54 protein-coding genes and 5 pseudogenes (1 of these 59 cut by a window edge) are annotated in these 56935 nt (G+C 68.3%); 22 read left to right on the forward strand and 37 right to left on the reverse strand.

Annotation, left to right across the window (positions count from 1 at the left end; genetic code table 11):
* Positions 1–481: 481 nt before the first annotated feature.
* Entirely contained in the window at positions 482–619 is a 138-nt protein-coding gene (locus QF037_RS49145) for a hypothetical protein (protein WP_307037962.1), read from the forward strand.
* Positions 620–793: 174 nt separating this feature from the next.
* On the opposite strand, the gene QF037_RS49150 is transcribed toward QF037_RS49145, so the two are convergent.
* The gene (locus QF037_RS49150) at positions 794–1075 is read right to left on the reverse strand and encodes a hypothetical protein (RefSeq protein ID WP_307037964.1); all 282 of its coding nucleotides are present in this window, start codon (positions 1073–1075) and stop codon (positions 794–796) included.
* 515 nt (positions 1076–1590) lie between these two features.
* On the opposite strand from QF037_RS49150, the gene QF037_RS49155 reads away from it, so the two are divergent.
* Positions 1591–2058, forward strand: coding sequence for an SMI1/KNR4 family protein (locus tag QF037_RS49155; RefSeq protein WP_373464016.1), 468 nt, complete (start codon positions 1591–1593; stop codon positions 2056–2058).
* A 42-nt stretch (positions 2059–2100) separates the two neighbouring features.
* Here QF037_RS49155 and QF037_RS49160 read toward each other — a convergent pair.
* Positions 2101–3153: pseudogene (locus tag QF037_RS49160) on the reverse strand (transposase); the annotation flags it as partial.
* Between the two features lie 657 nt (positions 3154–3810).
* Positions 3811–4263: an RICIN domain-containing protein gene (locus QF037_RS49165; RefSeq protein ID WP_307037968.1), complete on the reverse strand. Its 453-nt coding sequence runs from the start codon at positions 4261–4263 to the stop codon at positions 3811–3813.
* Between the two features lie 463 nt (positions 4264–4726).
* Here QF037_RS49165 and QF037_RS49170 point away from each other — a divergent pair, with 463 nt between their 5' ends.
* Both QF037_RS49170 and QF037_RS49175 read left to right on the forward strand, forming a co-directional pair.
* Positions 4727–4999 (forward strand): helicase associated domain-containing protein, encoded by a 273-nt coding sequence (locus QF037_RS49170; RefSeq protein ID WP_307037970.1) that lies wholly within the window; start codon positions 4727–4729, stop codon positions 4997–4999.
* Positions 5000–7211: 2212 nt separating this feature from the next.
* Positions 7212–7442 (forward strand): hypothetical protein, encoded by a 231-nt coding sequence (locus tag QF037_RS49175; protein WP_307037973.1) that lies wholly within the window; start codon positions 7212–7214, stop codon positions 7440–7442.
* A 132-nt stretch (positions 7443–7574) separates the two neighbouring features.
* Here QF037_RS49175 and QF037_RS49180 read toward each other — a convergent pair whose 3' ends face one another.
* Complete coding sequence (locus tag QF037_RS49180) at positions 7575–7739, reverse strand: hypothetical protein (RefSeq protein ID WP_307037976.1); 165 nt, start codon at positions 7737–7739, stop codon at positions 7575–7577.
* Between the two features lie 229 nt (positions 7740–7968).
* Here QF037_RS49180 and QF037_RS49185 point away from each other — a divergent pair, with 229 nt between their 5' ends.
* Entirely contained in the window at positions 7969–8601 is a 633-nt protein-coding gene (locus tag QF037_RS49185) for a hypothetical protein (protein WP_307037978.1), read from the forward strand.
* An 870-nt stretch (positions 8602–9471) separates the two neighbouring features.
* Here the strand turns inward: QF037_RS49185 and QF037_RS49190 are convergent.
* A complete protein-coding gene (locus QF037_RS49190) occupies positions 9472–9810 on the reverse strand; it encodes a DUF6233 domain-containing protein (RefSeq protein WP_307037980.1) in 339 nt (112 codons plus the stop codon).
* Positions 9811–9874: 64 nt separating this feature from the next.
* Here QF037_RS49190 and QF037_RS49195 point away from each other — a divergent pair, with 64 nt between their 5' ends.
* Together QF037_RS49195 and QF037_RS49200 are read left to right on the forward strand one after the other, a co-directional pair.
* Positions 9875–10447 carry a hypothetical protein gene (locus QF037_RS49195; protein WP_307037982.1) on the forward strand — a complete coding sequence of 191 codons (573 nt, stop codon included), beginning with the start codon at positions 9875–9877 and terminating at the stop codon, positions 10445–10447.
* 20 nt (positions 10448–10467) lie between these two features.
* The gene (locus QF037_RS49200; RefSeq protein WP_307037983.1) at positions 10468–10620 is read left to right on the forward strand and encodes a hypothetical protein; all 153 of its coding nucleotides are present in this window, start codon (positions 10468–10470) and stop codon (positions 10618–10620) included.
* Positions 10621–10624: 4 nt separating this feature from the next.
* On the opposite strand, the gene QF037_RS49205 is transcribed toward QF037_RS49200, so the two are convergent.
* Positions 10625–10849 carry a hypothetical protein gene (locus QF037_RS49205; RefSeq protein WP_307037985.1) on the reverse strand — a complete coding sequence of 75 codons (225 nt, stop codon included), beginning with the start codon at positions 10847–10849 and terminating at the stop codon, positions 10625–10627.
* 152 nt (positions 10850–11001) lie between these two features.
* On the opposite strand from QF037_RS49205, the gene QF037_RS49210 reads away from it, so the two are divergent.
* Positions 11002–12000, forward strand: a complete 999-nt coding sequence (locus tag QF037_RS49210) for an ATP-dependent DNA ligase (RefSeq protein ID WP_307037987.1) — start codon at positions 11002–11004, stop codon at positions 11998–12000.
* 1125 nt (positions 12001–13125) lie between these two features.
* Here the strand turns inward: QF037_RS49210 and QF037_RS49215 are convergent.
* The 4 genes from QF037_RS49215 to QF037_RS49230 form a co-directional block, all read right to left on the reverse strand.
* Entirely contained in the window at positions 13126–13917 is a 792-nt protein-coding gene (locus tag QF037_RS49215; protein ID WP_307037989.1) for a hypothetical protein, read from the reverse strand.
* A complete protein-coding gene (locus QF037_RS49220) occupies positions 13917–14765 on the reverse strand; it encodes a ParA family protein (RefSeq protein WP_307037991.1) in 849 nt (282 codons plus the stop codon). Before QF037_RS49220 ends, QF037_RS49215 begins: the two co-directional genes overlap by 1 nt.
* Before the next feature lie 343 nt (positions 14766–15108).
* Positions 15109–15450: a hypothetical protein gene (locus tag QF037_RS49225; protein ID WP_307037993.1), complete on the reverse strand. Its 342-nt coding sequence runs from the start codon at positions 15448–15450 to the stop codon at positions 15109–15111.
* 162 nt (positions 15451–15612) lie between these two features.
* Positions 15613–16314 carry a hypothetical protein gene (locus tag QF037_RS49230; RefSeq protein ID WP_307037995.1) on the reverse strand — a complete coding sequence of 234 codons (702 nt, stop codon included), beginning with the start codon at positions 16312–16314 and terminating at the stop codon, positions 15613–15615.
* Between the two features lie 170 nt (positions 16315–16484).
* On the opposite strand from QF037_RS49230, the gene QF037_RS49235 reads away from it, so the two are divergent.
* A complete protein-coding gene (locus QF037_RS49235; RefSeq protein WP_307037996.1) occupies positions 16485–17606 on the forward strand; it encodes an IS630 family transposase in 1122 nt (373 codons plus the stop codon).
* Between the two features lie 30 nt (positions 17607–17636).
* Here the strand turns inward: QF037_RS49235 and QF037_RS49240 are convergent, their stop codons facing one another.
* The 18 genes from QF037_RS49240 to QF037_RS49325 form a co-directional block, all read right to left on the reverse strand.
* Complete coding sequence (locus QF037_RS49240) at positions 17637–18065, reverse strand: hypothetical protein (RefSeq protein ID WP_307037998.1); 429 nt, start codon at positions 18063–18065, stop codon at positions 17637–17639.
* Between the two features lie 259 nt (positions 18066–18324).
* Complete coding sequence (locus QF037_RS49245) at positions 18325–18882, reverse strand: hypothetical protein (RefSeq protein ID WP_307038000.1); 558 nt, start codon at positions 18880–18882, stop codon at positions 18325–18327.
* 8 nt (positions 18883–18890) lie between these two features.
* Positions 18891–19424: a WhiB family transcriptional regulator gene (locus tag QF037_RS49250; RefSeq protein WP_307038003.1), complete on the reverse strand. Its 534-nt coding sequence runs from the start codon at positions 19422–19424 to the stop codon at positions 18891–18893.
* A gap of 83 nt (positions 19425–19507) precedes the next feature.
* A complete protein-coding gene (locus tag QF037_RS49255; RefSeq protein WP_307038005.1) occupies positions 19508–20185 on the reverse strand; it encodes a GGDEF domain-containing protein in 678 nt (225 codons plus the stop codon).
* A gap of 166 nt (positions 20186–20351) precedes the next feature.
* On the reverse strand, positions 20352–20831 hold the full coding sequence (locus QF037_RS49260; RefSeq protein ID WP_307038007.1) for a Pycsar system effector family protein: 480 nt from the start codon (positions 20829–20831) through the stop codon (positions 20352–20354).
* On the reverse strand, positions 20785–21273 hold the full coding sequence (locus tag QF037_RS49265; protein ID WP_307038010.1) for an RRQRL motif-containing zinc-binding protein: 489 nt from the start codon (positions 21271–21273) through the stop codon (positions 20785–20787). The genes QF037_RS49260 and QF037_RS49265 overlap by 47 nt, the downstream gene beginning before the upstream one ends.
* A gap of 168 nt (positions 21274–21441) precedes the next feature.
* The gene (locus QF037_RS49270; protein WP_307038011.1) at positions 21442–21654 is read right to left on the reverse strand and encodes a hypothetical protein; all 213 of its coding nucleotides are present in this window, start codon (positions 21652–21654) and stop codon (positions 21442–21444) included.
* Between the two features lie 184 nt (positions 21655–21838).
* Positions 21839–24022 (reverse strand): hypothetical protein, encoded by a 2184-nt coding sequence (locus tag QF037_RS49275; RefSeq protein WP_307038013.1) that lies wholly within the window; start codon positions 24020–24022, stop codon positions 21839–21841.
* Positions 24019–25122 carry a hypothetical protein gene (locus QF037_RS49280; RefSeq protein WP_307038015.1) on the reverse strand — a complete coding sequence of 368 codons (1104 nt, stop codon included), beginning with the start codon at positions 25120–25122 and terminating at the stop codon, positions 24019–24021. The genes QF037_RS49275 and QF037_RS49280 overlap by 4 nt, the downstream gene beginning before the upstream one ends.
* Before the next feature lie 110 nt (positions 25123–25232).
* Positions 25233–26462: a hypothetical protein gene (locus tag QF037_RS49285; protein WP_307038018.1), complete on the reverse strand. Its 1230-nt coding sequence runs from the start codon at positions 26460–26462 to the stop codon at positions 25233–25235.
* 6 nt (positions 26463–26468) lie between these two features.
* Positions 26469–26744 carry a hypothetical protein gene (locus QF037_RS49290; RefSeq protein WP_307038021.1) on the reverse strand — a complete coding sequence of 92 codons (276 nt, stop codon included), beginning with the start codon at positions 26742–26744 and terminating at the stop codon, positions 26469–26471.
* A gap of 2 nt (positions 26745–26746) precedes the next feature.
* Positions 26747–27742, reverse strand: a complete 996-nt coding sequence (locus QF037_RS49295) for a C40 family peptidase (protein ID WP_373464010.1) — start codon at positions 27740–27742, stop codon at positions 26747–26749.
* Between the two features lie 190 nt (positions 27743–27932).
* Positions 27933–29618, reverse strand: coding sequence for an FtsK/SpoIIIE domain-containing protein (locus QF037_RS49300; RefSeq protein ID WP_307038023.1), 1686 nt, complete (start codon positions 29616–29618; stop codon positions 27933–27935).
* A 234-nt stretch (positions 29619–29852) separates the two neighbouring features.
* Complete coding sequence (locus QF037_RS49305) at positions 29853–31835, reverse strand: hypothetical protein (RefSeq protein WP_307038024.1); 1983 nt, start codon at positions 31833–31835, stop codon at positions 29853–29855.
* A 98-nt stretch (positions 31836–31933) separates the two neighbouring features.
* Positions 31934–32125: a DUF5999 family protein gene (locus tag QF037_RS49310; protein ID WP_307038341.1), complete on the reverse strand. Its 192-nt coding sequence runs from the start codon at positions 32123–32125 to the stop codon at positions 31934–31936.
* 198 nt (positions 32126–32323) lie between these two features.
* Complete coding sequence (locus QF037_RS49315) at positions 32324–32533, reverse strand: hypothetical protein (RefSeq protein ID WP_307038026.1); 210 nt, start codon at positions 32531–32533, stop codon at positions 32324–32326.
* Positions 32534–33072: 539 nt separating this feature from the next.
* Positions 33073–33324, reverse strand: a complete 252-nt coding sequence (locus QF037_RS49320) for a hypothetical protein (protein ID WP_307038028.1) — start codon at positions 33322–33324, stop codon at positions 33073–33075.
* Between the two features lie 108 nt (positions 33325–33432).
* Entirely contained in the window at positions 33433–33897 is a 465-nt protein-coding gene (locus QF037_RS49325) for a hypothetical protein (RefSeq protein ID WP_307038030.1), read from the reverse strand.
* 366 nt (positions 33898–34263) lie between these two features.
* On the opposite strand from QF037_RS49325, the gene QF037_RS49330 reads away from it, so the two are divergent.
* The 8 genes and pseudogenes from QF037_RS49330 to QF037_RS49365 all read left to right on the forward strand — a co-directional run bounded on the left by QF037_RS49330 (position 34264) and on the right by QF037_RS49365 (position 41943).
* Positions 34264–34596, forward strand: a complete 333-nt coding sequence (locus QF037_RS49330; protein ID WP_307038032.1) for a GntR family transcriptional regulator — start codon at positions 34264–34266, stop codon at positions 34594–34596.
* Between the two features lie 500 nt (positions 34597–35096).
* On the forward strand, positions 35097–36803 hold the full coding sequence (locus QF037_RS49335; RefSeq protein WP_307038035.1) for a helix-turn-helix domain-containing protein: 1707 nt from the start codon (positions 35097–35099) through the stop codon (positions 36801–36803).
* Positions 36804–36845: 42 nt separating this feature from the next.
* The gene (locus QF037_RS49340) at positions 36846–37826 is read left to right on the forward strand and encodes an asparaginase (protein ID WP_307038037.1); all 981 of its coding nucleotides are present in this window, start codon (positions 36846–36848) and stop codon (positions 37824–37826) included.
* 27 nt (positions 37827–37853) lie between these two features.
* The gene (locus tag QF037_RS49345) at positions 37854–38315 is read left to right on the forward strand and encodes a PPC domain-containing DNA-binding protein (RefSeq protein ID WP_307038039.1); all 462 of its coding nucleotides are present in this window, start codon (positions 37854–37856) and stop codon (positions 38313–38315) included.
* Positions 38316–38407: 92 nt separating this feature from the next.
* Complete coding sequence (locus tag QF037_RS49350; protein ID WP_307038041.1) at positions 38408–38686, forward strand: helix-turn-helix domain-containing protein; 279 nt, start codon at positions 38408–38410, stop codon at positions 38684–38686.
* A 316-nt stretch (positions 38687–39002) separates the two neighbouring features.
* The gene (locus QF037_RS49355; RefSeq protein ID WP_307038043.1) at positions 39003–40457 is read left to right on the forward strand and encodes a hypothetical protein; all 1455 of its coding nucleotides are present in this window, start codon (positions 39003–39005) and stop codon (positions 40455–40457) included.
* A 151-nt stretch (positions 40458–40608) separates the two neighbouring features.
* Positions 40609–40824: pseudogene (locus tag QF037_RS49360) on the forward strand (transcriptional regulator); the annotation flags it as partial.
* Positions 40825–41187: 363 nt separating this feature from the next.
* Positions 41188–41943 (forward strand): DUF5131 family protein, encoded by a 756-nt coding sequence (locus QF037_RS49365; protein WP_307038046.1) that lies wholly within the window; start codon positions 41188–41190, stop codon positions 41941–41943.
* Here QF037_RS49365 and QF037_RS49370 read toward each other — a convergent pair.
* Positions 41930–43033 (reverse strand): three-Cys-motif partner protein TcmP, encoded by a 1104-nt coding sequence (locus QF037_RS49370; RefSeq protein WP_307038048.1) that lies wholly within the window; start codon positions 43031–43033, stop codon positions 41930–41932. The two genes, QF037_RS49365 and QF037_RS49370, sit on opposite strands and share 14 nt — an antisense overlap.
* 180 nt (positions 43034–43213) lie before the next feature.
* Here QF037_RS49370 and QF037_RS49375 point away from each other — a divergent pair, with 180 nt between their 5' ends.
* Positions 43214–43615, forward strand: coding sequence for a hypothetical protein (locus QF037_RS49375; RefSeq protein WP_307038050.1), 402 nt, complete (start codon positions 43214–43216; stop codon positions 43613–43615).
* An 88-nt stretch (positions 43616–43703) separates the two neighbouring features.
* Here QF037_RS49375 and QF037_RS49380 read toward each other — a convergent pair whose 3' ends face one another.
* A complete protein-coding gene (locus tag QF037_RS49380) occupies positions 43704–44165 on the reverse strand; it encodes a tetratricopeptide repeat protein (protein WP_307038052.1) in 462 nt (153 codons plus the stop codon).
* 75 nt (positions 44166–44240) lie between these two features.
* Here QF037_RS49380 and QF037_RS49385 point away from each other — a divergent pair, with 75 nt between their 5' ends.
* Complete coding sequence (locus tag QF037_RS49385; RefSeq protein ID WP_307038054.1) at positions 44241–44390, forward strand: hypothetical protein; 150 nt, start codon at positions 44241–44243, stop codon at positions 44388–44390.
* Positions 44391–45608: 1218 nt separating this feature from the next.
* A complete protein-coding gene (locus QF037_RS49390; RefSeq protein ID WP_307038056.1) occupies positions 45609–49295 on the forward strand; it encodes a hypothetical protein in 3687 nt (1228 codons plus the stop codon).
* A 4-nt stretch (positions 49296–49299) separates the two neighbouring features.
* On the opposite strand, the pseudogene tpg reads toward QF037_RS49390, so the two are convergent.
* From tpg to QF037_RS49410, 4 genes and pseudogenes are all read right to left on the reverse strand, one after another.
* A pseudogene (gene tpg, locus QF037_RS49395) lies at positions 49300–49854 on the reverse strand (telomere-protecting terminal protein Tpg).
* A 6-nt stretch (positions 49855–49860) separates the two neighbouring features.
* A pseudogene (gene tap / locus QF037_RS49400) lies at positions 49861–52042 on the reverse strand (telomere-associated protein Tap).
* A gap of 182 nt (positions 52043–52224) precedes the next feature.
* Positions 52225–52728 (reverse strand): annotated as a pseudogene (locus tag QF037_RS49405) (YebC/PmpR family DNA-binding transcriptional regulator); the annotation flags it as partial.
* 214 nt (positions 52729–52942) lie between these two features.
* Entirely contained in the window at positions 52943–53146 is a 204-nt protein-coding gene (locus tag QF037_RS49410; RefSeq protein WP_307038058.1) for a hypothetical protein, read from the reverse strand.
* A gap of 167 nt (positions 53147–53313) precedes the next feature.
* Here QF037_RS49410 and QF037_RS49415 point away from each other — a divergent pair, with 167 nt between their 5' ends.
* Entirely contained in the window at positions 53314–53565 is a 252-nt protein-coding gene (locus tag QF037_RS49415) for a hypothetical protein (RefSeq protein WP_307038060.1), read from the forward strand.
* Between the two features lie 106 nt (positions 53566–53671).
* Positions 53672–53899, forward strand: a complete 228-nt coding sequence (locus QF037_RS49420; protein ID WP_307038062.1) for a hypothetical protein — start codon at positions 53672–53674, stop codon at positions 53897–53899.
* A 430-nt stretch (positions 53900–54329) separates the two neighbouring features.
* Here the strand turns inward: QF037_RS49420 and QF037_RS49425 are convergent, their stop codons facing one another.
* From QF037_RS49425 to QF037_RS49435, 3 genes are all read right to left on the reverse strand, one after another.
* Positions 54330–54830, reverse strand: a complete 501-nt coding sequence (locus tag QF037_RS49425) for a hypothetical protein (protein WP_307038065.1) — start codon at positions 54828–54830, stop codon at positions 54330–54332.
* Between the two features lie 409 nt (positions 54831–55239).
* Positions 55240–56361: an IS630 family transposase gene (locus tag QF037_RS49430; RefSeq protein WP_307038067.1), complete on the reverse strand. Its 1122-nt coding sequence runs from the start codon at positions 56359–56361 to the stop codon at positions 55240–55242.
* Between the two features lie 312 nt (positions 56362–56673).
* A protein-coding gene (locus tag QF037_RS49435) for a hypothetical protein (RefSeq protein WP_307038069.1) crosses the window boundary here: on the reverse strand, positions 56674–56935 show its 3' portion. 1160 nt of this gene lie beyond the right edge of the window; only the last 262 of its 1422 coding nucleotides appear in the window; the start codon falls outside the window, past its right edge — the gene reads right to left on this strand; its stop codon occupies positions 56674–56676.

The following is a 56935-nucleotide window of genomic DNA, read 5'->3' on the forward strand; positions in this document are numbered from 1 at the left end:
CGCGAACGCGACGCGCCGCCGCTACGCGGCGGTTCCGGCGCAAAGCGCCGGAGGGCCCGGACTCCGTCCGGGCAGGTGGGGAGACGCTCCGCGCTCCCCACCCTGAGCTGCACTCCGTGCAGCTCTAAGGCCTGATCGCTCCGCGATCCGACCTAAGCGCCTACAAGGGGAGGCCGGTGCCGAAGCGGAGCGGTAGGCGCCTGCCGGAACTGACGAACCGTCAAGCACTCTGCCGTGCGTCAAAGTTGAGTACCGGATGGGTTCTGGTCTCAAACCCCACCCCCTCTCACTACTACAAAGCCCGTGACTGACGGTTCCTCAATCTGCCTTCGTGGTGCGTCATTTCGAGTGTCGGCTGCATTCTGGGCTCACGCGGCATGTCCCCCAGGTTCACCCTGAAGTGATGAACAGTAACTTGGCCTATTTCCATCCACGGTCTCTCTGTCGCCCTATTCCGGTGCACCTGGAAGGAAATCCAGAAATGGCAAAGCTGAAGCCGATTTCTCCGACCCGGATCGCGGAGGCCCGCGAGGAGGCCTACGCGGTGCTGGCCCGCGGGTGGGGGTGCCGGTCAAGGGACTCCGGCACCCCCGCCCAAGAGCGACGCGGAGCGTCGTAGACAGAGGACGGAGGGGCGGCCCGCATCAGCGGGCCGCCCCTCCGTCGTGCATCGCGTAGCGATGCCACCGCTGCTCTCGTCCGGGCGCGGAGCGCCCGGGGTGTCCGTCGCGTAGCGGCGGCGCGTCGCGTCGAACTATGAACGGTGAAGGAAAAAGTTTTAAGCCCGCACCGATTAGCCTGCACCGAAATAATCGTCCACCTTGGATTCCCAACCAACATTCTCGATATGGGCATCAAAAAGAAGATCGCGCCAGTCTATCTCCATCTCGCGGATCGCTCGAAAGAAGCGGTCCACATCTCCATCAGCGTAAATGATGACGGCAGCCGCTATCCTCTCATGGGCTGGCTTGTGAAATACCTTCAGCTCAGCCTCCTCTATTAGTGAGATGACCGCATCCGTGTCACTCCCGTACTGTCGTGCAATCACGGCAGCGATACGACCTGTAACCGCCATCAATTCCTCCGCGCTTCAACGTTCCGCTACCACCCTCCCGATCATCTAGCCGGAGGATGCGAATGATCGCCAACCCTTGTGTAACCGGCAGCCGCAAACTGATCAAGCTCCCTGGAAAAGGTGGCAACCGATCCGTCGTTTTCTCTTATCAGGCTCTACACCATTCTCCATACGGGTCGTGGGTTCGGGTGCCGTGTAGGCCGGTGGTTCGCGCCACTGTCGGGCGCCCGCCTCGGGCGGCTCTCCGCTTGGCTGCTGTCCGGATGTGCGGAGCAGACCGCGCGGGGGGCCCCGGTCGTCCTGGGCTGCGGGTGTGGCGCCGGCGAGCTGCGCTTGGTGCGTGGTGCTTCCCATCGCTCGTCTTTGGGTGGCCGAGGAGTTCGAGCAACTGTGTCCCGTGCGAGCCTCAGCAAGAGGGCTCAGCTTGACGTTTAACGTCGCGGCTTCTGACTGGCTTGCCGTTTCAACGCCCCAGAGTGACCTGTCATGGCGGGGTCTGCGAGGCTGCCAGCGTGATGGATGAAGCGATCGTCGAGGCTGTCCGTGGTTGCGCTGGTGCGGGCGGGCTGCCTGCGCCGGCGACACCGGGGGCGGTCACGGAGGCAGAGGAGATCATCGGCTTCCCTCTCCCGCCGTTGCTGCGGCGCCTCTACTTGGAGGTGGCAAACGGGGGCTTCGGCCCGGCAGAGGGCATCTTGGGAGTTCGCGGAGGAGCTTGCCAAGGCGCCTGGAATGACCTGGCAGAAATCTATCAAGACGGACCAGATCCCTCCGGTCAGATCCCTGCCGGCCTGGTGCCGGTGTATGACTGGGGCTGCACCATCTGGTCCCTGGTTGACTTCCGAGACCCCGCCGGGCCGATGTGGTGCACGCATCAGGGCCATCACTGGCCTCAGGGCATCAACTTGGCAGAGTGGCTGAGCGCAACTATCGAAGGTGCCCTGACGGTCAAGGGCATCCTGGACACTGAACCCGCGTGCTGAAGGAGGGGCAATCGCGCATCCGAGCCCCGAGTTCTCGGACGATCAGGCAAGCCCGGTTCCCTCACGAACGGTTTCCTCTTGACCCGTTCGCCTTGGTTTGGTGCCGACCTTGTGGTGAGCAGGGCGGCTGAACGCCTCGCCGGTCGCGAGGACCCGGCCCACGTCATGACGGAGGGCCCGGCGGCCGTTCTTCGAACCCGGTGGCCGACCTGGCCCAGGACGGGACGGTTTCGGTGCACCGGCCGGGGAGCCGGTCTTCGCGTGCAGGTTTCTGAACCCTCTGCGGACGCGGGCGGGTGTCAGTTTGTTCGGCAGGGCCGGTTTCTCCCAGGGCCGTCGAAGGTCGGTGGCGAGCGGGCGGGCGAGCCTCAGTTGGGCATAGGCGGCGATCACCAGCCACGTCCACCGGTCGGCCGCCTCCGAACTGCGAAGCCGGGGCTTGGTCCACCCGAGCGTCTGCTTGAACAGGCGAAACGTGTGCTCGATGGCGAAACGGCGAAGGAAGCACTGCCAGCAGCGGTCCACGTCGTCCGGGGTGGCGCCGGTGCCCGACCACCACAGCCACACGGGCTTGTTGACCCCGCCGCTGGGCAGCTTCTCCACAACCAGGCGAATGACCGTTCCCTCGATGATGGGCAGCGGGCCGTCATGGTCGAGCCAGGCCGCCCGGCGGGTCAGCCGCGGGTGCAGCCGGTCCCACGCCTGCGCGGTCGCCTTCCCATAGAGGCGGGTGTCCGTAGTCGTCACGGCCTGCTCGACGCCCCAGGTGGCAGGGTCGCCGAAGACGAACTCACCGCCATGCTTGGGCGGTCGCCCACCCTTGGGGTCGTAGACCCGCGGCGGTGTCAGCCGCCGCATCACGCGGTCGGAGCGGAGACGGCCGAGGATCTCGACGGGCAGCCCGGCCAGCAGGTGGGCGATGCGGGGCGCGTCGTAGCCGGCGTCCAGCACCACCAGGACCTCGGGATCGCCCGGCTGCCACTGGCCGGCGGCGACGAGCCGCTCGATGACTTCACGGATCTGGACCGTGGTCACGGCGGCGACGTCGGCCCCGGGCTCCAGGCGCACTGCGTCCAGCACCGCTGTCAGACACGGTCCGCCCGTGCCCTGCAACACCACGGAGGACAGATGATCGCCCCTACGGCCGCTTTGCGGACTGCGGTACGCGCAACAACAGTCGTCACACTCACCGCAGGATTCCTCATCGCGGGCGTCGTCAGTGCCCAAGCTGCCGCCCCTGTACCACCCACCACCACCCCGGACTTGCTTTCGGGCCTGTTCGGGCAGGTCGCCAACATCCTGGGGGGGGCGTCCTCAACGGCGATGCCCTGTCCACCCTGCTGCCCAACGGCATCCTCGGCGGCTGAGTGCCTGCTTCTGGATCCTCCGGGCCGGCGGGCTCGGTAGCCTGATTGCAGGTGGGCGGTGGGCCGAGTTGCCGATCGACAACTTGCTCCCGGCAGGCCCCGGGTGGCGGCGGTGCGAGCCACCGCCAAGTTTGGCCCAAGGTCATCACGATGCCCGTCCCCCTTGCTCCTAGAGCCCCACTCCCCTCATGGCTGCCGTTCGCGGAACGGTCACGGCGACCGTTCCGCGAACGGATTCCCAAAGCGCCCTCTTCGGGCAATGGTGGCTCGACCTGTTGATTCGAAGATCAGCGGGTCAGGTGAACGGCCGAGGTTAAACACCAAGCTCAGTGGCGACGGCCATGGCCGGGGAGCCCAGCGGGGGTCGCGTACGCTGGAGCCGCTCTCAAACAACCAACGCCGCCCACCGCTGCGAAGGTCCACCCGTGCACGTCGACAGTTGCACCCGGTCAAGCGTGTTCCTGGCCACGCATGTCAGCGTTACCACATTTTTGATCATCAAGCTCGAGTCGCCTTCCATCTTCCAGTACGCCGCGGTGTCATCGGCCGAACACGGTTTCATCGCGATCAGCCCGTTCCGCGCCGTCAGGCACAGCCCCGTCCCCTTCTGCCGCAGGGCCGTGAAAGCGGTGCCGGTGTCCCAGTACCACGTCTGGTAGCCGCCATAATTGCAGCCGGTCACGTACGGTCCGAAGTCCGCCCGATAGTCCAGACACTTATTCGTGTCCGGCATGCCCTTGAACACCGTCCTCACCGACACCGCGCTCGCCGATGGGACGTTAAGCCCGATCGCTATCCCGACAGTTGCAGCGATCACGGCCATCTTCTTCCACAGCATGAGACCCCTAGGGACGCATAGATTCGAGCGGTTGCGTGACCGTAGGAGTGTGCTGCAACGTGAGGTTCGTGCGCCAGTACGCGCACGCCGCAACATCCGGTTCGCGAAGGGGCGTTGCCACGAGCACGGCTATGTTCGAGGACCTCTCTGCGGTATCTGCAGCACGCGCGCGCGACGGCACGGCCATCCGACGGAAGCAGGGTGCGCGAGCTCCGGCTGCCGCAACGGCGATGCGCCATGTGTGAGTAGCCGCCTCCGCGGCAGCCAGCCACCCCGATGATGACCGAACGACAGCAGCCATCTGGTCACCTCACGACAGCAGACCGCCCCTCAGGCACGCCCTGCCTTCGCGTGAAGACCGCCCGTCCCGCCGACGTGCCCAGACCCTCCAAGCCCGGCCCCGGACGCCCAACCGGCTCGAAGAACCGCAGGCCGGCCCCACGTCACGAGCCTGGGAAGACCGTTGAAACGACAGATCGGCGTGCATCCGCAGGCCGAGGGCGTGGCGGTGGTTCCGGCACGGCGGTCCCAGGACGAGCTGTGGGAACGGAACATGACCGCCGCGCGACAGTTCCACGCCCGCGAAGGACACCTCCACGTACCCCGCCAACACCGCGAAGACGTCGACGGCGAACTCCTCGGACTCGGATCGTTCATCTCCAACACCCGCCGCCGCGCCGCGAAGCTGCCGGCCGAGCGGCGTGCGGACCTCGATGCCCTCGGCATGCGCTGGTAGAAAGGGCTGGCCCGGCGTCACATTCAGCCGGGACTACGACATAGCCCAGGCAGGAGCCTTCGGAACGCGAGGCCCGGACCACGGCGGTCCGGGCCAGGCGGCTTGCCCTACAAGTTGCTCTACAACTTGCTCCACAAGTTGCTCTACAACTTGCCCCTCAACTTGCTCTACAACTTGCCTCAGCCGACCCGGCCGGGCAGGCGAAACTGCAGATCAGGGGAGGTGGTCAAGGGGTCCCGGGCGTGCCGACTACTTCCCTGGGAGACCCTCCTCCGTCCGGGAAGTCCGGCCAGGTGCCGCCGGGTCCCATGAAGTGCTGCGCGGACATCGCGCCGCCTCGACCGCGCGCGGCCCCGCCGACGCGCGCGAGCCGTACGGCTGGTGCCCGATCCCCCGAGGTGCTCCCCGCGTCCCGCCCGCTTCCCTCCCACCCTTCTTCTTCTGTGCCGGGGCGGTCGTGGGGTGCTCTGAGGGGGATGTCAGCACCCAGACCACGCTCCGGTGGGACTCTGACCAGGGCTGACGGGAGCGCCCGTCATGAGGCTGCGCAACCTCCACCGCAACCTCCAGCGCAACACCCTGGCGCAACACCCTGGCGCAACCTCCAGCGCAACACCCTGGCGCAGCAGCGCAGTTCGCCGACTGCCCGCTGTCTCCTACCGCAACGCCTTGGCGCAGCAGCGCAGTTCGCCGTTCGCCGCCGCCTGCTGCCCTGCTCCACGGCCCGGACGCTTCAGCGGCCGGGCAGCGCGGAGGCGACGACGCGCAACACCCCTCCAGGGCGCCCGGTCCCCCCGCCGGGCCGACCTCTGCCCCAGCCCCGCCCCATCTCCTTCTTCCTGATCGTGGGTGGCTGAGGGAGGCTCCAGGGGGGATGTCTGGCCCCCGACCATGCCTAAAAAGGCGTGGTCACCAGCGACAACGCGCAGCGCCCCGACGAGCTCGCGCAACAGATAGCGCAGGAGATTGTGCAGGGGATTGTGCAGGAGATGTCGCAGGAGATCCCGGCCGGGTCGGGCGCGGCGCGGTGTGTGGTGGTCAGCCGCGGCGGGGCCACCAGCGTCGCCGCTCGCCCTGCTCCTGGTCGCGGCCGGCGGGTGCCGTCTCCGGCGCGGCCGGGGCCACGGCGGGGGCGGGCGCGGGAGCGGCCGGGGCCGCGGCAGGGGGCGAGGGCGGGGGGATGGTCGCCCGTTCCAGGGCGGGTGTGAGCTCTGCGAGAGCGCGCTGCAGATCCGCGATGTGCCCCGCGCGTTCCGTCAGGCGCTCCTTGAGGTGCCGTGCCTCCGCCTCGGCTAGGGCGCGGGCGTGCCCACCGCGCTGACCTGCTTGGTATGGCCTGTGGTCTGGGTCCCGGTGCCCATGGTCTGGCCTGTGGTACGGCCTGTGGTCGGGGTGCGGGCAAGCCTGCGGGCCAGGCTTGCCCACGAGTTGACGGGCTTGCCCAGGGAGGACCGAGCATGGCCTGCGGGGTGTTGCTTCCTTGGTGGGCCCGACCGTTGCCCGGAGGGGTGCGCCCACCGTTGCACCGAAGGGTGGACCGAGGGGTGCAGCACCCGTTGGGCTCTGCCCGGTGTTCTGCCAGCTCAGGCCCTGCGGGCAAGCCGGGCATGCCCGCCGACACCTCCTCCTCCGCGATAGCCGGAGCGGAGGACTGCTCATCAGGGGGCCGGTGCGGACTTTTACGGGGGACACACCAGCGCTGACAGTGCAGGTCAGAACGGGGTTGCGGGGCTAACCACGCTGTTCGTGACCATGACGGCCGAACGCGCACGGCGCTCGCCGGGCACATACATGTCAGGGCAGAGAGGGACAGGGCAGCTTGACGCTCGCGCCGCTCGTCCGGCGCGGCCGAAGCGCAAAGGATTTCCGCTACCGGAACCTCTCGAAATCTTGAATGCCGCCTGCCCGTTGGCCAGAGTCAACGCCGCACTGCTGCTTGGACGTCCCCCACACGTGACCGTGTGACGAGGACGCCAGCGCTGAAGGTACAGGTCAAGCGAGGGTTGCGGGGCTAACCCCGCTGTCCGTGACCATGACGGCCTACGCGACGGCGCTCCCAAGGCACATCCATGACGAGCCCTCCACGCTCACGCCGCTCATCCGGCGCATGCCTGCCCTTTTGGGCTCACTCCGTCTTCCACCGCATTTGGGCTCACTCCGCCTTCCACCGCACGCGGGTCCACCGCGTGCTCGTTCCCATGGGGGAAAACTCATGTCCACTCTTTCTCTGTTCGTCGTGGCGCTCGCGGGCATTGTCGGCGTGGCCGTCGTGGCCGGCCTCGGCTACCTCGTCCACCGGCGCCCGGCACTCAGGGGCCCGCTGACCATCGCGCTGGCCGCCGCCCTCCTCATGGTCACTTTCTATGTCGGACTTGCCCAGGTTGGTGGACAAGGCGGTGAGGACGGCACCCCGGCAGCGCGGTGTTCACGGACAGGGCGTTGACCTGCCGTGGTCGGGGTCCTGGCGCTCCTGGTCGGGGTCATGGTCGGGGCTGAGTAAGCAGCCCGGCACGCCAACGGCGAGCGGGGCGGCACCCGGTGGTGGGTGCCGCCCCGCTCGCCGTCTCCTGGTGCGTCAGTGCCAGCTCTGCGGCGCGTACGCGGTCATCGGGTCGTAGCCGCCCGCCAGGAGCTCCGCCGCCTCCTGGCGCAGCTCGCCCGCCGTGGTCCGGGCGGCGCCCACGGCCGCCTCGATGTCGTTGAGCGAGACGACGTCGACGTAGTGGGTGGCTTCGTTCATCTCCAGGGACAGCGTTTGTCGACGGGTTGTAGAGGCAGTTGGCGATCACCTGGATCGTGAATGTCTAGCAGAAGCGACGGCACGGCTACCGCGCATGCGGGGCCCCAGCCGTCCGTTGCCTTGCGTCGGCCGAACTAGCCGACTCGTTGGACGAAGAGCCATCGGGGCTCTCTGTCGAGAGCCCGCCGTTCGGGCACGATGGGACGCTGGACTTCAGGAGGGGGACACCATGAGCCAGAGGGTCCGGGCTGAACGGGGAGTGGTACTTGCGATCTGCCTGGAGTGGTTGACGGGCCAAGCCAGCCCCGACGACATGCGGAAGTGGTTGGACCGAGCGCAGGCCACCCGCGGGGTCTCGTCGGCGGAAAGCACCCTCCTTTTGCAGGAACTCCACGGCCACCTGACGTCCCCAGACCTTGCCCCGGAGTGGCGTGCGCTCGGTGGACATGCCGTCTTCAATGCAGGCGACCGGATTCACGTACACACTGGGAACGCCGAGATCATGACCGCTCTGGCAGCCTTCTCCGGAGTGACAGTGACGGCAGCGGTCTTACCGTTCCTGCAATCCATCGCCGCTCAGGCCGGGCAGCAAGCGTTCGAAGTCGCCCGGGCAACCACTCGCCGCATGATCGGCCGGAAAGGCGCACCTCAAATCCATAGCGGTATGACGCAGATATTCGTAGAGGACACAGCAGCGGGCCTTCGCTTCAGCGTGCCAACGAGTCTGTCCGACGCGGCGCTCGCCGCCCTGGCTGCGACCGATCTCGAAGCCCTGGCCATGCCAGCCGAGAAGGGCCGTACCGTAACGATCTACTGGGATGAAGAGTCCGAGCAGTGGCGCCGTCACGTAGCTGACCGTTGAGAACCCTTCGGTCAGCCGATGGGGGCGAACCAACTGCCGGTGGCGCCGAGATCGGATGACGTACGTGAACGGGTTGCGCACCCCTACGGACCAGGTAAACCCGCCCTGCGGGGGCACCGCGTCGACTCCTCCCTCCGAACTGAGCCAGTCGTGCCCAGCAGTGCCGCCAGTATTTGACGTGGGCGACTTCGCTTGGGACTGGCAAGAGAGCCGGTGCCTCCCAAACTCATCAACATCACCCGACCACGGATCAGGGCGCCTCCCAAACCCACCGGCAACTGACTTCACTACTGCTCGATAAAGCCATAGTGGGCGTTCCCGCCGGCCGCGACGATGAAGCGGGCGACCCGGCGGACCTTCTCGGCCTCCCACGACGCCAGGCCCAACCAGGCGGCCCTCCACCCCCGACCAGAGACCCGTCCATCTAGGTCACGCTCTGCGCAGTCAATGCGCAGTGGCTGCGCGATCGGCCGGCTGTTGCGCATCAACCGAAGCCAGCCACCACCGCGCAGCTGCGCAGCCTGCCCACCGACCCCTCACCGGCACGCTCCGGGCCCGGCTGGGCGGGACAGTCTGCGCAGTGGTCGCAGCCGCGAATGCGCAGCCGTCACAGCCGATTGCGCAGCCGTCGCGGTGTCGATTGCGCAGGTCCGGCCGGCCGATTGCGCAGCCGGATGTGAGGCAGCTGCCCGGGCCGGGCCACGCCGACCGCCCCTGCCTGCGTCTGCCAGAGGGCGCGGCGAGAAGTGGCTGGTCACCGCCGGAGTCGGGTTTTCGCATAGTGGCTGTGTGCTGCGGATTCCCGAACATGCCGGCCTTCGTCGGCCTCGAGGCGAGGGCGGACGCTCTCGAACTTCCTGTGGGCTGCGGTCAGTCCAGGATGCCGAGGTCGGTGTCGGGGCGGCAGTGCGGGCACGGATCCACGCCTTCCGTGAGCGCCCGTACCGCCTGCTCGCGCGCCGCGCCTTTGGACCGCTTGCCTGCCATGTGACAGCCGCCGACATGTACGTACACCGGCGGGGCCTGGTGGCCGATGCTCTGCTCGATCAGCCAGTCCGGCACCGGCGGGCGGGCCTCGATGCCGCGCCGGCGTTCGGCCTCGCGACGTTCCTCATCGACGATCCACCGCCGGGTACGGGCCAGATCCCGCTCCTGCACCCGCTCCAGGAAACGGAGCAGGACCAGCTTCGACGGACTTGAATCGTGCACACGTTCGATTATAGACGCTAACCTGATCACCGCACCCAGGCAGCCCAGCAGACCAGGAGGCACCGTGGACCGCATCAGCCTCGACGAGCTGCTCAAACAGGCCGACATCGACGTGGCCGCGCTGCCGCCGGCGCCCACCTCCCCCACCGACCAGCAGATGCGTGCCCGGATCACCGCCCGGCCCGCGTATCGCTGCGCCGTCTGCCAGGAGGGCGGCTCGACGGCCCGTGTCCTCAACACCGACCAGGGGGCGCGCTGGTTGGATCTGTGTCTGAGGCACGGCCTGGCCGTGCACGAGCCCTCGCCGCGGATGCCGACCACGATGGAGGGAATCCTCGCCGACCTCCGCGAAGCGCTGGCCGAGGCGACGGCCGCGACGGGCCAGACGCCGGACGTGCGGCTGTGGACCGATGAGAATGGCTGGCAGGACATGCCCATGGATGAGCACCACCGCTACCACGTGACCCTGATCCTTGACGGCAGAAGGGCGCGGCACGGCTGGTGGGGCGTGGAGGCCGTGGCCCGAGAGAAGTTCACGCTGTGGGTGGGCGAGTGCAGCGGCAAGGCCGGCTCCCGCGTGATCCTCACCGACGAGCACACCGGCGCCGTGTTGACGACGTGGCCACAACAGCCGTAGCGGCTGGCATGCTGAGCAGCATGCCCGAAGATCAGCTCTCAGCCGACCAGCCCGCCGACCCGGACAACGCGACCGCGCAGGCCGGCGAGGCCGTCGCCGACGACATCACCGATCCGGGCTTCGCGCCCGACTGGCAGCCGACAGTCGGCGAGTACCGGCTCACCGCCGAATAGAGGGTCAGGCGGCGGCCGTGTGCCGCACCGCCTTCTTCACCTTCATCTCCAGCTCGACACGCCCCGTGCCCGGCTCCGTGGCCGTGACCGCGGCCTGGAACACCGCGGCCGCCTCCCGCCACCGCTCCCACTGCGCCTCAAAGGCCTCGCCATCGAGCCCGGCGAGCTTCCTGCGCGCTTCTTCGGCGGAACGTTCCAGCTGGATCAATTCGTCGAGGGTGTGTGCCACGGCTGGATCCTAAGCGAATCTTCGTTCGGTCCCTGTGATCGCCGCTGTGCGCGGAGTCTGAAGGTGTTCCGCTCCGCGTCCGAAGCGTGGAATCGGTGCGCACCTGGGGGAACAAGGCCCGATGCGGGCGCGGGCGGTGGAAGACGTCGACCATGTCTCCGTCTTTGCCGTCCGGCTGGTCGCTGCCCGAGCCGATGCGCGCCGTACCGGTCAACGATCCGGCGCTGCCCGCAGGGTGGGCGGCACAGCCCAAGTGGGATGGCTACCGTGCGCTGGCCGGCCGGTGGGCCGATGGCCGTGTCGCCGTCCGCAGCCGTAACGGCAGCGATCTGGCCCGGGCGTTCCCGGAGATCGAGGAGGCCGTCCGTCGGCTGCCCGACGATACGGCCGTCGACTGCGAGCTCATCGTGTGGGAGGCGGGCCGGCTCGCGTTCGAGCGTCTCCAGCAGCGCATGCACCACCGCGGCGCGGCCGCGGCCCGCGCGGCCCTCGAGTTCCCGGCGCATCTGGTCGCGTTCGACCTGCTGCGCGTGTACGGCGAGGATCTGACCGGGCGCCCCTTCAGCGAACGCTACGCCGCGCTTCAGGCGTTGTTCCTCGAGGAGGGGCTGGCGGCGCCCTGGTCGCTGTGCCCGACGACGACCGACCCGGAGCAGGCGGCCGCGTGGCTGGCCGACTTCCCGGCCGTCGGCCTCGAAGGGCTGGTCTTCCGGCCGTTGGCGGGCAGGTATGTGGCGGGTGGGCGGGGGTGGACCAAGTACAAGGCTCGGCAGACCACTGAGGCGATCGTCGGCGCGGTCACGGGCAGTCTGCGGGCGCCCACCGCGGCGCTGCTGGGCCGCTACGACGCGAGCGGGCGCCTGCGGTACACCGGCCGCACCACCACGCTGGGTGCGGCCGTCCGGCACGCCCTCGCCGACCAGCTGCACGCCGGAGACTCCGACCACGCGTGGACGGGGCGCACCTTCAGTGTGGGGTGGGGCTCGCGGGAGCAGCTGTCGGTGCACCTGGTCGTGCCCGAGGTCGTCGCCGAAGTCGCCGTGGACGTCGCCCGGGACAGCGCCGGACGCTGGCGCCACCCGGTACGGCTCACCCGCATCCGCACCGACATGAGACCGGACGACGTGCCCCTGTTCGGGGTGGATCGCTGACGCTGTCGCCTCTTCAGGCTTCCGGGTCCCCGATGCTGGCGCGCAGGGCCTTCGCTGTCCGCTCGCAGGCCCTGGCGACGTGTTCGCGGAAGGGTGCGATCCGCGGATTGGATAGACCCTCTCGGCGTAGGGCAGCGAGTGCTTCGATCCACTCGACTGCGTCCTCGGGCAGGGTGTACGGCTGACCGCTCAGACGCTGCGCGGGCCGAACTGCCGGAGGGGGTTGGTCAGTGTCCCGGAGCGTGACCGTGCGGACGATGGTCTCTGTGCGCTCGACAACCTCGCGTACCGGATCAGCAGTTCGTCCGCCCTCGTCCACGGACCGGCCTGCGCGGTCCTGCGCGGTGCGGAGCTCCCAGGCGCGGCGGCGGTGCACGGGAGTGCAATAGCGCGGCGGTCGACCACGGCCGCCGTAGGTGATGGGCTCACCGCACCACTCACAGGTGCGTTCCAGCAGCCGCTCGCGAGAGGTAACCGTCTCGCCGATCTCGCCGCCTTCGCTCCGCCTGTGGTCGCCCTGACCGGGAGGCATTTTCGTCACAAACGAAACTCTAGAACACTGATATTTCGGGGATTCCTCGCCCCCGATCCAGCCGGGCGGGCGTCGGTGAAGGCGCCTTCACCCACCTGACGATCAGCACCCGATGCCAGGCAATGCTGCGCCGCGGAGGCGCTGGGGCGCCAAAAGCAGCGGGACTTCCCCAATTGGGGAACCCGCTCAACGGCACGGGTCAGTCCTCAACGAGCTCTGCTTCGACGACGTCGCCCTCGCTGGCGGCATCGGCATCGGCATCGACCTTCACCTTGCTGAGGATTCGGCCGATGCGGCGGATGGCGTCTTGCTGCCGCTGAGCTTCGTCGCCGCTACGAGCCTTGCGCGCGGCCTTGTCTTCCGTGGCGCTCTCGACTGCCTGCCGTGCCGTAGCCCTCGCCCCGCCTGCCCTGACCTTCAGCAGGCTCCAGCGAGATGCGGCCCGACCTCGTGGTGGGTATCGCGGTGCTGCGACGAGACCAGGTGCACGCTTCCCTATGAGGCGGGATCACTGACGGCCTGCTCCCTCCACCCGAGGTAGCCGCAGGGGCGTTTTCCCAAATTTGGGAAAACGCCCCTGCGGTCGACGGCTGCTACTTGGTGGCGGGGTGGACTACTGACGATGCCCAGGCCGCGAGCTCTTCGGCGATGCGGCGGGTCTCCTCGGGGTCCTCTTCCATGGCCTTCTTGATGAGGCTTCGCGTGACGTGCCTTTTCACGAGGGCTACAGCGTTCTCCAGCTGCCCGACGGAGCTTGGCGCGACCGGCGGCTGGTCGCTCCGGCTGATCACTTCGCCTTGGACGACGTCAGCCGGCTTTCCGTAGCCGAGTTCTTCGACTGCCGCTTTGAGGGTGGCGGCGGTGGGGGTGCCGTTCTTCTTCTCTGCCTTGGCCCAGGCTTCGCTGACGGCGTCTAGCCCGTTGTGCCGGAGTACCGGGGCGAGGACCTGGACGTGTCCCGTGTTGGCGCTGGCTCCTTCCGGCAAGGCCTTCTGCACCTTGGCCGTGGCCACCAGGAGGTAGCCGTGGGTGGAGGAGTAGCCCCAGCGGCCCTTCACGTAGTCGACGAAGTTGTCGTACTCGGGCTTGTAGAGCTCGCCGTCCTGAATGAGTGCCAGGGCCGGGCCGGCTTGCCTGTTGAAGCGCTCCTGCGCCTGCCGGACTGTCAGTTCGGCATGGTCCTGTGCCTTGCCGATGATGTCCTCGAGGACGGCGAGCCGTTCGGTCGCGCTGCCTTCCAGGGCGGTACGCGGCAGGGGGACAAGGCCGATCGTGACGTCGGCCGGGTCGGCACGGTCGGTGGCCTTCTGGAGTCCGCCTTTGCCTGCCGCGGTCGCGGGGTCAGCCGCGGCCTTGGCGGCCGCAGTGAGCAGTCGGGATGCCATCAGGCGCCTTTCCTCGTAATTGCGTGGTCCAAGAGCTCGCCGTACCACCCCTGCAGCTTCTTGGCCTCACGGCCAGGAGCGGCAGTGATCGGGACGCAGGCGAGGCGGCACTCTTCCCGGACGGAGTAACTGACGATCCCGGAGTAGTGGCCTGCCTGCTCTATCGTCAGGTCGTCGATGACCGCGTCTCCGAAAGTCTCCACGAGGCGCTCGTTGACGAAGTGATTGACGGCGCGCATGTCGTCCTTCTTGGGAAGGATGCTCCGCACCAGGCCCGCGAGCACCAGGTCCTCGTTCATGCCGCTGCCGGGCGAACTGACGAACTGGATGGTTTTGAGGGCTTGTTCCGCTCCCAGTTGCCCGTCGGTGGTGAGCGTGGCAGGGATGAACACCTTCTTGGCAGCGATCAGGGCACACGTCGCCAGCTTGCCCCCGGCGCGCGGAGGGACATCCATGACAGCCAGGTCGATTTCGCCTTCCAGGCCTTGCAGGGCCCGGCGTACGCGTGTCTCGAACATCGCAGAGTCTGATTCGCGGCGGCCCAGAGGTCGCTCCGAGGGGAGGACCCAGACGTTGGACGGCCATCCCTCGCCGGCGCGGACAATGGCGTCATGGATGAACTCGGCCGGGTCTCCGGGCGGGGTGTCGGCCTCGGGGTCGATGTAGAGAAGGTCGTTGAGAGTGAAGCGCGGGTCCTTGACCCCGAGTTCTGCGGTGAGGGTGGCCCGGGGATCGAAGTCGATGGCGAGGACATTGAGGCCTTGCTCAGCGGCCATGGCGACCATGCCGGCTGAGTTGCTCGTCTTGCCCACGCCCCCCTTCTCCGAATAGTTCGCGACTGCGTCCACGCCAACCTCCGTTTTGCGACCAGTTCCGCGCCGGATAGTCGCTGCTCAGGACCCCTAAAAGCAAGTCCACTTGAGATACAGGGGGCGTTGACCTGCCCACACGTCAGTGAGCGTAGCGGCCTCCGTTTCCCAAATTTGGGAAACGCTGCCGCCGACTGGAGCCTGGGGGGCTGCCGCTGAGGACGATCGTTGCGCTCCACTGCACCTGCACAAGACCGTAGCGGCAGTCCAGAAACGCAAAAGGCCCGGCCCCTGCGAGTCGCAGGGGCCGGGCCTTGGGGTCACGTTGGGTGCCAGTGCGTCCAGACAACGGGTGTCGCTGGTTCGAGGCTGCTGGTGGGTGTCAGCGTGTCGGGTGGGTGTAGGAGATCGGCTTGCCGAGGCGTCGGGCGTAGTCGATCTCTTGGCGGGTGGATTCGCCGATGTATCCGTCGGGGTTGACCACGAGGACCCGGTCAGCCAGCTGGATCTTCTGGCGGTGAAGGTCGTCCAGCATCGTCTTGAGCCGGTCGGCTTTCTGGGGAGTGGCCCACAGCGGGTGGGGTTCCTTCAGGTTGCAGCCGGGGGCGAGGACGATGCGGCCGGCGGCGGTCTCGTAGAGGGCGGCTTCGGTGAGAGCGTCCCAGTATCGGGTGGATCCGCACAGGACGACGATCGGAGCGCGGTCTGGGGTTGTGGCTGGCACAGGGTTCCTTCCGTGTGGTCGGTAGGGCGCCGGGGCGGCCGGACTCGGAGTCGACGGCCGCCCCGGGGGCAGGTGGTTCCGGCTCTGTGATGGGACAGGCCGGGTGGAGGGCGGGCGGTCCGTGAGAGTGCTGACCGGACGTGGCCCGCGCCGTCGACGGGGTCAGGGTGTGGTCGGTTCGATGTGGCGGGGTGCGGCTCGCTGAGCGGTGAGGGCGAGGCGGTGCTGCCAGGCTTGTGCGGCCTGGGCGGGTGAAGTGCCGCGCAGGGCCTCGCTGTAGAGCCAGCGGTCGCGTTGGTCGTCGAGGTGATCGAAGACGGTGGTGGTGCCGTAGGCGACGGCGGCGAGTTGCTGCCACACGTCGTGTGGGTGCTGGCTCCGGCAGTGGGTGCACAGACGCTGGCCGATCAGCGGGTCCGGCTGGATCGTGCAGCCGTCCTGGCAGGGGTAGTCGCGCAGACAGCTGCAGGCGAAGCAGCCATCGGCCCGGGTGAACGACCACCGGCCGTGCTTGGTCAGGCCAGGGGTGTACTCGGGGGCGGCCGGCCATGCGTGGTCGCAGGCGCGGCAGCGGTGGTAGTGACCCCAGCCGGTGCGGCCGGGTCCGGTGATGAGGCTGGTCGACCGACTGGCCTTCGTGCAGGCGGGGCATTCCGACTGCACGGCGACGTCCTCGTGGGCGAGCCATTCGACGTCGATGAGCGTGGCGGCCTGGGCCGTGGAGTCGTCGGGCTCAGCCGTGTGGAACTGCCAGGCGTAGTCGTCGTCCTCGCTGCCCGGGGTGACCCGGATGTGAAGGCGTCGGCTGCCGAAGCGGGTCAGGTCGGCGAGTTCGCTGCTGGGCCGGACGCGGTAGCCCCACACGCGCCGGTGGTAGGCGTTCGTGACGGCCAGGACGGCCCGATCAGTGAGGTGCCCCAGGGCGAGCAGGCCGCCGCTGTCCTCGCCTAGTGCTCTGACCGCATAGGTTCGCCGGGCTGGCCGTGGTGGCGGTTGGATGTGGGGTGACGTCCGATCCGACCGCTGGAGGCGCGGTGGCTGAGCCTGTCCGTGTGCGCAGGTTGACCGACCAGGAGGGGCAGAAGCTGCAGCAGATCGTGCGCCGGGGCAGTACCAACTCGGTGCGCTACCGGCGCGCGATGATGTTGCTGGCCTCGGCTGGCGGGAACCGGGTGCCGGTGATCGCCCAACTCGTGGCGGCCGACGAGGACACCGTCCGGGATGTGATCCACCGGTTCAACGAGATCGGCCTGGCCTGTCTGGACCCTCAGTGGGCGGGAGGCCGTCCCCGCCAACTCAGCCCTGACGACGAGGACTTCGTCGTCCAGACGGCCACCACCCGCCCGGTCAAGCTCGGCCAGCCCTTCACCCGCTGGTCACTGCGCAAACTTGTCGCCTACCTGCGCAGAGTCCACGGCCGGATCATTCGCATCGGCCGCGAAGCGTTACGCAGCCTGCTCGCCCGCCGCGGTGTCACCTTCCAGCGCACCAAGACCTGGAAGGAATCTCCCGACCCGGACCGCGAGGCGAAGCTGGACCGGATCGAGGAGGTCCTGGACCGCTTCCCGGACCGGGTTTTCGCTTTCGACGAGTTCGGACCGCTCGGCATCCGGCCCACCGCAGGCTCGGGCTGGGCGCCACGGAAACGCCCCGACAGGCTGCCGGCCACCTACCACCGCACTCACGGAGTCCGGTACTTCCACGGTTGCTACTCGGTCGGCGACGACCGCCTGTGGGGCGTCAACCACCGCAGGAAAGGTGCCGCGAACACGCTGGCCGCGCTGAAGTCGATCCGTGCCGCCCGGCCCGACGGCGCACCGATCTACGTGATCCTGGACAACTTGTCCGCCCACAAGGGCGCCGACGTCCGCCGCTGGGCGACGAAGAACAAGGTCGAGTTGTGCTTCACCCCGACCTACGCCTCCTGGGCGAACCCCATCGAGGCGCACTTCGGACCGCTGCGGCAGTTCACCATCGCCAACTCCCACCACCCCAACCACACCGTGCAGACCCGGGCCCTGCACGCCTACCTGCGCTGGCGCAACGCCAACGCCCGCCACCCGGGCGTCCTGGCCGCCGAACGCAAGGAACGCGCCCGCATCCGCAGCGAGAAGGGCATCCGATGGGGCGGACGCCCCCTCGCCGCCGCGGCCTGAACGACCCGGCGAACCCATGCGCTCATAGCACTAGCCAGCCGAACTGACCAAGGTCTCGAAACCTGAGCTATCGCAGTAGGACACTGCACGACCCTCAGCCCCGATGTCGCCGCCGACCGCGTTGACGGTGTCATCGAGGATGTCGGTGCCACCGTGTTCCAGGCCTGTCCGGTCAAGCCTTTTCGAGGCCTCGATGACCGCATGCCCTGCCGATTCGGTGTTATCGAACTCGGGCGACTGGACACTCTGTCCGTCACCGGCATCGGCGTCTGGCTCGCCGGTTGTCGTGGCGTGCGCCGCGTCCTGCCAGGACCCCAGCTTGGTGCAGTAATCCCGTTGCCGCTCCTTGGCCTGCGCTGGATCGTCCGACGAACAACTGCTCATCAGGACAGCGGCAACGACAACGGCCGCTGCTCGCCTGACTGCTCGTGTAATCCCACCGCTGTGCTGCACGGACATGCCCTCCCCGAAGCTTCCGCCACAGAGTATGGATCACGAAGGTGTCGCCTTGCGCTGATCTCCGCGCATCATCAGCAACGGATCGGCGAGGAGCTGAGCACACGACCAACCCGGCGAACCTATGCGGTCACAGCACTAGCTCGGTCACCGGAATGCCGTACAGCCGTGTGAAGCCCTCCGCAGCGCTGCCGGACAGCGTGCCGGTCTGCTCGGGTTGGATGTCGGTGTGTGCGGTCATGGGAGCGGGTCTCCTCAGCGCTCAGCGGACAGTCCGTAAGGGGGCCGGGTACGTCCGGACGCTGTGGCAGGTGACCGGGGTGTCCGTGTGCGGGGCGTGGCCGTGGGTGGGGCGCAGCTCGGCAAGGATCTCGATGAGGTCGTGCTCGTACTCGACGCTGATGTCGACGTACCCGCGCCCGCAGGTGCACGGCACGATCAGGGTGAGGACGTCCAGGGCGCCGTCGGCTTCGGTGATGCGCAGCGTGTGGTGCAGCCACAGGCCGCCGTCGAGCCACGCCACGGCTGACGGTTCCTGGCGGCCGCCGACGCCGGTCCATGCCGGGTAGCCCTGCCAGTCCATGACCTCCAGGGCGCGGGCGAGGCTGTCGGCGTACCGCTCGTAGATGTGGTGGGCGGCGGCGGTCTGCGCGTCGTCTCGCTGCTCGTCCTCACTGTCGACGTCGGCGTCGGCGGCGAGTTCGAGCAGGTAGGCGAGGGGGGAGTCCGCCGCGTAGCGGCGCTGGATGGAAGTGACGGTGTCGGTCATCGTGGTGGCTCCGTTCGGTGCGGTGATGTGGGCAAGGGATTCCGTGGGCATGACGGCTCCTACGACGCGGTCTTCAGGCTGGCTGCGAGCCGGGTGAGGTTGCGCTGCTGTTGTGCGGGGGTGAGGAGCCGGTGGGTCGGCATCGGCCCGTTGACGTCGCGGTCCAGCCGGACGACGCGGGTCTGAGACACGGTCAGCGGGTGGTTCCGGGCTGCCGCGGCCCGTGCGCGGCGGGTCTGGTCCTGTTCGGCGAGGACGTCGATCCAGTCCGGTCCGAGCCGGTCGGCCAGGCGTTTGCGGAGTTCGGTGCGCTGGCCCGGAGTGGTGGCCGCGAAGATCCCGAGGCGGGTGAGGGGCTTGTTGACCAGCGCCCACTGCAGGCAGTCCGTGGCGATGGGGCACCGGGAGCAGGCTTTGCGGGCGTGTTCCAGCCGCTTCTCCGTCGCCGCGCGGTCGTGGGTGCGATCGCCGTTGGCGAAGTCGAACAGGCGCGGATTCCGCTGGCATGCCGTGGGGGTGGGGCTGTGGGGGATCGGAAAGCGCGGGTCGGGGGCGTCGCCCGAGGGCGGCTGGTTGAGGTTGGGGCGGCTCATGACTGTTGAGCCCTCCTTGCGGAGTGGTCGGGAAGAACACGGGAGGTCAGGTGTGGTCGCTTTTCGGCGTGCGGGCTGCGTGGTCATCCGACCGGCAGGTGGGTGCCCGGGCGGCCTGGACGCCGGCCGTGGACTGCGGGTGTGTAGGCGTCGTGGCGGGTGGCGACGTAACCGCGGACCTCGGAGCCGTTCTTGACCCGGTACATGGCCATGTCCGCGCCGCGCAGCAGACGGGACGCACTGGCCGCGTCGGGCAGGTCGGCGGCGCGGGCGGTGCCGATGGACACGGCCGGGCGCAGACGGTGTGTCCCGCAGGCGACGGGCTGCGCCAGCTGGTCGGCGAGCGCGGTGACGTCCCGGACGGTCGCGGCCGGCGACAGCAGCACGGCGGCGGCGAACTCGTCGCCTCCCAGGCGCGCTGCGAGCCCGCCGCGGGCCTGCGCCCACGCGCCGATACGGTGCCCGATCGCGGCGATCAGGACGTCACCGGCGGCGTGCCCGAGGGTGTCGTTGACCGCCTTGAGGCCGTCGGCGTCGGCGACCAGGACGTGCAGCTGCTCGCGGTCGGCGGCGGCGAGGCGGGTGATGCGGTCCATCAGGACGTCGCGGCCGGACAGGCCGGTGAGCGGGTCGCGGCGTGCGGTGCGCAGCTGGCGGCGTACGCGGACGTCGTCGGCAACGACGGCCAGGGCGAGCGGCACGGCGGCCGCGGCGATGGCGAATGTGCGGGGTGGCAGCCGTAAGACGCTGGAAGGAGGCATGATGGCTCCGTTCTTGCCCTTGCGGGCGGGGATAGGAGAGGCGCACCCAGGCTGTCCAGGCGTAGGGGTGCGCCTCTCGCTGTGTGAGGGAGTCGGGCGTCTGCCCGGCCCTGAGCACCGCCCCGGGCGCGGCGTGCGCCACTACCCGGGGCGGTCCGCGGGACCGTCAGAACAGGGCGCTCAGGGCTGCCAGGAGGAGCAGGGCGAGGGCGGCGAGGATCGTGTCGACGGCGCGTTGCAGGAGAGCGAACTTGCGCGCGGCGATGACGGACAGGACGCGGATGCGGGCGGCGCGGGTGTCGCCGGTCATGCTGGCCAGGATCGAGGCGTCGTCTCGCAGGCCTGCCCAGTACGGAAAGCTCGCGCGGTCGGTGCCTCCCAGGCGGGGCCGGACGACCAGGAGCAGCAGCACGGCGGCCGCCGCCAGGGCGAGGACGGCGGTACCACCCAGCGCCGCCGTCACGGGCGGCATGGGCGTGCCGGCCATCGAGGCGAGCCCGGCGAGGACGGCCCCGGTGAAGGCGAGTAACAGGCTGGCTTTGCTGTCGGTGCGGGCGATCTTCGCGTCGGTGTCCTGCACGGCGTGGTCGAGGGCCTGGTCAAGGGTGTACGTCGTGCAGGACGCGGTGTCGGGTGTGGTCGTCACAGGCGGGTTCTCCTGGGGTCACGTAGGTGCTCGGGTCGGCGGGCGTGCCGTCGTGGCACTCCAGGCAGGTGCCGAGAGTGCGCAGCGGGAGGCAGTGGTGGTAGCGCCGGCCGCACGGCCCGGGGCAGGTCTGCCGGGCCGCCATCGCCCGGTCGAGCGCCCATTCCTGAGCGAGCGTCGGCACCCGTTTAGGCAGGGCGACGGTGAGGTCGTAGAGGAAGGCGCGGGTGCGGTGGGTGCAGGACCACTGCGGGGTGTACCGGCAGCGAGCGCACCGCAGAATGCCGACCGGGCCGTGGCCTCCGGGACTGACGCCACGCTCCCGCAGCTGACGTCGCGTGAGCAGATGATCGGGGCACGCCCCGCGGTCGTACTCGGGCAGGCCCTGCGCCCCCCGGAGCAGCCGCGCGACCTCGCAAGCGGGACGGCGGTGGGGTCGCATCACCGCGTCCAGGTACCGGGCAGCCGTATCGGGCGCTGCGGGTAGCGGGTGCCGGGGCGCTGCGGGCGGGGCCGGCCGATCCGGCGGCGCGGGCGAGGAATAAGCACGGTCGGGTCCTCCAGGAGTGAGTGGGTGGTCGGCCGCGCCCCGCCGCGCAGGGCGGCCTGGCTACGGCGTGTCCGAGGCGGTGGAGGGCGAGCTGGTGGCCGTCGGGCCCGGCGACGGCGCGGTGGCCGGGGTGTCGGTGCTGTTCTGGGAGCCGAGGACGACGGCGAGTCCGACGCCGGCGCCCACGGCTATGCGCTTCAGGAGCGACGGCTTGGGCGGCGGGTTGGGGATGAACCAGCCCGGTATCGGCTGCGGCTGGGGATTCCGGGGCATGGCAAAGCTCCTCGTTATCGAAGAGGGAGTGGGGGCGGGGCTGCACGGGCCGGTCGGCCTGTCCGGTCCTCACGCCCGCGCCGGGGCACGGGGGTGAGGGCCAGGCAGTGCGCCCGGGGCAGGGATGCGCTGAGGGCCCGCACCGTGTGGGGTGCGGGCCCTCAGCTGGGGCGGTATGGGCCAGTCAGCCGGACGGCAGCCGTTTGCCCGTGGTCGCGTCGTAGGCGAGGCCGGTGGGCGAGAGCCGGACAGCCAGAGACACTGCCCGGCTGCCTTCCTTCCATTTGCGGCCGCCGACCGCGATGCGCACGGTGACGTCGGCGAGTGGATCGTCGACCGGGAGCGTGATCTCCGGGTCGCGGGGCCACTTGCCGTTGTCCAGTGTGGAGCTGGCGCTCTCGCCGCCGCTGTCGATGCGCAAAAAGCGGGCGTTCGGGTCGAAGTAGCTGCGGAGCTCCAGCACGACTCGCTGCTTGTCGCTGCTCCAGTGGGCGACCACGTCGGCCTTGACACCGTCTATATCGAGAGCGGCCTTTGACCTGCCCTGGTAGGCGGCCGCCTTCGCCGTGCGCTCCTCCTGCTGCTCCTGGTCCTGGCTGGCCTGCGAGATACCGGCGAGGGTGATGCCCAGCGCGGCAATGCCAGCCACGTAGGGCCATACCCGACGCCGGCGCGGCCGCGGTTCCTCGGTCACCTCAGTGACGGCCGAGGCGGGCGGCTCAGGCGCACTGTGCTGAGCCTGTGTGCCGTCGGGGTTGTCTACGTCTTCGGACCGCTCCCTGCCCATGCCCATGCGATCGACGGTAGCGCGGAGCCAAATGGCCTTGCCCCGGTTTCCGGACAGCTCCGCAACTTCCGCCCGCGTGGACATCCATGACATGGCTTCAGCGGACAGAATGCCGTGCGCGGTGATGTCCTCTCGCTCGCCGATCGCGGCGAGTTGGGCGGCCTCGCTGAAGCGGCCCTCTCGTGCGGCCTGGAGCACGTCGTCGTGCCGGGTGTCGATGACGTTCGGCGGCATCTCCCACCCCCAGTCATCGGCGGCCGCCGGTTCCGGCGCGGGCTGGGTGCTCGTGTCGTCCACGAGCTCCGCTTCCACGATCTCCCCGTCGAGGGTTTCCGCGTCGAGCAAGTCGGCGGCCTGCTCTCTGTCGTCGTGCTCATCGTCCAGGGCGGCGGCCTCGCGGTCGGCGTGGGCCTGCTGGGCTGCACGGCGCCGGGTGCCGGTGTCGGTGAGCCGGGCCTCTTGGTCGTCGATGACGGTCTGGATGATGTCGACGTAGGCGGGGCCCACCTTCCATACGGCCTGACCGGGCCCGAGGTCGGGGATTGCGTCGATGGCCCACTGAGGCAGACCGAGGAGCGCTCCGGTCAGCGCGGCCTCATCCCGTCCGAGCCGCCCCACATGGGCTATCTCGCACAGCCGCGCCAGGTCCTGCGCGCGGCCCTGTCCCAGGTCGGACAGCGTGTGCATCACGACGTTCATCTCCAGCGCCGCTTTGCGGGAGTTCTTCAGCAGCCGTTGGATCAGTTCGGTGGTGGCGGGGGACAGCAGGATCTGCCACGCCTCCTCGAGGACCAGGTGCCGGTGCACGGCGGCCGACTGGCGCAGCCACACCTGTTCCACCCAGCACGCAACGGCCGCCATGAGCGAGGGAATCGCCGGAGAGTTGCGGTCCATGCGCGTGAAGTCGAAGGACAGGATGGGCAGATCGGTCGGCGGCAGCGCCGAATCCTCCCCGTCGAAAATGCCTCGCAGCGATCCTTCGGTGTAGCGGGACAGTGCCATGGCGGCGCTCTCGCCCCACTCAGCGAGGCGGGCGGCGGGCCACCGGCCGTCCTGCGGGTTGACCAGTGCGTCGGTGAGCCCGTTGAGGTTGGTGGCCTTGGGGTGGTTCAGGGCGTGCTGAAGGGCGTGCGTCGCCTGCGTGGTGAGGGCGTCCGGTTCGCTCGCCAGGATCAGCGAGCGCACCAGCTGCTCGCGCACCGGGGCTGAGAACAGGTCCGAGCAGGGGTTGAGGGTGAAGGCGCCGGCCTCGATGACCAGGCCTCCCAGATCCCGCACGAGGGGGGCCCACTCGCCTGTGGCGTTGTCCTCGCCGAAGGAGTCGACGACGACGGCCTGGTGCTGCTGCTCCAGGATCTCCCGGCGGATACGCACCTTGGCCGTGGTGGACTTTCCCGAGCCCAGTCCCCCCAGCCCGATGCTGTTGGTCGACGGCAGGATCCTCATGTCGGCCAGTACGGGTGAGAGGTGGAACGCGCGCCCGTCCAGCAGGGAGCGGCCGATGGGGATTCCGGGGAATCCGGCCGCACTGGCGACGAACGGGGCGGTGATCGCGGCGTGCGAGGTAGCGAGGCGGATCAAAGCACCGCTCCTTTCCGTGTCGAGGCTCCGTGCGGGGTGGTCATCACGTGAGCGCGGTGCTGCTGGCCCGTGAGCCAGTCGAGCCGGATTCGGTACTGGTCGGTGACGAGGGAGGCCTGCCAGTGGGCGTCGGCGACGGCCCCGGGGCTGTCGCCCCACACCGTCATGTAGGCGTCGACGTCGACCAGGCTGTCGCCTTCCACCAGGGCGCCATGGGTGGTGTCGGCGGCCATTTCGTGGCGCGCGGACGTGATCCGGTCGGTGGTGAAGGCGCCCCCCGCGGCGTCCTGCCATCGCGCGGAGCGCCGGGACTGGGCAGCGGGCAGCGGCCGGTACAGCACCGCGAACGACCGCTCGTAGCCCCAGAAGGAGCCGGGGACCTGCTTGCCCGGGGTGCCGATCAGGACGCTGGTCATCAGGTCTCCGTCGGTGACGTCGGGCCAGGACGTGATCCGGGCCGTGGCGGCGTACCGGTCGTCGTCCAGGCGCACCCAGCCGGGCCCGCGCTCCACAACGGTGGGGGCCGGGTCGGGGTCGGCGGGGGCGAGGTAGCCGAGCCGGCCGAACTCGCCCTCCAGGGTGTCGAGGATGCGGTCGGGCTGCCCGGCGAGGCCTTTGGGGACGTGCACGGAAATCGTCTGCGTGTGCACGGTGTGCTCGCCCACCTGGGCGTGGTGGGTGGTGTGTACCTGGATTCCGGCGCTGCGGGCCTGGCCTCCGGTGTGGGTCAGGGCGCGGGAGAGGGCAGCGTGCCAGGCCTCGCGTCGCTGCGGGTCCTGCATGGTGCCGTGGTCGGGGTAGAGGATCCACGTTGCGGTGGATCCGGGCTGCCCGGTCATCGAGGCGGGCGGGGTGCGTTCCCGCAGCCGCCGGTAGCCGACGGCGGCCCACCGGGCGAGGGAGCGCGGTCCGGGGGCGATGTTGAGCAGGGCGGCGGTCGCGGCGACCGCGCCGAACGCCCCGATCGGCGGCGGCGCGACCACCGCGGACATGAGGACGGCACTGCCTCCCAGAACGTTCGCCTTGGTCAGCAGGGTTTCGGCGGGGCTCAGCCCGCGCTGGAGGCCGGGAATGCGGTAGCCGGGCGTCAGGGAGTACATGGGAGCCGCTCCTTATGCGGGTCGGTGGGGTGCGTGCCGGTTGTGGGGGTGCCACGATCACGGGCGCCCGCCGGGGATGGCGGACGCCCGTGATCGTGAGCGGCCGGGTGTTACGGAATGGCCGGCGGGGCCGCCGGGGGTGCGGGCGGCGAGGGTGCGGGCGGCGGGGTCGGCGATGGGGACGGCGGCGGCTGGCTGCGGTACGCGGCCCGTGCCTCCTGGCGCACCTGCCGGACGGGTTCGGTACGGGCCGCCCGGTCGGCTGCCTCGTTCCGGGCCTGTGCCACGGCCGACGCCGTGGTCAGGCGGCCGGTCCTGCCGGCCACCTTCACGCCGTAGGCGCCCATCAGCTGTGCACCGTCCTGGCGCAGGGCCCGTCGGGGGGTGTCGACCCTGCGGATCTGGCGGGGGGAGGTCTCCGTTTCGTAGTGGTCGGGGACTCCCGCGCGGATGGCGGCCCGCGCGAGGCCGTTGTCCGTGCGGCGTTCCATCCAGCCCCGCGCTCCGCGGGCCACCATGGGCCCGAAGTACGGGACACCGTGGAAGATCATGCGGAGCATGAGGACGTCGACGGCGACCAGGAGGACGGCGTCGAGGACCAGGGAGCCCTGCACTACTGAGACGAACGGCGAGAGCAGCAGTAGCGCGAACGGCGCGAACATCAAGCCGAGGAGCCGCTGTGCCCACGCCTTGACCGCGCCCATTTCCCCGCCCCGCGCCATGGAGGCGAGCACGAGGGGGGCCATGCACACGAAGATGAGGATGCCGAGCTGGCGGGTCATGAAGACCAGGACGGCGATGCCCAGGGCGACGGCCAGCGCAGCCCACATGATGAGCTGCGCCGCGGGGTTACCGGCGTCGGGGCCGACGGTCATGTCCGCGCGGATGGCCCCGAACAGGGTCCCTTCGTTGGAGTTGAAGGCGACCCTGAATGCTTCGCTGATGGCCGTGTTCAGCAGCATCACGGCGCCGGGAATGGCCGCCATGCCGGCGACTGCTGCCAGTGTCCAGCCGGTCGAGGCTCCCATCTGCCGTAGCCGTGGCACGCCCTGCCATGCGGTCAGGGCGCATACGACCACGACGCAGGTGAAGATGGCGATGGCTAAGTGCTGTCCCAGCCACATGAATCCCTGGTAGATGCCGTTGTCGGCAGTCGAGGGTGCCCAGGCGTCGCTGGGGGCGACCAGTTGCTTGAGCAGGTGCAGGAAGTGGTCGACGACGTCCTTGACGTAGTCGGACGCCCCGCCGGTGAGCCCGCCGCCGGTGTCGAATGGGGTTTCGCCGGTCTCGCAGTACTTCTTGCTGGGCCCGTACAGGCCGTCACACGGGTTGTCTGCCATGGGTCATCAGCCCTTGGCTTCGGTGACGGTCGAGAAGAGCGTGTTTCCGTACAGGGCGAGGACGACCGCGATGAACAGGGTGCCCACGGCCAAGCTGCCCTTGCGGAGTGCGCCCTTGGGGTCGTTGGACAGCTGGAGCAGCATGCGGACCGCGATGATGGCGATGACGGCGGCGATGCCCTTGGTGACCAGGCCGCTGCCGGTGAGGCCGATGGTGTCGAAGAAGTCCTTGAAGCCGGCGGACATGTCGACGGGCTTGGCGAGGGTGATTGCCTTGAACATTCTCAGGTCTCCTTGCTCTGCGTGGAAATGGGTCGGGCGACGGAATACAGGTCGGACATGACGTCCATGGGGTCGTACCGGACTTCCGCTCCGGGCCGGGGTGCGTCGATCATCCATCCGCCGCCGATATAGATACCGACGTGGTGAATCGATGTGGGACTTTTCCCGTAGAAGACGAGGTCTCCGGGGCGGATTTCGCCCGGCTTCAGCGGCTTGGATGCCGCGTATTGCTGTGCGGCTGTACGCGGCAGTGTGATTCCGGCTTTCGCGTACGCGTAGAGGGTCAGTCCGGAGCAGTCGAATCCGGTGACGTTCGCTCCGGTGCGTCCCTTGGGTGAGCAGCAGATTCCCGTGCTGGGGCCGTTGGCGTTTCCGCCGCCCCAGGAATACGGGGTGCCGATCATTTTCTCTGCTGCCCGGATTGCGGTAGCGGCCTGTGAGCTGGTAGCCGATCGTCCGCCGGACGACGGGGTCGCGGCGAGTGCCCGGATCGACCGGACGTAGTTCTGTGTTTCCTTGTACGGCGGGATACCGCCGTACTTTTGCACAGCGCCGCTTCCTGCGTTGTAGGCGGCGAGCATGTTGCTTTGTCTGTCGCCGGGCACGTCCTTGACGTCTGCGGCGACGGTGCACAGGTACTGGGCTGCGGAGGGGATGGCGTCCTCGGGGTCCCACACGTCGCGCTTTCCGTCTTTATTGGCGTCGATTCCGTGGGTTTCCCAGGTGGACGGCATGAATTGTGCGATGCCCTGAGCGCCGACCGGTGACGTGGCTTTTTCTCCAAAACCGGATTCCTGGTTCAGGAGCGCGGCGAGCAGGTTCGGTGTGACCTCTGGGCAGGTATTTCCAGCCTCTTCGATCAGCGCTTTGTATTTGGCGGGGACGCTCAGGCTGAGCGCCGCGCCGGCGGTCTGGGTCGGGGCGGCCTGGACGAGCGCGGCGACGATGACGAACGACGTCGCTCCTACGCCGGCGATGACGCCGGTAGAGGCACGCAAGGGTGCTGACTCCTTCCTGAGAGACGAAACGATCATTTCCGCTGATCAGCGGTACAGCGGCAGGCCGCCGCGAGCCCGCCGGAAGCCCGCCGTGAGCCCGCCGTGAAGCGGGCGGCACGGCGGGTGAAACCGCCTGTACGGCGGACTGCCGGCGGGCCTGCGGCGGGTTGCTGGCGGGCTGTCCGGCGGGTCATGAACCGGACTTGGCGGCGGCGTGCAGATCGCTGATCCAGTAACCGCGTGTTCCCTTGTCGTCCTTGTCCGGCGTGACGCCAAGCTTGCGGGAGAGCTTTTTTCCGCGCTCCCCTGGATTGGCTTCTGTGATCCCGAGAGCAGGCGCGAGTTCGGCCGTGGGCATAAACTCCAGCCCCTGGCTCTCCAGCAACTCGATCGCCTGCTTCAGCGGGGTGACCGGACCTTGCTCAAGCGTCTTCTGCTGCCGGGCGACCACATCGTCCACAACTTCCCAGATGAAATCATCCGAGAAATTGAATCCGCGAATCAGTGTGGACTTTCCGTGAGCGAAAAGAACGGCCTGACCCTTGATCGTCGGATCGAGGAGCGGTGGACTGATCGGGGCAATCGTCTCGAAGTATGTGTCTCCGAGAGCGACCTTCGCAGTTCCCTCGGACGCCACGTACAGGCACACCCGGTAAAGGAACTGATCACGGACAATGACCGGGATTGCATTCTGTGCCGGGCGTTGTGTCAGCATGACCACAGAGATTCCCGACTCCAGACACTTGGAGACCAGCGACCGGGCTTTATCTGCGATGCGTGCCGCGTCTTCCCTACCGGCGTTCGTCCCATCGTGTGCGAAGAAATCTGCTGCTTCGTCCACGATGAAGAACACCGGCTTGAACGTCGGCTCAGGCTGCCGGTTCCTGATCGCCTCCCGCTTCTTCTCGTATCGGGCCTCGCCCCGGGCGTTCAGCTCATCGACCATGCTTTCAAAGACGGCCGGTGAGTCGGACGACTCGTAGCGGACGGCGACCTTTTCGAATCTGGTCAGCCCGCAGAATTTTCCGTCCAGCAAATACAGGTCGAAATCTCCGTACGCAATGAGCAGACAGGTGATCAGACCGTTGACCAGGGTGGTCTTTCCCATCTGCGTCATTCCGCCGACCAGCAGCGATGCCCGGTCGAAGGTCTCCACGCCGTTGAGCCGCCCGATCACGTCGTGCCCGAGCGGGACTCCGGCGAACGTCTCGATCTCCTGCCGGGTCGGCGCGGGGAACGGCCTGGTGTGCGGCGGCTCGTCCAGCACCAGCAGCTGCGTGCGGCGGTCGTTGTCCCGGCTGCGCTCCATCGTGGTGTGCAGCCTGGTGACGCCGAACATCCCGGCGACGGGCCCCAGGCGCTTCTCGACGTCCCGGAACGTCTTGCCTTCCGGGACCAGGAAGTCGTATCGCGTGCCCTTGCCCGGTGCGGGTACCGGCGTGATGGTGACCTCATCGGCGCGGATGATCTCGTCCTTGCGGATGACTTCCGCCTTGGCGAGTGCCGCCGTGAGCTGCGGATGCGGCACGGCCACCAGCGCGGCGGCCTGGTCGCCGCCGATCACGGCCGTGGCCGGTGCCTCCTGCACTGCGGCCGTGGCCGGTGCGTCCTGCGCCGTGGCAGCCTTGGCGGCCGCCGCGGGCTGGTTCTCGCCCGCGAGCCATCGTCTGAAGCGCGCCCGGGCCTTCCAGGCGAGCCAGCCGAGACAGACCAGGACACCGACCACGAGCAGCACGGTCGCTGCCCAGGACAGTCCCAGTGCGTTCTTGATGGCGGCGAGGATGCCGAACACGATGACCAGGCCGCCGATCCCTCCGGCAGCCTGCCCATACAGGTCGTCGTCACTGACTCTGACCTGCTGTTTCTTATTCCCCACACCCCCTCCTTCTGTAGTTGTCCGGGCGCGAGCCGAGCTGCTGCGGACCGGTGTTTTCCTGCGATTTGTGGTGCTCGCCGGGTCTGCTCCCCGGGTCTGCGGACGCAAGGTCCGCTCGCCGGGTCACTCGCCGGGTCTGCACCGGTCGACTGCGTTTTGGCTTCCGGCAGTCGCAGCAAGGGCCAGCCCGCAGGGTGCGGGCTGGCCCTCACTGGTGGTGCCGGACGGGGGTCTTCAGGCGTCCGCGTCCTCGGGTTCCTCTTCGCGGTCGCTCTCGTCGTCGGCTGTGTCGGCCTCCTCGCCCTGGTCGAGGCCCTCCTTCAGCAGCAGCGCGTTCCAGGCGCGGCGTACACGCTCCTCGCTGCCGATGAACCCGGCCTGGCGGAAGGATGCGCCGGCCTTGCGCTGGGACATCGGCGGGTCGTCGCGGTAGCGCAGGTGCCGCAGCACGACGTCCAGCTGTCCGTCGGTCAGCGGCTCGCCGTGCTGCGGGGTCGGCACGCCTGCGACGGCCGCGAGTTCGGCGAGTGCGACGGCGTCGCGCCCGGTGCGACGCTCACCGTCACGGTCACTCGCCAAATCGTCCTGACCTGCGTGACGACCACGGCCGTCCGTGCCGGAGGCGTCGCGCCCGGCGGGCAGGGCGGGGGCGGTGGGAGTCCACTGTCCGAGTTCCGGCAGCCGGATTGCCGCGACCGAGGCCGGCAGGACCTTCTCCGTGATCGTCTGCGCGGTGGCTTCGGCCTGCGTGTGCAGGTCCTCGGTCATAGCCTGCTGCTGTTCCAGCACCGACTTGCGGTACTCCGTCTCCGCTTCGGCTACCCGCCGCTCCAGCTCCGTTGCGAGCTTCAGCAGCTCGATCCGGTGCGCTGCCTCCGCCTCCATGGTCTCTAGCTGATCGGCTACCAGCTGACGCTTGTGCGCGATGGCCTGCTGAGTGTCGGCCGACACCTTCCGTCCGAGCGACGGCAGGGTGATCAACCATGCGGTCTTGGTCGCGACGATGGCGATCGGCGTGAGAATCACGGCCAGTTCGAACTGGCCGGAGCCCCGCATGATCAGGTCGGCGGTGGGGATCGCAGCGTTGATGACCGTGAGCGCCAGACCGGCGATCTGTACGCGCAGGGCGCGGGACTTGTTGTTGCCGGAGAGAATCTCGGTTGCCTGGAAGACCACCCACAGGGCGTCCAGAGCGCCCACGGTCGGGACCGCCCATGCCCCGAAGCGGGGTTCGAGGATCTGGTAGCTGACGGCCATCGACAGGATGGCCACTCCCAGGGTGACGATCCCCAGGACGCTGAGGACCATCCCGCGCGGGGAGGGTGCCTGTGGCCACGTCCACTCTCGCTTGCTCACGGTCTTTCTCCTTTGCTCGGTCAGCCCGGTGGCCGTGCCGGACAGGCGGCCGACCTTGGTGACGTGGGTGTCCTGCTGTGAGATGAGGCGGCGCACCCGCTCCGTGAGCGGCATGCAGGTGGACCATTCGCTGTAGTAGCGACTGCCGTAGTCCTCGGCCAACGTGATGTGCCAGTCCGTGGCCTCGGGGTAGCCCGCCCTGGCGAGCGCGGCATGGTGTCCGAGGTCGGCGTACAGGTGCTTGTCGTGCACGCGGGCGATCTCCCATGCCCGGTCGTCGAACGCGCTGGCCGCGGCCAGGGCCCGTTCCTGTGCGTCGACCAGGCGGGAGAGCGCTGAGGGCCAGTCCGTGGCGGCCGCCGGAGTGCGCAGGTAGTCGTAAGCCGACTCCAGCGCCTTGTTCTCCCGCTCATAGGCCTGCCAGCGGGCGCCGGTGTCCTTGACGGTCTGCTGCAGGTCGGCGACATAGGCGGCGTCGCGCCACTGCTGCCGCGCCTGCTCGTACAGGTCGTCCAGGATGCCGCGGGCGGCCCTGCGTAACGCGCGCTCCGCTTTGTCGTCAGACCCGTAGGCGAGCTTCGGATCGGTGTGAGTGTCCGGGGTGGAGGGATCCGACTCGCGTCCCGTGAACGGGGCGAACTCGAACCGCAACGCGTACGTGCTGTGCTGAACCCTCTTCAGGTACGGCGGCAGGTACGGCCGGAGTCGTTCGAAGATCTCCGTCATGCCCTCCGGGGTGATCTGGAATTTGCATCCGCCTGCCGTCGATGTCTCCGTCACGAGCGCAGGTGGCGGTGTCGGGTCGTGGTGGGGCAAGCCGTTGTCGTCCAGCGGCTTCCGCAGCGCGATGGTGCTCGCCATGTGTCCCTCCTCAGTGGTCGGCCGGACTGTCCGGCCGCCCGCCATCGCCCGCGCTGGCCGCCGTAGTGGCGGCAGGGGCGAGCGGTGACGGGCGGCCGTCAGGCCGTGGCCGTGAGGGGACGGTGCGGGGCGACGACCCGGCCGTCGGGCAGCAGCTCGCCCGTGTCGTCGAAGAGCAGGGCGCCGTTGCACAGCAGGCTCCATCCCTGCTCGGGGTGGGAGGCCACTACGCGGGCGGCCTCCCGGTCGGGACTGTCGGCCGTCGGGCACGGCGGGGTGTGCCGGCACAGGCTGCTGGGCTGAAGCCGGGACGGGGCGGTCGGCGGGGTGAGGGTTCGCATCAAAACCTCCGGGAGGTCGACGATGGAGTTGAGGACGCGTGGCTGCGCGGCTCCCCTGGACACCGCCCGGACCAGCCCACGGGGGAGTGGGGCCGGGCCGGGCGGGTCAGGCAGCCGACAGAGGTGGCGGTGTCGACTGGCGGATCGTCAGCGCCGTTGCTGGCGCTGACGGTTGAGGTAGGCGTCCTGCAGCCGGGTGAAGGACTCAAACAGCCGCTGCCCGGTGGGGCAGCGGCTGGTGTCCGTGCAGTCGGCGCAGGTCGCGCGGTGTTCGCGGTGCGCGGTGTACGCGACCTGGTAGCGGTCGTACAGGTCCTCGGGCACGGTCAGTACCCGAGGCTTCGGCAGGCGTCGCACGTCCAGGCGGTGACCGGGCCTGCGGGCTGCCCCGGTGCGACGCCGAAGGTGCCGCCGCACTGGTCGCACTGCAGGCCGCTCGCGCGGCACAGGTGGTGCGCTAACCGTGCGAGCCGGCGCCTCACGGTGACACCTCGCCGGTCACGGCCCGGTACGTGCCGTCGGCGACCGCGAGGACCATCGGCGCGTGCTCGCGGTAGAGCGCCTCGAGGAGCTCGCGGGCGGCGGTGTCGCCGGGGCGGGCGGCAGCAGCCGGCGGGTGCGGCCGGGGACCGGCCGGGGTGGGCCGGTCGGGGGCCGCTCGTGCGGAATGGGGCGCCGCGGTAAGAGAGGACGGGTGATGGCCACGGGCCCGTCAGCCATGATGGTCATGTGGGTTCCCTTTCGCTGGAAGGGTTCGCCCGCGACACCAAGACCCCCCAGGGCTGCAATCCCTGGGGGGTCGTCATGTGTGGCGGGCGGTGCGTCCTGCGCACTCCGCCGACCACCAGCCCGCACGAAGCGGGATGGTCGCCGACGGGCAGCGCAGGGCTGCCAGTTCAGACCTGCACTATCTCGAGCACGCCCATCAGGCTGCTGCCGTACAGCGAGACGACCGTGAGGGGGCGGCCGTCGCGGGTGCGCAGCTGGTCGCCGGCCGGGGTGCGGGTGTAGGCGACCGGCGCGAATCCGGCGAGTACGTTCGCGCCGATCAGGCGGTGCGCCTCGTCATGGCTCAGGCCAGTGGTCAGGTAGCCGGCACCCAGCGTCGGGCCGAAGTACTGGTGCGAAATGAGAGCGTCTCGGGGCATGTGGGTCTCCTGACGTGAAGTGGATGTGGCTGGTCGTACGAGCAGCCACGGCCCCAGCCATCCCGAGTGATCGAAAGGCTGGGGCCGTGGGCGTTCGTCCGAAGTGGGTCAGTTCGCGCGGCGCTCGGGACGCAGCGTCTTGAGCGGCACCAATGTCTGCTTCTGCGCGGCGATCTGGCTGACGGCCGGAGCAGGCGCGATCTGCGGCTTGCGTCGCACTGTGGTCCGGCGGCGATGGCCGGTCTCCGCGTGACCGGCCTCCAAACGCTGCTGCCACTTCTTGACCGTGACATCGACCGTGACCAAGCGGTTGCTGCCCTGGCAGCGGACGGCCGCGTCTTTGCCTGCCCGACCGGTGTCGTGGGGCACGAGTTTGGGCTTGCTGGCCTGGAAACCGGTAATCGGCACCCACGTCTTGCAGTCAGGGCAGATCAGCGACGCGCAGGCGGGGCGCAGGTCGTACTGGTGGGGCTTGAGGATGGAGATGACGAGCGCCGGGCGGCCGTTGACGTTGCGCGAGCGGGTCCGGCTCCGGCGGGGACGGGCGGTGCGCTCAAGGGGCGAAGCAGACAACTGAACTCCTCATGGACGGAGTGGCAGGGGGCGCGTCGCGATGCTCTCTCCGCCCTCCAGGCCGCACGGCAAGCCGGGCGTCCCGCAGGACAGACAGCGCACAGCGCTGCGACGTGCACACAGTCGTCGCGGCCGTCAGGCTCCGGGGGAGTTTGATGAAGCTCTCAACCCCGGCCGCCCCGAAGGGCGGACGACTCCTGCTGTTTCTCAGTGGTGCCGGTCTCCGGAAAGGTCCGATGCTGGGAAACCCAGTCGCAACCTACCCGGCTTACTCGGGTTAGTTGGTACAGTGCCTCAACCGGCACACTGTGTCAACTAAGCTGGTGAACCTATCTAGACTGGTGAGGGAGCTCTACGATGTGGCTCATGACGGCCGAGGACTTGCAGCCTTACCAGCGCATCGTGCAGGACGTAAAAGACCAGGTGAGGCTTGGCCGCCTGAAGATCAAGGACAAGCTGCCGAGCACTCGAGAGCTCGCAAGCCACTACGGCGTCGCCCCCGGAACGGTGCAGAGAGCACTCGCAGAGCTCCGCGCCGAGGACGTCATCTACTCCCATCAAGGACGCGGCTCCTTCATCCGAGAGTCGGCCATGAACGCCGTTGCCGATCCAACCGCCCAGGCGATCAAACGCCTTGAGGAGCAGGTTGCTGAACTGCGCGAGCGGCTGGAGCGGCTTGAAGCCAGCGACGGCAGATGAGGCTGACTGGGCGCCAAGGGTGGACCTATTTGCTTCAGGCATGGCACTACCGATCCCGCCTGGTGGAAGGCCCCACAAGCGCCCTCACAACCATTCCAGTCAGGCCAGTGCTGGCTACGGCGGTGACGATGTCTCGGATGACCACCAGGAGCACAGACACGACGAGGCCAGCGGCAAGAATCGCGGCCACTCGCACCACCACTGCGCCTGGCCTCCCGCGAGACCGAGGCGCTATGACCGGTCTCGTGCAGGGGCAGCCATGTGTTGGTGTCGTGCTTGTGGATGTGAAGTCGATCGGACGTCCGTGCGCATCGGTAGCGTGATGCACCGCGTTCGGGGCATGCCGGATCCTGGTCATTTCGCCCTCCTGCAATGGAAGTTGGGAACGTCGGCTGGTGGAGCCGCCACTACAGGTGTAGGCGTGATCTTCAGTAGCTTCTACGGTTGGCCTGTATCCGTCCGGCGGATACAGGGACTTGGATACATGGAGGGGGCCCGACGTGGGGCAGCGGCCGAATGTACTGACGCCGGATCAGTCGCCCCAGCACCGCCTTGGTTACGTGATCCGGGAGCTTCGCGAGGCGCGCGGCCTGTCCATGCGAGACCTGGCCGCCAAGACGTACGTTTCGCACTCCAAGGTGCAGCGATGGGAGAACGGCGACCGGCCGCCGAAGGATCGGAGTGAGGTCGAGCTCATCGACCAAACACTTGGTGCCGGCGGCTTCCTGATCGAGCTGTGGCAGGAGATTGGCCGAGGAGACAGCGGGGCCGGGCATGTATCCGATCCGGCGCTGTATGTATCCGATACATCGTTAGGCCTGGCCACGGCTCTATCTCAGGCGGCAGCGTCGGACAGCGAAGGGATCTTCGTCCCTCGACGTCTCGACGATGGAACGGTGGTACTCGTGGCGCTCGATCGACGCGCGCTGTTGCGCGCCGGTGCAGGGATCACTGCTGCATCGGTAGCTGGTCTTCCCACGCCAGCTGCCACGGTGGTCAGTTCGGTAGAGGATCCCTTCGGTTTCGCGAGAACTGCCACCGAGAGTTGGTCCGGCCTCCGGCTGTCACGCCCCGTCCCGAACTTCGGCGTCGACTGGCAGGCTCTGCTGCCCGGAGGCCGGTCCATGCTCGGCTCCCAGCTCTCCCTGCAAGTCCACCCCGCGCGCATCGAAGGAAGCCGGGTGGTCGTGTCCCTCCCGGACCAGCGGCGTGCGGAAGAGTTCCTGAGCCGGCCACACCGCAGTCTTCTGATCGGAGCGGCCAGCACTGAGGGCATCTCGAAGTTTTACGCCCTTGACGGGCGCGCAGCCCGAGGCAAGCTTGCACGGAATGGGGGCATGTACGAGGTCACAGCGCCTGCCGCCTACGAGTTGGACGATCTCACCTACGGCATTCTGTGGGCCGTCAGTAACTACGACGACGCGCTCCAGGCCGATGACCAGGCGCTTTCTGAGACCCGCAGTGATCTCAAAGCATATGAACGACTGTCCTCCTCTGCGGTCAGCCGCGAGGCTGCGCCGGGGCTGAATACGGTTGCCCATATGTGGCTCGGATCGGACTTCTGCGCCCGCCACATCCTGAAGGCGCTGCCGGATCTCCCGGAGCTGCCCGCGTTCTGGACGCGGGAACAGCGTGGTGAGGAAGCCAGCGCCTGGCTGATCTTCGATCACAAGTATCCGTATCTACGGGAGACCACGAAAGCACTCGGCAGTACGAGCACCCGGGCATTCTGCGTCCCGGAAGAGGTCGTCCGTTCCTCTCCGAGGTACGAGCGGATCCTGCTGTTCCTGGCCGTGGCTCTAATGGAGTCGCTCGGCATCCAGGCCCAGTTCACATCCGATCCCGCGTATGAGTCTGTTGAGGGCTTCGTCGTCGCGCCCGACAAGGAGGCCGTAATCGCGAACTGGGTCAGAGGGGACGGCATGTGGCACGTCGACGTAACCGCCCGGTCCTCGGTCGTTCGGGAGTTCACGATCGCTGCGCGCGACGTCCATGCGGACTCCCTCACAGCGGCGCCGACGGCGGCGGGACGGCTGCGCGCTCTGGCGCAATACCTCGATCTGCCGTGGTCTTGGTTGATCCAGCGGTGCGGGCAGCTCGCCCGGTACGGATCGTCCGGGCTTATCCAGTCGCGCAGCCGACTGGTCTCCGCGGCCGGCGTCGACGCCGCGTGCGCGTACGTGGCCTCGCTTCCGGCCGACCACTGATCCCGCACTACTAACTACCCGTTCACAAAGGGGAAAGAGGCCATGCCAGACAACGCCCGCCGCGTCGCAGTGATCTCGCTCGGTGGCACCATCGCGATGACCGCGCAGACCGCTGGCGGCGCGACGCCGACGCTGTCTGCCGACGACCTCGTCGCCGCCGTACCAGGTCTCGCCGACACCGGCATTGACGTCCAGGTGCACGACTTCCGCCGTCTTCCCGGCGCCTCACTGTCCTTCCCCGACCTGCTCGAGCTCGCCGAGACAATCGAGACGCTCACGGTCGACGGCGTGGTCGTCACCCAGGGGACGGACACGATCGAGGAGACCGCGTACCTGCTGGACCTCGTCACCGCTGGCGCCATGCCCATTGTGGTCACTGGCGCCATGCGCAACGCGAGCATGGCCGGAGCAGACGGCCCCGCGAACGTGCTGGCCGCAATCCGCACCGCGGCCAGCACCGAAGCTCAGGGCATGGGCTGTGTGGTGGTGTTCGGGGAGGAGATTCACGCTGCCCGCTGGGTCCGCAAAACTCACGCCACGAGCCCCACCGCCTTCACCTCGTATCCCGGGCCCATCGGCTACGTCGCGGAAGACCGCGTCCGGATCCTGGCCCGCCCCAGCACGGCCCCGACCATCGCTCCGCAGGGCGCCACCGCTTCGGCGCGTACCGCCGTCTTCACGGTCGGGATCGGAGAGGACGGGACTCTCCTCCATGTCCTCGGCGACCACGTCGACGGCCTCGTGGTCGCGGCGTTCGGAGCTGGCCACGTCCCGATGGCCTGTGTAGACGCTCTTACCGACCTCGCCAAGCGCATGCCGGTCATCCTGGCCACGCGCACCGGATCTGGTCCCGTCCTCCGGCAGACCTACGGCTTCCCCGGCTCCGAGTCGGACCTGCTCGCTCGCGGGCTCATCTCCGGCAGCACCCTGGACCCGGTCAAGGCACGCATTCTGCTGCACTTGCTTCTGATGACCAGTGCCGACAAGGAGCAGATCCTCCAGGTCTTCAGCACTCTCTCGTAACCGCCCCAAGCCCCCCGGGACTTCACCTTGCGTAGCTACGAACTGACTACCGGTCGGACGTTCGCCGTGAACTTCGACCACGGCGACGACTTCTTTCCCACGCTTGCCGACTTCTGCCGCGAGAACGGCGTGCGGCACGGCTACATCCCCATGTTCATCGCCGGCTTCGCCGAGGCAGAGATCGTCGGTGCCTGCGAGAAGTTGGAGAACCCTGAGGCTCCTGTGTGGAGCAAGGTCCACCTGGCTGGGGTGGAGGCAATGGGGTGTGGAACGCTCGCGTACGACGCCGAGACAGACACGGTCCTGCCGCACATCCACACCTCTCTGGGGGAGAAGGCGCGATCAGCCACCGGACACACGAGTCATCTACTCAGCGCTCAAGTGCAGTTCCTTGTCGAGATGCTCGTAGTCGAGGTCACCGCCCCGGTGATGACCCGCCCCAAGAACCCCGACCTCTACGACGTGCCCTTGCTGACTTTCGGGGCGTGAGGCAGTTCAGCGCGCAACACTGATTGAGCCTCAAATGCACTACTGGCAGCAGCAATCCATGTACAGTTTCGATCACAATGGAAGGGGGATTGATGACCGACCTGTTCGAGGCCGTGGACGCGCTACTCAGCCGACCAGCTGATCTCCTGCCTCCCCCGGAAGTGCGGGCCAGGCTGCGGAAGGCTTCTGGTCTGACGCAGGAAGAGGTCGCAGAGGCCTTCGGCGTCCACCGGATGGCTTTTCTGCGTTGGGAGAATGGCCAGTCCATGCCGCGTCCCAAGCATCGCGCCGCCTACTTGCGCCTGCTTAAGGGGTGGGCCGAGAAGCATCCTGATGCTTCTGCAGGATTCGAGCTGACGGAGGCGTGCTGACGTGCACGTAACTGCTCTATCCCCCTAGAAACGCTGAAGCGGCCTCGTCGCCACAACGAGACCGCTTCCTAGCGATTCGACTCGCGCCCTACCAAAGCCCCGAGTCGTGAGCAGCGAGGTGACCTCGTCTGCCGGGTGATGCCCGTGGGCCCTAGAGCCCGCGTGGTCACCTATACCCAGAGTATGCGCTAGAGATAGCGCAACGCCACTATTCCGGGTTCGGCAGTACGCCACACTTGCTGGTCTCGGCTCCCCTACCTGGGGAGATGACCCAGTGCACCGCCCGTTTGCAGACGAGGCTGACGACAGTCAGTCCATGGAACTGATCGGTCCTGACACCGACGGCCTGTACACCAGTCAGCTGCATGACTGGATTCCTCTTTGCCCTGAGTTGACCGATTCTGCGATTCGGTTCTACTGGATCTTGCGGTCTCTCGTGATCGAGAAGCGCGGTCCGGTTCGCAAGCTCACGGTTCGCCAGCTCGCCCACCTCCTGCCGATGAAGGGCGGGCGCCCGTCCAGTGTGAGCCGCATCCGCGGCCTGCTGCGGGATCTCTCAGCGGTGGGGCTGATCAGTACGCCGGAGGGCAAGGCGGTCACGGTCAGCTCCCGCGCCAACGCGGCCGCGAGGCCTCTGCGCATCAAGATCCACGACAAGCCGCGTGCGGGCTACAGCGGGCCGCGCAACGCGTTCGCGCACCTCGACTCGATCAAGCCCGCAGCGGAGCATGCGACCCGGGCCGCCATTGAGAAGGAGGCGCTGGAGAGGGCTGCGCGGAGGGCGGGGCAGAATTCTGACCCGCTCCCCACAGACTCCGAAGCGGGTCAGAATTCTGCCCCGTTGGGTCAAGATTCTGCCCCGTTGGGTCAGAATTTTGACCCGCATTCGGCTGTTGACCTGCGGAAACACGACCTCCCGTTCAGACCTTCCGCTCAGACTCTCCGTTCAGAAGGTGGGGGTGCTGTCCGTCCGTCCGTGCAGGTAGAGGAGAGCGGGCGTGCACACGCCACGGACGGACGGACGGACAGCGGCGGCGGCATCGAGGACCAGGGGCACCAGTCCGATGAGCGGAAGTGGACGCCTGGCGAGCGGCTGTTGGAGCGGATCGGCCGTCATCACCCGGAGATTGGGGCGGGGCTTGCGCAGAGCACGACGCTGCGGGACCAGGCCCGGGTGGTCGACGGGCTGTTGCTGGCCGGAGTGGGTCAGGAGCAGGTCCGGGCGGTGCTGGTCGACCGGCCGTACCCGGCGCCGGCTGAGCGCACCCGGAGCATGGCAGCGCTGATCGCGGCCCGCCTCGGCCAGATCGTTCCGCCGCAGGACTTCAGTGCGCGGCCACAGGTCCCGGCTCAGGCTGAGGCACCGGAGGCTGTCGAGGTCCCGGGGCCCACTCCGACGATGGAGCTTCACCGGACCCGGCGGCCGGAATGCCCGTCCTGCGGGGCGGACTCTCCCGGCGGTGACCTGTGCGGCGCCTGCCAGGGCTGGCCGGCGTGCGAGGCGGGATGTGGGCGGCGGGTGCACGGCGGCGGCGTGTGCCCGTCCTGCTCCGTGGCGCGCCCGGAGGACGGGTCCACCGAGGATCTCGGCAGCTGCCCGGAGTGCGAGCGTCCTGTGGCGACCGCTGGTCTGTGCCCCCGGTGCCAGACCCGCGCTGCCGCCGCGAAGAAGGCGCGGGACGCAGACTGGGCGGCGCAGGTCGCGGCCATGGCCTCGATGACCGACGAGGAGCGACCGAGCGAGGCAGTAGCAGCCCGGGCGTCGTTCTGAGCCCGTCCGGCGTGCAGGGTCCGACATGGAGGACCCGTCACGCACCCTTGAGTACCCGCTGTACGGCCAATCACCTGTCCCAGCGTCAATTCCCGCGCACGGCAGGTCAATCGGCCCTCACAGCGCCGCACAGGCGATCAAGGAAGGAATCATGGCTGAGCGCAACGTGGAGTTCGGGAAGTTCGGAGCCCGCGACCTCAAGGGCTCCGAAGCCGTCGCCGGCCAGTTGGACGCTCTCGCCGGCTACATCGCGACCCCCGCCACCGCCCGGCGAGGCCTGCTTACCCGGCCGCACTACCTGACCCGCACCGACCACGCCCGCGCTGCCGCCCGGAAAGCCGGAAGGGCGGTGACAGTGAGAGCCGTACACCGCGCCGGCAACTGGTCGCAAGCCGGCCCCAATCAAGCCGAACGTTGTCCATGCGGCTGCTGTTCGCCAGCCCGAGCTGAGCGCGCCCGCCACGCCGGGGCCGATGCGGCACTTGGCGTGAACTGCCGGAATACGAAGTGATGTTGATGGCAGAGCACGTGCACGGATGGCCGGTTTTGTGCACGGCGTACTAGCAGAAGGAAGTGAACAAATGTTCTATGTTCGGGATGCTGGATACGGCATCAACGGTGGATGGTTGGATGCCGGTGTCGGTTGGTGCGACGACTCGTTGGGCTTACCGCGGGCCGCAGCAGCGCCGTCCAGGATGAGGCTCGGTTCTAGGGGATGGAGGGCCGGCCGGTGAGCGACCGCAGTTCGATCGAGTGGACCGAGGCGACGTGGAACCCCACCACGGGATGCGACCGCGTCTCCGAGGGGTGCGACAACTGCTACGCGTTGACGCTGGCGAAGCGCCTGAAGGCGATGGGGTCGGCGAAGTACCAGACCGACGGTGACCCGCGCACGTCCGGGCCCGGCTTCGGGCTGACGCTACACCCCGATGCTCTGGCCGTCCCGTACGGCTGGAGGAATCCGCGGACAGTGTTCGTGAACTCCATGAGCGACCTGTTCCACGCCCGGGTGCCGCTCGACTACGTGCGCCGCGTCTTCGACGTCATCGCCGACACCCCGCAGCACACCTACCAGGTGCTCACTAAGCGGGCCCGACGTCTGCGGCAGGTCGCCGACAGGCTGGAGTGGCCAGCAAACCTGTGGATGGGTGTCTCCGTGGAGAGCACGAAGGAGCTGCCGCGCGTCGATGATCTGCGGCAGGTGCCGGCGGCGGTGAAGTTCCTGTCGTGCGAGCCGCTGCTGGGGCCGCTGGACGGACTGGACGTCACTGGCATCGACTGGGTGATCGCGGGAGGCGAGTCCGGGCCGCGCTTCCGGCCGACGCAGCAGGAGTGGGTGGCCGGCATCCGCGACGTGTGCACGGACGCGGAGGTGGCGTTCTTCTTCAAGCAGTGGGGCGGTCGCACGCCGAAGTCGCTCGGACGTGAACTCGAAGGGCGCACCTGGGATGAGATGCCGGCCAGAGGGGCCGTCACCGCAGGCTGACCACACTGGCCTTGGTGAGGCGGCCGGCGGGCACGATCACCCGGCCGTTTCCGTCCAGTGAGTGGAGGGCCCTCCGTGCATCTCGGGCACGCCACTGCGAGGTCTCCAGCAGCAGCCACTGCTCCAACTGTTCGACGCTGGCCGGCCCCTGGCAGAGCCGCTGCTCAACCAGGGTCAGCAATTCGGGGTCGGTCACCTCGCCGTCGTCGAACAGGGAGACCTGCCCGAGGGCCACGGCGTTGCGGACGCGGGGGTCCCTGAAGCGCATGCCGTCGCTCTTGTCGACACGCCACATGGCGTCCTTCATCACTTCCACGCCGCGAGGGTGCTTGGTGCCGAAGACCAGGTACAGCGGTTGGCCAGTCTTCGGGACGACTTCGAATTGCAGGCGGTGGTCGAAGCCGACGCGGTGCAGGGCCTGGCGGTAGCTGTCCAGCCAGGCCCGCCACATGTCCTCGCTGTCGCGGGCCGCAGCCACATGCGTCCAGTGTTCCCGGCCGCCGAACACCCCGTCGACGATGTCCTCGTTGAGTTCCTTGCGTCGGCTGAACCAGTTTGGGCCGAAGGTGACGATGACTTCGCTGGCGGGATTCGCTGCGATGCGGCCCATCACAGACAGCGGGGTATTGACGTTGCCCCAGCTGTCGAAGACCCCAAGGATCGGCTGGCCCCAGGCTTTCAGTTCGGTCAGCAGCGCTACGCTGTCCCGGCCTGCTTCGCCTCGCCGCACCTCCACCCGCACGGGCAGCTGGTCCAGCGGCCCGAAGTTCTTGTGCAGTTCGTTCACCAGGTGCTCGTACGCGGCACGGTCCTTCTCGATGAAAAGCAGCTGCACCCGCTCCCGGGACAGTCCCATCTTGTGCACGTGAGCGTGGTTGAGCAGCCCGCGGAGGTTGAACACCGGAGAGCCTTCTTCGCCGGCTTCGTAGCGGCCCGGGCCGGCGAAGGCATCGAGGAACGTCACCTTCGACCAGCTGCGTCCCGAGCTGGGGCTGGGTTGGAGAAGGATCGGCCACCAGGCGTCGAAGTAGCTCTTGTACAGGCGGTGTTTGGCTCCCGTTGCTGGCTCCAGCGGCCACAACACGCCCATACCGGCCCCCCTCGGACAACAGAATGTTGCACAGATTGTCCGCTGAGGTACTACAAGACACCAGGCCGCGATTTAGCCGGGTATAACGCGGTGGCATCACGATGGCGTCTGGCCGCCGAGGCCCCGGACAAGAGGAGTGTGATGGTTCCGCAAGGGTTGACCAGCGGGCAGTGGAGGCGGATGAAGCTGCGGCACCCTCGCGCAAGGGGCTTCTGGCTGTACTACCCCAATGATCAAGAAGGCGGTCATCAGGCTCTGCGGGTGTACACCAGGGACGCGTACGACTTCGCCGTCGTGGTGTGGAAGACCTGCGGCATCTGCCGGCACGGCGTGATTTCCAAGATCTCGATCATCGACGACTGGCATCGGCAGGGCATCGGACGGCGCCTCATCCGGCAAGCCCTGGACGGGTGTGCTGACTACACGTGGACGACATCGGGGCAATCGACCCTGGCGAAGCAGTTCTTTCCTGCGATGACCGAGGAGACCGGGGCCGCGTTCACGCCGCTCGCGCCAGTTTGCCCACACATCCGGTCCGGCAGACCCGGGTCTGCCGCGCCTCGGTTGCTGACTGGCGGTTAACGGATGGTTCTGGCTGATCTGGAGCCCCGCGGCTACGTCGGAGCGCTCCCTACAATTGCCCTGTTGCTGGTACACGTAGCTGCTCTGGCTACCCAGGTGGGTCACTGTCTCCGCTCGACGCGTCTTCTAGCTGCTCCTTAACCCAGGACAGCACATTGAGGGACTGTTCAAGAGCGGCCTGATAGACCTTTGGCCGCCCGTGAGCCAGTTCACGTCGGATGCCTGCGGCCTCGGTGATTGCCGCCAGTGCTTCCTCCGGCCGCCCCAGTTCGGCCAGCCGGATGGAGAGGTTGTTCAGGCTCAAGGCGAGGTCGGGCTGGAAGGCGTCGGGGCGCGCCGCAGCCAGCTGCCGGTAGATGTCCGCGGCCTCGGTGATTGCCGCCAGTGCTTCCTCCGGCCGCCCCAGGCCTCCCAGTCGGTTGGAGAGGTTGTTCAGGCTCAAGGCGAGGTCGGGCTGGAAGGCGTCGGGGCGCGCCGCAGCCAGCTGCCGGTAGATGTCCGCGGCCTCGGTGATTGCCGCCAGTGCTTCCTCCGGCCGGTCTTGAAGCACAGACAGCCCGCTCCACCGACTGCCGCCGGGGAGTCCTTGTCGTCGTCCACGCACGCATGGAACAGATCGGCAATCTTGTCCGACGGCACGAGCGTGGTGTGCAGAGTGTTCGGCGCGCACGGCTGGAGCCCGCCCAGCCACTCCTGCACGTACGGGGACTCCCGCTCGATGGACACCGTGCCGTTCCACGCCGCCCCGACGATGCCGTACTTGGGCTCGGTGTAGAGGACGAAGTGGGCGTGGCCCGCGGCGGGGTCGTAGACGGGCTCTAAAAAGTCACGCGGCTGATAACTCAACTGGCCGTTTCTCCCTGTGTGTTGAGGGTGCTGTGCTAGTCGGGTTCATCGACGGTGCCTCACTGAGGCACCGTCTGACTAGAGCGCATCGCCTCCATCTGGGCTGTAACGGAACTGCCTTCAGTGCATTCGACGTTCTAGGTGCCGAAGTACTACGTTCTGCCCGCGGGCTGTAGCCGCCGTGGGAGGGGGAAATTCGAGTGGGTTCTGGAACGGGTGGCACACGCTGGTGGGTCTGGGTAGCGGTCGGCCTTTCGAGCGCCGTGTGCATCTCGCTGGTGCTGGTGCTGTTGCTGGCGGATCTGGACACCGCTGATCGTGTGGCCAGTGTCGTCGGAGCGGTACTGGGTGCCGTGGCTCTGGCTGTCTCCCTCGTGCAGCTGTCCCCGTCCGGCACAGGCGGTCCTTCGACGGCCGGGGGCCGTTCCGTACAGGCGGGCGGCCATATCGGACGTGCGGTCACCGGTGACGGGAACCGGCTCCAGGGCCCGGCGCCTTCTCTCCCAGCCGCTGCGCCTTCGACCGCCCCTCAGCCATCGACCAGTGCTCCGGGCGAGCGCGGCGTATCCGCATCCGGTGATATCGGTGAGGCGATCACGGGTGACGAGAACGAGCAGTCATGAAGTGGTGGAAACGCGGCGCTGCCGAGGCCAGCACCTCCCCTACCAGCCCCGCTGAACAGTGCGATACAGACCTGGGGAGGGAAGCCGGCTCCAGATCCGAGAAGCCTGCTCGTGCACTGCCCGGGGGGCCGACAGGAGCACGGGCGGTCAGCACGGGCGGTAGCCAGGGACTGACCGTCACCGGTGACAGCAACAGCATCAGCGTCCTCGGCGACGTGGTGGTGGCCGGGGCCCGGCGGGTACCGCGGTCGTCCTACCTGCTGGAGGTGGAGTCCCTCGAGGCAGCCGCCTTTCAGGGACGGGAAGAAGAGCTGAGGGAGATGGCACAGTTCGCCACCGCTCCCGTCGCTCCGAACGGCGGCTACTGGCGCTGGCTCGCAGAGGCTTGGTCCGGCAAGACCGTTCTCATGGCGCAATTCGTCCTGCACCCGCCCGAGCAGGTCGACGTCCTGGCCTTCTTCATCACCGCCCGTATGGCTGGCCGCTCCGACCGTACGGCCTTCCTGTCCGCCCTCCAGGAACAGTTGCGCGCCTACCTCCAGGACGACGAACTGGACTGCACCCGGCCAGGCGGCTTCCAGGCAGGCCTGCAGCGCGCCGCAGCTCAGGCTCAGGCGAACGGCCGGCATGTCGTGCTCGCCGTGGACGGCATGGACGAGGACAGCGGCGTGGCCACCGCCAGCACGGGCTACAGCATCGCCGCCCTGCTCCCCCGCATCCCGCCCGGTGGCCTGCGGATCATCGTGGCAGGGCGGCCCAATCCTCCCATTCCTGGGGACGTCTCCAGAGATCACCCCTTGTGGGATTCCACCATCAACCACGACCTCAAGCCGTCACCTGCCGCTGTAGCCGTCCGCGCGGACGCCGAACGGGACCTCGAAGCCCTCATCGCCTCAGGCGGTCTCCCGCTGAACCTGGTCGCTTTCACCGCCGCAGGCGGAGGCGGCCTGAGCGCCACCGACCTCGCCAGCCTGACCGGACAGACCGCCCGGCGCATCGAACTCATCCTCGGCGGCTCCGTCGGCCGCTCGTTCCAAGTCCGCCCCGCCCAGTGGGCCCTGGACCCTACAGGACAGCCAGTAACGCTGTATTCCTTCGCCCACCAGGAAATCGCCACCAGCGCCCGCAACCTGCTGCCCGTCGCGGAACTCGACAGCCACCGCGACCGCCTCCACACATACGTGTCCCAAGTACGCCAGGACGGATGGCCAACCACAACACCCGAATTCGCACTGCTCGGATACCCCCGCATGCTGCGCGAAACAAAAGACACCGCACGGCTGACCGAACTGGCCACCGACTCAGCACGCCACGAACGCCTGTGGCAGACCACCGGAACCGACTCCGAAGCCCTCACCGAGGTCAGCGACTCCTTCACCCTTCACAACTCGGCACACGACCCCGACCTACGCGCCTGCGTCCGCCTCGCGCACCACCGCGATCGCCTCCGGCAGAAGGCATCCACCACCCCCACCGGAGTCATCGTCACGTGGGCGCGCCTCGGACACATGCGTAAAGCTCTAACCCTCGCCAGCCTGTGCCAAGAGACGATGCGCATCCACGATGTATTCGGAGGAATTATCCAGGCGGTGACAACGCCGCAGGAAGCTGAACTTGTACTGACCACTGCCTCTTCTCTCCCTAACCGTGCATTTCGAGCTGTGGCCCAGCAAGCATGTGTGACTGGGCTGGTTACTCTCGCCAGTGCAGATCGCACAACGATTTCTACCCGAGCTGGCTCTCGTTCCCAGCGGGATAGTTTGTCGGCCAGTGCTTACGGATTGGCGCCGGGAAATGCTGGTCTGGTCAATAGGGCAACTGTGTTGGCCCGCACCATCACCAGCCCCGACGAGCAGGCGTACGCCCTGGCCACGGTGGCGGAGGCGCTGGCGAAAGCCGGCCACCACAATGAGGCCACCACCCTGGCCCGCACCATCACCAGCCCCAACGAGCAGCTGTACGCCCTGATCTCGGTGGCCGGGGCGCTGGCGAAAGCCGGCTGCCAGGACGAAGCAACCACCCTCTATGACGAGGTCACCACCCTGGCCCGCACCATCACCAGCCCCAACCAGCAGGCGAACGCCCTGATCTCGGTGGCCGGGGCGCTGGCGAAAGCCGGCTGCCAGGACGAAGCAACCACCCTCTATGACGAGGTCACCACCCTGGCCCGCACCATCACCGACCCCAACCAGCAGGCGAACGCCCTGATCTCGGTGGCCGGGGCGCTGGCGAAAGCCGGCTGCCAGGACGAAGCAACCACCCTCTATGACGAGGTCACCACCCTGGCCCGCACCATCACCGACCCCAACCAGCAGGCGAACGCCCTGGCCACGGTGGCGGAGGCGCTGGCGGAAGCCGGCCACCACGATGAAGCCACCACCCTGGCCCGCACCATCACCAGCCCTGACCAGCAGGCGAACGCCCTGGCCACGGTAGTGGGGGCGCTGGCGGAAGCCGGCCACCACGATGAAGCCACCACCCTGGCCCGCACCATCACCAGCCCTGACCAGCAGGCGAACGCCCTGGCCACGGTAGTGGGGGCGCTGGCGGAAGCCGGCCACCACGATGAAGCCACCACCCTCGCCCGCACCATCACGGACCTCGACCAGCAGGCGAACGCCCTGGCCACGGTAGTGGGGGCGCTGGCGAAAGCCGGCCACCACGATGAAGCCACCACCCTCGCCCGCACCATCACCAGCCCTGACCAGCAGGTATACGCCCTGGCCACGGTGGTGGAGGCGCTGGCGGAAGCCGGCCGTCACGATGAAGCCACCACCCTCGCCCGCACCATCACCAGCCCTGACCAGCAGGCGTACGCCCTGGTCATGGTGGTGGAGGCGCTGGCGGAAGCCGGCCGTCACGATGAAGCCACCACCCTCGCCCGCACCATCACCAGCCCCAACCAGCAGGCGAACGCCCTGGTCATAGTGGCGGAGGCACTGGCGGAAGCCGGCCACCCCGACGAAGCCGCCACCGTCTGTGACGAGGCCACCGCCCTAGCCCGCACCATCACCAGCCCCGACGAGCAGGCGTACGCCCTGGCCACGGTGGTGGGGGCGCTGGCGAAAGCCGGCCACCACGATGAAGCCACCACCCTCGCCCGCACCATCACCAGCCCCAACAGGCAGGCGAACGCCCTGGCCACAGTGGCGGAGGCACTGGCGAATCGCGGCTGCCAGGACGAAGCCATGACCCTCTATGACGAGGTCACCACCCTCGCCCGCACCATCACCGACCTCAACAGGCAGGCGTACGCCCTGGCCACAGTGGCCGGGGCGCTGGCGAAAGCCGGCCGTCACACCGAGGCCACCGCCCTGGCCCGCACCATCACCAGCCTCGACGAGCAGGCGTACGCCCTGGCCACAGTGGTGGAGGCACTGGCGAAAGCCGGCCACCACGATGAGGCCACCGCCCTCGCCCGCACCATCACCAGCCCCGACGAGCAGGCGTACGCCCTGGCCACAGTGGTGGAGGCACTGGCGAAAGCCGGCCGTCACACCGAGGCCACCGCCCTCGCCCGCACCATCACCAGCCCCGACGAGCAGGCGTACGCCCTGGTCATGGTGGTGGAGGCACTGGCGAAAGCCGGCCGTCACACCGAGGCCACCGCCCTCGCCCGCACCATCACCGACCTCAACAGGCAGGCGTACGCCCTGGCCACAGTGGTGGAGGCACTGGCGAAAGCCGGCCACCACGATGAGGCCACCGCCCTCGCCCGCACCATCACCAGCCCCAACAGGCAGGCGAACGCCCTGGCCACAGTGGCGGAGGCACTGGCGAAAGCCGGCCACCACAATGAGGCCACCACCCTCGCCCGCACCATCACCAGCCCCGACGAGCAGGCGAACGCCCTGGCCACAGTGGCGGAGGCACTGGCGAAAGCCGGCCACCACAATGAGGCCACCGCCCTCGCCCGCACCATCACCAGCCCCGACGAGCAGGCGAACGCCCTGGCCACAGTGGCGGAGGCACTGGCGAAAGCCGGCCACCACGATGAAGCCACCACCCTCGCCCACACCATCTCTGATCTTGGGCGTATGGCCTTGACTATCGGACGAATAGCGGGGCAAAGGGGGCCTACCAGAGAGGGAAGGATCCTTCTTGCCGAGGCGCTTTCCTGCTGGGCCCTAATGCCTCTGGCCAGTGTGCTCTATTCCGTATCGCCCGAGGCTTTGGACGAAGCCCAGTTGTGTGTGCAGTTGACGTCTTGAGTCTCTACAGCTCGATCTGGATGTGCTCCACGTCGGTGAACTCCACGCCCAGGCCGTGCGCTCGGGAGTTGTTGGCTCGGAAGTACATGCGGGCCAGGCCGTCGGCCGCGATCTGCTGAAGCTGCTGCTCGGTGGCGCCCTGCTCGCGGGCGGCGAACAGCTGGTCCGCGAACTCGGGCGGCAGGGCCTGGGAGGTGTCGCGGATGCGCGCGTCGTCGGTCGTGCCGGGCGCGGCGGTGAACCCGAAGCGGGCGCGGGTGGAGAGGATCAGGCCGCCGGTGGAAGCCGCCTTCTCCTCGCCTTCGCCCGGATCTGCGGCTGCCACCGCTTCTTGACCTCACGTTCGATGCGCTCACGGAGGTCCCGGCGGGGCCGCTTGAACTTGCCCGCCACGTACCGCTCCACGGTGCGCTGGGAGATCCCGAGCGCCTGTGCCGCGGCCTTGGTGCCTTTGAGCCTTGACGAGGAACTTCATCTGCGCCTGGGCGCTCTGCGGGATGCGGCGGGTGAACGCCCCCTCCAGGGCCTGGTCCAGGCTGTCCCCGATCGAGTCGACCATGGTCGGCTACTCCCCTTCCCCGGCGCTCGGATCGGTCTTGATGAGGTTGGACAGGTTGAACACCGCGCCGGCCTCCTCGAACTGCTGCTCCGCCCAGAGCACGGTCTGGGTGCCCTGGTGCTTGACCATGCCGGGCGAGATGCCGAGCCGGAACGTGCCCGGTGCGGGCTTGCCCTCGTCCGTGTAGGGCAGGACGTCCAGCGGGCTGGGGCCGGTGGAGGGGTAGACGATGGCGTCGGTGCCGATCGCGACCGGGTACAGGTCGGCCGCGGCGGCGGTCTTCATCAGCTTGCGGTGGATGCCGACCCGCTGGTTGGCGAGTACGGCGGCCCGGATGTCCGGGCGCCATGTCTCCCGCTTCAGTGCCGGCCACGGCTCGTAGTACGGCACCTGGCCGCGGTTGCGCTGCCGGAGCTTGCCGATGCCGCCCTTCGCGGTCGCCTTGATCGCCTTCGCGAGCAGCGCCATGTTCGGGTCGGTGCTCTTGGAGCGGGCCATCGCCTCCAGGAACTCGCTCCCGCCCATCGCGGTGGTGACACCAAGTTCGGCCATCGCCTGCACGTACGCGTCGCGCAGCCGGTTGTACCAGGGGTCCAGGTAGCGGCCGGAGTGCAGGCGAACGTACGCCTCGAGCGGCGCGACTTCGAAGCCGAGCTCCACCGCGTACCCGACGGTGGGCGTGGCGTACCAGGCAGGGCCGGTCGGGCGGTCGCCCTCGGCGTGAACGGCGAGGGGAGCCGGTCGGCGTCGACGGTACGGCCGTTGATCTGCACCCGCGAGAGGTCGACGTGGGAAAGGTCGACCAGCCACGAACCGGGCAGCTTCGGGTCGAACGCCGGGTTGCCGGTCAGGTGGGTGGGGCCGTCCAGGCAGACAGTGAGGCCGTTGGCGGCCGCCGCGAACGACATATTGATGTCGACGGCGACCAGGTACGGCTTCAGGCACTCGTCATCGGTGAGCGGCCGGCACCAGTCGTACGGCTCCTCCATCAGCATCTCTGCCGGGGTCCGTAGGTGGTGGCGCGCGAACTTGCCCTTGAGGACCGGGTGCTCGTCCGGGACTTCGCACTCCACGACGTCGTACACCGTGGTGAGCGCGTCCGCGTTGAACGTCCGCTCGAACTCCCCGGTGTCCTCGTTTTTCTCCGCGCGGGTCGGCAGGCGCAGCGCGGTCATCAGCTCCAGGCCGGTGGTCGACGCGGTACCGCGCGGCGTCAGCGCCAGCTGCGCGTACGTGCCGAGGTACCGGGCGAGGTCGGCGGCGTGCATGGACGGCAGCTTCGGGTTGTCCTTGTGATCCCACTCCCGCACATCCAGCGCCCCCCAGGAAGGGATGCACAGCTCTGCACGCAGCGCCGCCGCGCGCCCTCCGGCTCGCGGAAGACGCGCACCCAGGGCCCGAACCCCCGCTGGGTGAGCTGCAGTTCGGCCTTCTTGATCTGCTTGGCCACCTTGTGGCTGTCCGCGAGCCCCCCGGCGCGCCGCTCGCCCTCCGACAAGGCGGCGGGGCAGGCCGTAGCGCTCCAGCGCGGCCGAGGTGAGGACCAGGACCGGGTCGCCGTCACGGCCGTTGCGGTGCAGGCGGGGCTGACCGAGCTTCGCTTCGGTGATCGTCCAGTCGACCAGCGCGGACAGCGACTTGGCAGGCACGTCCAGGACCAGGCCGCCGACGCAGTACGCCGACACCTGCCCGTCCTCGCAGTCGACGACGGCAAGGGGGCCGTTCTCGAAGCGCGGATCGGTGGCAGCCACCGTGGTGGTCTTCGCCGCCGCCTTCTTCGCGCCCGGGCGCCGCGACGTCGCCGTCGGCCTGGTGCCGCTCGCCGCCCTACGGGAGGGCGGCTTCGCGGCGGCCGGCGCCGACGGAGCCGGGGCGGCTTCGGTAGTGAACGTGTCCGGTACGACCGGCTCGGTGACCGCCTCGGTCTGGGGGGGCGGGGAAGCGCGCGGCGAGGCCTTCGAGCAGTCGGGCATAGGCAGTGCGTTGCGGCGGCCGCGGCTCGGTCTTGCCGGACTCCCAGTTCCCTACGGCTTCCCGGCGGGTTCCCAGAACCTTGGCGATCTGGGTCTGGCTCAGTTCGGCAGCCTCGCGCAGCCGCTTGCGCTCAGCGGGCGGCGGCAGGTCGTCCTGGGCGACCTGCTCCAGCAGCGCATTCCACGGCACTGAACAGCTCGTTCTCAGTGGGCACAGAGCTCACCTCCGGACCACACCTACCCAATCGCTCATTGGATCGCTCGCTTATTCACTCATTGAATCGCTCATCTTTTGAGCCTTCCTTTGGATGGCGACTTCCGGGGCCGGTGGAAGCGAAGCGAGTGGCGGTTGCTTGACCGGGAGGAGTAGGCCGAATCCGCTCGGTTCGCAGCAGTGCTACGCGTCGACCTTCTCCATGACCTCGTCGCTGACGCCGAAGTTGGCGAAGACGTTCTGCACGTCGTCGCTGTCCTCGAGGACGTCGATCAGCTTGAAGATCTTCTTGGCGCCTTTCTCGTCGAGCTCGACCTTCATGGTCGGGACGAAGTTGGCGTCGGCGGAGTCGTATTCGATCCCGGCGTCCTGGAGGGTGGTTCGGACCGCGACCAGGTCGGTGGCCTCGCTGATGACCTCGAAGGACGTCACCGAGGTCGTTGACCTCCTCGGCGCCCGCGTCCAGGACGGCTCCGAGCACGTCGTCCTCGGTCAGCTCACCCCTGGGGACGATGACGACGCCGTTGCGGTTGAAGAGGTACGAGACAGAGCCCGGGTCCGCCATGGAGCCGCCGTTGCGGGTCATGGCGACACGCACGTCGGAGGAGGGCGGTTGCGGTTGTCGGTGAGGCACTCGATGAGCACCGCGACACCGTTCGGGCCACAACCCTCGTACGTGATCGCTTTGCCGACCTGACACAGCACGATCACGGGTGTGTCCTGTTGGGGTCATGGTCTGGGCGGGGCGTCAGCATTCCGTGATGAAAGCCGCTGGTCGGAGGGCATTGTCAGTGCCTCCACCTACTGTGACCAGAGACAGGGAGGAGCAGACGATGGTCTCGGAGAACTTGCCGACCGGGCACAACACGGTTGGGCGCCCCATGGGGCGCCCGAGCGAGTTTCAGCGCCGGATGTGCACGGTGATCTGTACGCCGCCGGCGGCAGCTCCCACGGCTGCGGCGGCGGCGGCGGCCGGGCCATGGCCGGTCAGGGCGAGGACGAGCACCGTGGCGAGGGTCGCCAGAGTGGTCACGACCGGCAGCCACGGGTAGAAGCGGGGAGCGGAGGACTCCGTACCCGCTGGGGTACGGTCAAGGGACGTCACGGCTCGTGGACTCCTTCGACGGATCGGCGGCCCGACGTCAGGCGAAGGGGAGACCCCGATTCGCGAAGCAGCTTCCTAGGGCATGGCTTCGCAGGGGTCTCCCTTCGTCGTCCGAAGGGCCTTTCGGCTAGCCCCTGACTCTACGTCCCGGCACTGACACTCCCGGGGTGCTCGCGCGTACCTTCAGCTGCCGCGGGTTCTGCCGCGCCCTGTTGCCTGGTGAAATCTGCCCGGCCGGATCCGATGCACTGGACTCCTTCGGCGCCGAAGTCGTCCATCTCGTCGCGCCTCTCCGTCTCGACCCGCATCTCCTCAGGGAAGAGCACGGTCGGATCGGCCTGTTCGTCACCTTGCTGAACTTCGCGACCAAGGTGTCGCCCTTGGCATTGAAACGCCGGTCTTCTCCAGCGTGTCGATGATGTCGATGGCGCAGTCCATCTCACCAGGCCTCTTCGCACTCTGCCAGTTCGCTTCATCCGCGCCGCCCACATCAAGCGACGGAGCCAGGCCAGTCATGAGGAACGCATGCAGATGGCCAACATCGTGCCCGCCTGCCTGCTCGGCTGCGACGAATTGTTCGAGCACGGCCATGTGTATGTCACTCCCGCAGGAGTCATCGCCGTCAATACGAAGGCCGTGACGACCCCAGACCTTGCCGCGGCCGCCGAAGCACTTGAGGGACTGCTCGTCCCCGACCATGGCTCCCACCGCGAGCCGTACTTCGCGTGGCACCGCACCTACACCGCGAACTGACCAGCGCGAACGACGCAGGCCGCCCGAGCAGCCTTGAGGAATACCGCTGGCGGCGAACTCGGGAACGAATCCAGGCCCGGGACTTGGGCTCTCTGATCCCCCTCGCTCTCGCCACGGCCACGTATGCGGCAGCAACGGGCCCACGCCTCAAGCGCGCAGGCCCCGCCGACGCGCAACAACAAGGACGACGCCCCGGTCCCCGAGGCGCACCCACACCCGTCCCCGCCCTCCCCTTTCCCTGCTTCTCGATGTGTCGGGCTGGGGGCACAGAGAGAAGGGCCGGCTCAGGAGAGGCTTCCTCCCGGGCTGGCCCTTCGCCGTATTCAAGCTCGTGCCACCCCCGTGCCACTACATCTGTGTGGAGGCCGGATCCCCTGGCCGAAGGTGTGCTGCGAGCCGCGCCACGTACGTCATCCCCCGCCCGACGAAGTCAGGCGAGCTTCTTCAGCTGCGCGTCGACGATGTCCTGGGGGATGGTCGGGGGTTGGAAGGGGTTGAGAGACAGGAACGTGGCGATGGTGGAGTCCTGGCGGACGACCAGGACGGTGACGGGGATACTGGGTCCCCCGCCGTCGATGACCTGGGTGGCGTCGAAAGCGAGAGCCTCGTCGCCGTAGCCGGAAAGGGACCGGGGCTGGGTGTCGGAATACCCCAGCCCAGCACCGGGGTGGGCAGCGGACGGGCGCATCTCGGCGGCGGCGCACTTCGGAAGCGCTGCGCCCAGTTCGGTCATCACCGTGCGGGCGTCGGCAGGGGTGTAGGACGTCAGGCCGACACTCGCGTGCTGCCCGAGATCGTCGGAGGCGGTCACGATGTCTTGGCTGACATGGGCAGTGAAGTCGTGCAGGCTGCCCAGCTGTGCGGCCGCGTAAACGGGTCGGCAAGGCGCGGGTGTGACGGCGCGGTAGGTCGTGAGGTCGTCGTGGTTCACCGGGCTGCCCTTACCCGTGACGGTGTTCACGGTATAGCCGGGGACGTCGTGCGCGGTCAGCGCCAGGCGGTCTAGGCCCTTCTGGTCGAGCCCCTTCCCGGCCGCGGAGGCAGGCGATCCGGATACCTGCTGCGGCGTCGAGCTCGCAGACGAGGCGGACCCGGCGGTCGCAGACTGCTTACGTCCCCCAGCATCGTCCCCGCTGTCCGCACCACACGCGCCGGTCAGCGCCAGCACCGCAACGGCCCCCGCCGCCGCAACGACCCGTCTTCCGACCGCAAAAGCATTCATCATTCGCCCACCCCCCGGCGCCCCAACTCGGAGCACCCGCACAAGAAGCCCCGGCGTGCGCCGAGGCTGAAGTTCACAGGGAGCCTAGTGCTCTGACCGTGTTGGTTCGCCGGGTTGGTCAGGCTGCGGTGGTGAGGGGGCGTCCGCCCCAGCGGATGCCTTTCTCGCTGCGGATGCGGGCGCGTTCCTTGCGTTCGGCGGCCAGGACGTCGCGGTGGCGGGCGTTGGCGTTGCGCCAGCGCAGGTAGGCGTGCAGGGCCCGGGTCTGCACGGTGTGGTTGGGGTAGTTCGAGTTGGCGATGGTGAACTGCCGAAGCGGCCCGAAGTGGGCCTCGATCGGGTTCGCCCAGGAGGCGTAGGTCGGGGTGAAGCACAGCTCGACCTTGTGCTTCTTCGCCCAGCGGCGGATGTCGGTGCCCTTGTGGGCGGACAGGTTGTCCAGGATCAGGTAGATCGGGGCGCCGTCGGGCCGGGCGGCGCGGATCGACTTCAGCGCGGCCAGCGTGTTCACGGCGCCCTTCTTGCGGTGGTTGACGCCCCACAGGCGGTCGTCGCCGACCGAGTAGCAGCCGTGGAAGTACCGGACGCCATGGGTACGGTGGTAGGTCGCCGGCAGCCGGTCGGGATGTCCTTGTCCGGCCCAGCCCGAGCCCGCGGTGGGCCGGATCCCGAGCGGGCCGAACTCGTCGAAGGCGAAGACCCGGTCCGGGAAGCGGTCCAGGACTTCCTCGATGCGGTCGAGCTTGGCATCGCGCTCGGGGCCCGGGGACTCCTTCCACGTCTTGGTGCGCTGGAAGGTGATGCCGCGGCGGGCGAGCAGGCACCGTAATGCCTCGCGGCCGATGCGGATCACCCGACCGTGCACTTTCCGCAGGTAGGCGACCAGCTTGCGCAGTGACCAGCGGGTGAACGGTTGGCCGAGCTTGACCGGGCGGGTGGTGGCCGTCGCGATGACGAAGTCCTCGTCGTCATCGCTGAGTTGGCGGGGACGGCCTCCCGCCCATTGAGGGTCCAGGCAGGCCAGGCCGATCTCGTTGAAGCGATGGATCACATCCCGGACGGTGTCCTCGTCGGCCTGGACCAGCTGGGCGATCACCGGCACCCGGTTCCCGCCGGCCGAGGCCAGCAGCATCATCGCCCGCCGGTAGCGCACCGTGCTGGTGCTGCCCCGGCGCACGATCTGCTGCAGCTTCTGCCCCTCCTGGTCGATCAGTCTGCGCACACGGACAGGCTCAGCCACCGCACCTCCAGCGATCGGATCGGACGTCACGCACATCCAACCGGCACGACCACCAACCCTGCCAACCGATGCGGTCACAGCACTAATGAGGTCCTGAAACTGCGGACATCCGACGGCATGCCACTCCCTGACGAGGACTTCCCCCTCAACAATCACAACCTCGGCGTGCCACGGCAGGCAGTCGTGGCACGCGTTGATCTCGTGCGAGTTGCCATCCTCATCGAACGCCTTGAGGTCGACGGAGCCGACCGGCGCCCGGTAGGTGACGTCCTGCTGCGAATCGGAGCCTTCTGCCATGTCGGTCAGTCTCTCCTATACGTCGTCGAAGCTGGGCTGACTCCATGGCTGATCTGGGGGTGGACCTTGTGCACCGAGAAGCTGCGTGATCTTCTCGGCTTCATCATTTGAGAGATCGGATAGCAAGCGCGTCGTCGTACCGAGGAGGGCGTCCAACGGTACCTGGGTACGTGCGCCGCGGGCGCTGGCGATTCCGGTGCCGAACAGGCACTGGAGAGTCTCGCCGGATGGGATGCGGGCATCGGCTTCGATGACCCCCTCGGCCTGTCCCAGCGCG

Origin of the sequence: Streptomyces canus (assembly GCF_030815415.1) — a bacterium.
GTDB lineage: Bacteria > Actinomycetota > Actinomycetes > Streptomycetales > Streptomycetaceae > Streptomyces > Streptomyces canus_F.

What these genes read in the sequence shown, in the direction of transcription:
- QF037_RS49145 (WP_307037962.1), top strand. Translation starts at nt 482, where the DNA reads ATGGCAAAGCTGAAGCCGATTTCTCCGACCCGGATCGCGGAGGCCCGC.
- QF037_RS49150 (WP_307037964.1), bottom strand. Translation starts at nt 1,075, where the DNA reads ATGGCGGTTACAGGTCGTATCGCTGCCGTGATTGCACGACAGTACGGG.
- QF037_RS49155 (WP_373464016.1), top strand. Translation starts at nt 1,591, where the DNA reads ATGGATGAAGCGATCGTCGAGGCTGTCCGTGGTTGCGCTGGTGCGGGC.
- QF037_RS49165 (WP_307037968.1), bottom strand. Translation starts at nt 4,263, where the DNA reads ATGCTGTGGAAGAAGATGGCCGTGATCGCTGCAACTGTCGGGATAGCG.
- QF037_RS49175 (WP_307037973.1), top strand. Translation starts at nt 7,212, where the DNA reads ATGTCCACTCTTTCTCTGTTCGTCGTGGCGCTCGCGGGCATTGTCGGC.
- QF037_RS49180 (WP_307037976.1), bottom strand. Translation starts at nt 7,739, where the DNA reads ATGAACGAAGCCACCCACTACGTCGACGTCGTCTCGCTCAACGACATC.
- QF037_RS49185 (WP_307037978.1), top strand. Translation starts at nt 7,969, where the DNA reads ATGAGCCAGAGGGTCCGGGCTGAACGGGGAGTGGTACTTGCGATCTGC.
- QF037_RS49200 (WP_307037983.1), top strand. Translation starts at nt 10,468, where the DNA reads ATGCCCGAAGATCAGCTCTCAGCCGACCAGCCCGCCGACCCGGACAAC.
- QF037_RS49210 (WP_307037987.1), top strand. Translation starts at nt 11,002, where the DNA reads ATGTCTCCGTCTTTGCCGTCCGGCTGGTCGCTGCCCGAGCCGATGCGC.
- QF037_RS49215 (WP_307037989.1), bottom strand. Translation starts at nt 13,917, where the DNA reads ATGGCATCCCGACTGCTCACTGCGGCCGCCAAGGCCGCGGCTGACCCC.
- QF037_RS49240 (WP_307037998.1), bottom strand. Translation starts at nt 18,065, where the DNA reads ATGTCCGTGCAGCACAGCGGTGGGATTACACGAGCAGTCAGGCGAGCA.
- QF037_RS49245 (WP_307038000.1), bottom strand. Translation starts at nt 18,882, where the DNA reads ATGCCCACGGAATCCCTTGCCCACATCACCGCACCGAACGGAGCCACC.
- QF037_RS49250 (WP_307038003.1), bottom strand. Translation starts at nt 19,424, where the DNA reads ATGAGCCGCCCCAACCTCAACCAGCCGCCCTCGGGCGACGCCCCCGAC.
- QF037_RS49255 (WP_307038005.1), bottom strand. Translation starts at nt 20,185, where the DNA reads ATGCCTCCTTCCAGCGTCTTACGGCTGCCACCCCGCACATTCGCCATC.
- QF037_RS49265 (WP_307038010.1), bottom strand. Translation starts at nt 21,273, where the DNA reads ATGCGACCCCACCGCCGTCCCGCTTGCGAGGTCGCGCGGCTGCTCCGG.
- QF037_RS49270 (WP_307038011.1), bottom strand. Translation starts at nt 21,654, where the DNA reads ATGCCCCGGAATCCCCAGCCGCAGCCGATACCGGGCTGGTTCATCCCC.
- QF037_RS49280 (WP_307038015.1), bottom strand. Translation starts at nt 25,122, where the DNA reads ATGTACTCCCTGACGCCCGGCTACCGCATTCCCGGCCTCCAGCGCGGG.
- QF037_RS49285 (WP_307038018.1), bottom strand. Translation starts at nt 26,462, where the DNA reads ATGGCAGACAACCCGTGTGACGGCCTGTACGGGCCCAGCAAGAAGTAC.
- QF037_RS49290 (WP_307038021.1), bottom strand. Translation starts at nt 26,744, where the DNA reads ATGTTCAAGGCAATCACCCTCGCCAAGCCCGTCGACATGTCCGCCGGC.
- QF037_RS49305 (WP_307038024.1), bottom strand. Translation starts at nt 31,835, where the DNA reads ATGGCGAGCACCATCGCGCTGCGGAAGCCGCTGGACGACAACGGCTTG.
- QF037_RS49320 (WP_307038028.1), bottom strand. Translation starts at nt 33,324, where the DNA reads ATGCCCCGAGACGCTCTCATTTCGCACCAGTACTTCGGCCCGACGCTG.
- QF037_RS49330 (WP_307038032.1), top strand. Translation starts at nt 34,264, where the DNA reads ATGACGGCCGAGGACTTGCAGCCTTACCAGCGCATCGTGCAGGACGTA.
- QF037_RS49340 (WP_307038037.1), top strand. Translation starts at nt 36,846, where the DNA reads ATGCCAGACAACGCCCGCCGCGTCGCAGTGATCTCGCTCGGTGGCACC.
- QF037_RS49350 (WP_307038041.1), top strand. Translation starts at nt 38,408, where the DNA reads ATGACCGACCTGTTCGAGGCCGTGGACGCGCTACTCAGCCGACCAGCT.
- QF037_RS49355 (WP_307038043.1), top strand. Translation starts at nt 39,003, where the DNA reads ATGGAACTGATCGGTCCTGACACCGACGGCCTGTACACCAGTCAGCTG.
- QF037_RS49370 (WP_307038048.1), bottom strand. Translation starts at nt 43,033, where the DNA reads ATGGGCGTGTTGTGGCCGCTGGAGCCAGCAACGGGAGCCAAACACCGC.
- QF037_RS49375 (WP_307038050.1), top strand. Translation starts at nt 43,214, where the DNA reads ATGAAGCTGCGGCACCCTCGCGCAAGGGGCTTCTGGCTGTACTACCCC.
- QF037_RS49420 (WP_307038062.1), top strand. Translation starts at nt 53,672, where the DNA reads ATGCAGATGGCCAACATCGTGCCCGCCTGCCTGCTCGGCTGCGACGAA.